Raw genomic sequence first — 57,671 nt, forward strand, 5'->3', positions numbered from 1 at the left:
TTACAGTCACTGGAATTCCTGGATTTAATTCCGGCCACTATAAAAACTTTTTTCTTCGGTTTTTTTATTGGCATGATTGGATGTTATAAAGGATTTAATGCTTCTAATGGAACCGAAAGTGTCGGAAAAGCTGCAAATTCTGCAGTTGTAACAGCATCTCTTACCATTTTTATTATTGACATGCTGGCCGTACAGATAACCGATTTATTTTTTTAAGATGATTAAAGAAAAAGAAAATACAGAACCTGCAGCCGAAGCTGATAAAAAAGCGGTGATAATAGAAATCAAAGATTTACATAAAACTTTTGGTAAAGATAATCACGTTTTAAAAGGTGTAAATTTTACTGTCAATAAAGGCGAAGATTTAGTGGTTTTAGGTCGATCCGGTTCAGGTAAATCGGTGACTATAAAATGCATTGTCGGATTAATAACTCCTGATAAAGGCGAAATAAATGTTTTTGATCAAAATGTATTAGACCTTAATAAAAACGAACTCAATGAAATGAGATCCAGAATCGGATTTTTGTTTCAAAGTGGTGCTTTGTATGACTCCATGTCTGTAAGAGAAAATCTGGCTTTTACCCTAAGAAAACACAAACGTGATTTAAATGCTGATGAAATTGAGAAAGAAGTATTGGAAGCATTAGAGAGTGTAGGGCTGAGTGAAGCTATTGATAAAATGCCATCAGAACTATCGGGAGGAATGCGTAAAAGAATTGGTCTGGCACGCACACTAATTTTAAAACCTGAAATTATTTTATATGATGAACCTACTACCGGATTAGATACGATTACATCAAGAGAAATCAGCGAATTAATATTAGATATTAAACATACCCGTAAAACGACCGCAATCATTATTACGCATGATATGGCGTGTGCAAAACTAACCGCTGACCGTATTATCGTTTTAAAAGAAGGAAAAATTCAGGCAGAAGGAACATACGAAGAATTAGAAAAAAGTGAAGACGAATGGGTACGCTCATTCTTTGAGTAAAAAAATAAAATCAAAAACAAAAATCATGGATAAGCAATCTGGATATACTTGGAAATTAGGAATGTTTGTAACAATAGGTTTACTGCTTTTTATATTGGCAGTTTACTTTATCGGAAAACAAAAAAATCTTTTTGGCTCTACATTCCGCATTACATCAAGCTTTAAAACCGTAAGCGGATTAGAGATTGGTAACAATGTCCGTTTTTCAGGAATTAACATTGGTACTATAGATGAAATTCAATTAGTTAATGATTCTACAGTAGTCGTAGGAATGGTTATTAAGGATGATGTCCGTGAATTTATTAAAACAGATGCCAAAGCCAGTATTGGTTCTGATGGTTTAATGGGCGATAAAGTCCTGACTATCACACCGGGTGCGAAATCTCAAAAAGCAGTTGAAAATAATGCTCAAATTGCCTCACTAAGCGGGATTGAAATGAATGACATTATGAAAACGGTCAAAAAAAGCATGGATAATGTAAGTGTGATTTCAGAAGAACTGGCCATTTTCAGCCATAGTATGAACAATGGAAATGGCGCTTTGGCTAAGCTAATGCGTGATCCGGGCATGGCAAATACGATGGATAAAACACTTAGCAATCTGGAAAAAGGAACAAAAGGCTTCAGCGAAAATATGGAAGCGGCTAAAAGTAATTTTCTTTTAAGAGGTTACTTTAAGAAAAAAGAAAAAGAGAAAGAAGAGAAAATAGAAGAAGCCAAGGAAAAAAAGGAAGAACAGCAGGAAAAGGCTAAAAAAGAAAAAGAGGAAAAATTAAAAGAGGAAAAGAAAAAAGCTGAAGAGGAAGCTAAAAAAGCAGAAGAAACTAAAAAAGACAAAAAATAATGATTCTGATTCGACGCCTTTAAAATCACAATTAATAATTTTCATCTGGCAGGTTGAAATAAAAATATTTTTATATGCACAGTAAATTCAAACATATAAGCCTTAAAATTGCCAAAATTTCAGGAATAGTAATAGCATCAATTTTGCTGTTACTTTTTTTGATTCCGTTACTTTTTCCTGGAACTGTTGCGGCTGAAGTCAAAAAAATTGCCAATGAAAGATTAGACAGTAAAATGGAATTTTCTAAATCCAGATTTTCGTTTTTTACACACTTTCCTTCGCTCACGGTTTCTTTAGATGATTTATCCCTCACAGGTTCTGCTCCTTTTAAAAATGATACTTTATTAAAAGCAGAACAGGTTGCTTTTGGAATTAATATTAAAAGATTACTATTCGATAATGAAGTAAAAATTAATAAATTATATGTTTCTAAAGCTGATATAAACATAATGGTCAACCAAAAAGGAGAAGCCAATTATAATATTTATATCGCTCCCAAAGATGTTAAAAAGGACACCAGTGCTTCTGAAGAAGGAACAGCAATTCGTCTGGAACGTATTGATTTTGAAGACTGCCATGTCAAATATAACGACCGATCGGCCAAAATTTTAGTTGATGCAAAAGGATTCAATTATGTTGGTAAAGGAAACTTAAGCGAAGATATTTTCGATTTGAACACGGATGCCAAAATAGACAATATCGACTTTTACTATGGTAAAACAGGCTATCTTAGAAAAAAAGAATTACGTGCTGATTTAATTACCAGAATCAACACAAATGCCCTTTCGTTTATTCTTCAAAAAAATGAATTAAAAATTAATCAACTGCCTTTAAAATTCACTGGTTTGTTTACCATTTTAAGAGACGGATACAAAATCAATATCAAGGCTGCATCAGAGAATACAACAGTAAAAGATCTATTGTCTGTAATGCCTCCGGAATATTTAACATGGCTTGAAGAAACCGAAATCTCAGGCAAAAGTGATTTGCTTTTTACTTTTAAAGGAAATTACAATGTCGCCAAAAAGCAAAAACCGGATCTGGCGATTAATTTGAAAATTAACGAAGGTGCAATCAATTACCAGAATGCTCCTGCTCCCTTAAACGATTTTCAAATGAATCTGAATGCTATTATGCCTTCACTCGATATTGAAAAACTTTTAGTAAACTTAAAAACTTTCAAATTTAAAGTTGGAGAAAAAGATTATTTCAATGCCTACTTACGAAGCAAAGGTTTTACCGAAATGGATGTTGATGCAAGTGTAAAAGGAGCATTAGACCTCGCTACTCTTGATGCCGCATTAGGATTGTACAGCCTCGATTTAAAAGGAACACTGAGAACTGATATTCAGGCAAAAGGAACATTTAGTACTTCAAAAAAATTATTTCCAAAAACAAGAGGCGGAATTGCATTACACAATGGCTGGCTAAAAACGGATTCTTATCCAAACCCTATTACCGATATCACTTTTGTAGCCAATGTCCTTAACAAGGCTGGTACATACAAAGATTTAATCGTAGGTGTTGCTCCTGCTTCTTTTGTATTTGAAGGAAATCCGGTATATGTAAACGCAGCACTTTCGGATTTTAGCGATCTGGCATACAACGCCAAAGTAAAAGGTGAACTGAATGTTGGGAATATTTACAAAGTATTTTCAAGAAAAGGAATGGATATTTCGGGTTATGCCAAGGCCGATCTTTCACTTCAGGGAAAACAAAGTTATGCTGCCACCGGACAATATGATAAACTCAATAATAAAGGTACTATTGTATTAAAAAATATCAAGGCAACATCAGAGCTTTTTCCAAAGGCATTTTTTATCAAACAGGGGAACTTCAGGTTTCAGAACGAAAAAATGTGGTTTGAGAAATTTTACGCCTATTATGGAAAATCTGATTTTGACATTAACGGATATCTGCTCAATACCATCAATTATTTTCTGGAATCACGTGGGACCCTAAGCGGTAATTTCAATATGAAATCCAAACTGATTAATGTGGATGAATTTATGGCTTTGGAAAAAGGTGAAAACACAGACCGGAACTTAGAAGTGGAGTATGCCAGGGAAGACAATCCTAAAATGAGCGGAGTAGTTATTGTACCCGGAAACTTAGATGTAAGCTTAACAGCAAATGCAGATAAAGTTGAATATAACGGTCTTGTTTTTAATAAACTTAACGGAAAAATAGGTGTTTCAAAAGGAAACTTTTATTTAGAAAATACTGTGTTTAATATTATTGATTGTGCATTAATTGTGGATGCTTCCTACAAAGATGAATCGCCTACTTCGGCTCGTTTTGATGCACACTTTCGTGCAAAAGATTTCAGTGTACAAAGAGCCTATAAAGAAATTCCGATGTTTCACGACATGGTTACTGCTGCCGAAAAAGCACATGGAATCATCTCTGTAGATTACAAAATAAAAGGCGATCTGGATGGGAATATGAGTCCGATTTATGAATCATTCGAAGGAGGCGGAACCCTGAATCTGCGTGATGTAAAAATTAAAGGTCTTAAATTATTTGACGGAATAAGCTCTAAAACAGGACAAGATGGTCTGAATAATCCGGACATGGAAGGTATCGAAATCAAATCTGAAATTGACAATAATCTGATTCATATTGATCCGTTTACTTTCAGTGTTGCCAGTTTTAAACCTACTGTAAAAGGAACTACCAGTTTTAACGGATTACTGGATTTAAGAATGCGGTTAGGACTTCCTCCTTTCGGTATTCTTGGGTTTCCAATTACCATTACAGGTACTCATGAAAATCCAAAAATAAAAATATTCAGCAAAACCGGAAAAGAAATACTTGATGCTGTTTACAACGAAAAAAGCAATACCGTAGTTAAGAAAGAAAAAGTGAAGACCAAATAATTTAAATAGACTGAATGTTTAAAAAAGCTTCAACTATTGACAAATCAAACATAAAAACCATTGTTCAAAAACTAAAACATGAAATTACGTTCAACAGAAAGTTTCTGGCCCCTAAAACACGCGATGGACGTCAGTTACCCATCAATAGAATCTGATATTGAAACCGAAATTTTAATCATTGGAGGCGGAATTACCGGAGCTCTAATCGCTTATGAGCTGATCAACGAAGGAAAAAAAGTAGTATTAGTTGACCGCCGTGATGTTTGTAACGGAAGCACCGCAGCGAGTACCGCCCTGCTGCAATATGAAATTGATGTTCCGCTACACGAACTGATAAAATTGAGAGGCGAAAAATGTGCTGTGGATAGCTATTTCAATGGAAAAAAGGCCATTTTTGATTTACGTAAAATTATTGACGATATTAATAGCAACTGCCATTTTGAATTTAAAAAAAGCATCTATTTCTGCTCGCTAAAAAAAGATATTCCGTTTTTAAAAAATGAATTTAATGCCCGAAAAGAGCACGGCTTTGATGTAAATTGGCTGGAAAGATGGGATCTGGAGAAATTTGGATTAAATGCCATTGCTGCAATTGAATCTAAAACGGCTGCAGTAATGGACCCCTTTAGACTTGCGCACGATTTATTGCTTTATTGCACAAAAAACGGAATGCAGATTTTTGATCGTACCAATATTGTTTCGACTGAAAATCAAAAAGGAAAACGAATCGCCCGAACAGAAAATAAATATAAAATTACTGCAGATCATATTATACATTGCAGTGGTTATGAAAGTACTGAAACTTTAAAGGAAAAAGTAGTCGACCTTAAAAGCACCTACGTTATTGCCTCTGAAAGCATTCCTGATTTATCAAACACTTTTAAAAACGCTATTTTTTGGGACACCTCTAAGCCTTATCTGTATTTCAGGTCGACTCCTGACAACCGAATTATAATGGGTGGTGGTGATGAAGATTTTAAAGATCCTGTAAAACGCGATAAATTCTTGCCGCGAAAGGAGCAGTTTCTTCTATATAAATTTCAAAAAAAGTTTCCCAAACTCAATTTTAAAATAGATTATTCCTGGGCGGGTACTTTTGGCGAAACCAAAGATGGTCTTCCTTATTTTGGAAAACCAAATCCCGATATAAACGAACACTACGTTTTGGGATTTGGCGGTAACGGAATCACCTTCAGCGTAATAGGAATGAATTCGATTATGGATTCTATTGAAAACAAAGAACATCCTGATTTAGAATATTATAAATTTGGAAGGTAAATTTCTAATTCGTTAAAACTTAATTTCCTCCATATTGTATAATCAAAATGCCATCTGATTATTTATTCCAAAAAATAAATATCTTTGAGAAGATAATACCGAAGTAAACATTCGCTTATACATCCAAATTTGGGTAGATTGGCGAATGTTTATTTTACGTATATAAACAAGTTAGCGGTTATGTTGAAAGAACGAAAAGGAAAAGATGAAATATTATAGATTACATATTGACTGCAAAAATAATTTTGAAACTTATTCAAAAATAACTGAAATTCTTGGAGTTAAGCCAACGGAATTTGATACGGAAAAAAAAGACGAAAATTTATATAGTTTATGGACTTATACTTTTGATGAAGATGACCTCGAAATGCCGTATTATGATTTCATAAATAATTTCTTAGATATAATTGAACCAAAATTTGCTAAACTCAAAAAAATAGGGATTAAGAAAAAGCATATTACATTCTGGCTAAACTATGAATATGACCAACAATGTGGAATGGAATTTAATCCTAAAGAAATGAAACGGTTAGGCAAAAGTGGAATCACAATGTGTATAGATTGTTGGCAAAAAAACGCAACAGTTGAATTCTAAAAGTGAATAAAAACACAACCGCTAAGAGCCGTTTGGCGAGATTTTATTTAGGCTAAATTTAAAGACCGTTTTGTATTTGAGATGATTTGGCAAATCCAAAGAATGGTCTTAATCAGTCCAAAACCCACTGATTACCATAAAGTTATCCCCAATATGAGAAAACTAATCCAGATATTAATTTTATTGATTCCCATTCTCGCTTTTGCGCAAATGAAAGATAGCTGGAATAATATCACAATTAAAACTTTGGACTCCTTAAAAACTGAATTAAAACCTGAACAAATCGTATATTTTAATTTATTAATTGCAAAAAGAGAAAACTACCAAACTCAAAAACGAATTGACACTACTAATGCGACAATTTTAATAGTTGAAGGATATAAATTCTCTGAAAAGAAATATGGAATCAACGAAGAATTTCTCTTCGACAGCAATCATATTTTTTCTTATGAAAATGACATCAAAGAAATTGGAGTAAGCTTTAATGATTATGAAGATTTTATACTACCCGCTCTTAATAAAAAAACTTTAGACTCAATTAAACCAAGAAAATTTACAGCAGTTTTTGGTTGTTCTCCCAATAATAGAACAATCCGAAAATCAAAGAAAATCGAAAAAATGGCAGAAAAAGAAGGAATTATATTGGAAGAATATATAAAAATAGTAACCTTAATTGACAATCGAACTAAAAAAATAAAAGTATCATTTTTAATTCCGAAAGCTGGAAAAAGAGAAGTCAATATTTCTTATGGACCATTCTTTTCGAACAAAAGATTGGAATCTTGGCTAAAATAAAATACTTGCTACAACAACCCCGCTTTCGCACAAATCCTCGTGTAGCTTTTTAAACGAATAGTTTATCAAATTCGAACAACTCAAATTAATAAACTACTGAGAAACTAAGGTTTTTAGACCCAAAAATAGTCTGTTATCAAAAAAGTACTAAATAATCAATAATAAACCCTAGCATCTCAGAGTTCTTAAATTATGCGGTAATAGCGAACTGATTTTGACTAAACTTATATTCTTTTGGACTGCAGTTAAATTTCTGTTTGAAGATTTTAGAGAAATAACTTCTGCTGGTAAATCCGATGCAATACACTATTTCTGAGATATTTAAATCTGAATTCTTGATTAGAATTTCGGCTTTTAAAATTCGCATATGCGTGATAAAATCATTTACTGTTCTGTCATGAATCATTTTAAAACCTTCCTGTAGCTTATTTGGTGACAAACCCGATTGTTTGCTGAGCGATTTTATAGTAAACTGCTCTTCAGGAGTTTCTTTTATAAGGTCTGAAAGCTTTTTTATTTCTTCCATTTCTTTTAAAGTCAGACAGTTTGTTTCTTTCAGACAATTGTTCATATCATCAGAATGCTGTTGGATTTCCATTGCCAGAATGATTTTTAAAATTCCCTCTTTTAATAAATTACGAACAATTCCGTTTTGGGTAACTGCATTTAACTGTTCAATTTTTTCTGCTATTTTTAAGTTATAAGAACCTACATAGAAAAAATTACCAGAAAGATTCTTTTCGAAGAAAATCTCTTTTACTTTATGATTGAAAAAATTATTTTCAAGTGAATCCGCATTCTGGGTTCCTACCACAATTAAAGTGACTTTAGTGCTGGTATTCTTCTCAAAAGATAAAATATTATCTTCATTTTGTCTGGATGAAACTATAGCTGTCTGAAATTTTTTCAATTTTCTTTCTGCACCTGACATTCCAAAACTGTGTGATAAGCTTCCTTTTGAACAATAAGCAAAATAAACAGGCGAAATATTCGGATTCCCGATACTAATTCTTACGTCTTCAGAAAAGGTCATATCAAACTGTAAACAGGAAATAGCGTTACTGAATGAAGATCCCACGATAGTTCCTTTGGCAAAATTATTGCTGACTTCTAAAGCATATTCATCAGAATCAAAAATTATTTTACCTCCTAAAGCGGATGTCAGTTCTTCAAATATATTTTTAATTTTATCGTTATGTATAGTTACTGTTTTCATTTTGCTCGGATTTAGATTCTAAAAATTATATTTATATAAGTAAGAACAGGTTCAGTTTTTTTGCTGTGAAATCTGAACTTCAAAATTCGTCCATAACACCTTAAAATCTGTTATATAATTTTTAGGAATTGTTTTATAATTTCTTCTACATCCTTTATTTTAATCATTTAAATATGAAAAGTTTTTCTTTTGCTCCTGTCGCTTCAATTGATGCAACTGTTTTAATTTTAGGAACCATGCCTGGCACTAAATCGCTGGAAATACAACAATATTATGGCCATACCCAAAATAATTTCTGGCGTTTTATGTTCGAAATTTTAAATGAAGATTTCTCCAATGATTATGAAATCAGGAAAGCACTTTTAATAAAAAACGGTATTGCTTTATGGGATGTTTTACAATTTTGTGAAAGAATTGGAAGTCTGGACAGCGCTATTAAAAATGAAATTTCAAATAATTTTGAACATTTTTTAAACCTGCATCCACATATTAAAACTATTATTTTCAACGGTCAAAAAGCAGCTGCCTTTTTTAAGAAGCATGTTGTCTTGAAAAATACGAATTATGAGTTCATAATTCTGCCTTCTACAAGTCCGGCGAATGCCAGCAAAACATTCGAATCAAAATTAAATGAGTGGAAGATTATCAGAAAATTACTAAAAGTTTGAATGATATAAGATTATCGCTTTTAAGTGTAATATTTTTACTTATATGTTTAAATAATTTTATCCTAAATAAATTTTAAATATACAAATCATGAAAAAGATACTTTTAGTAAGCAAAGTAGTTTTAGGAACCGGAATACTGTTACTGAGTTTAAATTCTTGTAAAAATGAAACAAAACAAGAAGATACAAAAGAAGTCGCTGAAGATCAAAACGAAGCTAAATTTGACAGCATAGATTCTAAAGAAGATGATTCCGAATTTTTAGTGGATGCAACCGAAATCAATTTGGCTGAAATCGAAATTGGAAAACTAGCCCAGACAAAAAGTACAAACCCGGAGGTTAAAAAATTTGGTAAAATGCTGGTTGATGAGCATACAAAATTAGCTTCAGAAGTTAAAACTGCTGCTGACAGCAGAAACTTCTCGTTACCAACTTCGATTACAGAAGAAGGAAAAGAGGAATACAACAAACTAAACGAAAAAACAGGTCTTGATTTTGATAAAAAGTTTGTCGATATGATGATTGACGGTCACGAAAAAGCAATTGACAAGTTCACTAAAGCTGCTGAAAATGCAAATGATGCAGAAATAAAAACATGGGCTTCTAAAAATGTTGCTTCCCTGACTGCACATCTTCAACATGCAAAACAGCTTAAGGAAAGTTTAGATAAAAAATAAAATTGGTTACTTAGGTTTTTTAGGTTAAAAGCTACTCTGTCTTAGAGTAGCTTTTTTAGATTTTATTAATAAATGATTATGAAAGCACAATCTTACAACAATCATGTACGGTTTTATCCGGCACATCATTTTATATATTATCCGATTTTGATACTCTTTATGGCCGCTGCGATTTACTTTATGTTTACCACTGCAGACCAACTTTTATGGGGTTTCATAACCGTAATTTTTATATTTCTTTTTTGTCTCGCTTTTATGCTTCGCCAGCATTATGCTTTGATTTTACAAAACAGAATTGTTAAAACAGAATTTCGCTATCGATATTTTGTCCTTACGGGAACCCGCTTTGAAACTATTGAGTATAAATTCACTGATGATCAGCTATTTGCATTACGCTTTGCTCCCGACTCTGAATTTTTAACGTTAATTGAACGTACCCTCACAGAAAATCTCTCCAGTGATGCAATAAAAAAAGCAATTGTACACTGGAAAGGTGATTACAACAGAGTATAAAAAACATTTATCACAAATTTTTAAAACAAACAAACCCGATAATCTAAAGCTATAGATATCGGGTTTCTTACTTAAACTTAACTCAAAATAAAACTCAACTAACTTATTTTTTGACTGGAGAGAATTTTATAGCTGTTCCACCGCCAGCTGCGAGTTTGATATCTAAAATTGTTTTACTGTTTACTTTTTGCTTAGAAATTGTTACCGGATACGGATTTATTTTATAATTTGCCCCAGCTCCATCAGCATAAATTTCGGCTTCATATACTTTTCCTGCATCCAGAAATGACAATTCAACTTTAAGGTTTCTGGCCTCCTTGTTTGTAATCGATCCTAAATACCAGTTTTTCTCCTCCCAGTCTTTACGGGTAATTGTCGTATATTCTCCAATTTTAGAATCCAGAACTTTGGTATCAGACCAGGTACACGGAACGTCTTTTATAAACTGAAATTCAGGTTTACCCACATAATTCTCAGTCAGATCAGAAGCCATTTGCAAGGGACTGAAAATAATCACATACAATGCCAATTGGTTCGCCAGAGTAGTCTGAACCCTCGCTCCCGAAGGTGTTTTATAGTCAAAATTGAAATTCCCCGGAGTGTAATCAAAAGGTCCGGATAGCATTCTGGTAAACGGCAAAGTCGTTAAATGTTCCGGTGTGTTTCCTCCATCAGCAGACCATGCATTGTACTCCTGGCCTCTGCCGCCTTCCTGCGACATAAAATTTGGGTATGTACGCTGAATTCCGGTTCCTTTCATAGGTTCATGATTGTCAATCATGATGTGATATTTCGCAGCCGTTTCAATCACTTTTCGGTAATGACGCGCTCCATACTGGCTGTCATGCCATTCTTTTTTGTCTAAAAATTTATTGACATAACCCGTTTTAACGGAGTTCACACCCATTTTTTGATACAGTTTAAAAGCTTCTTCCAACTGCGATTCATAGTTTTTTGTTGCTCCGGCAGTTTCATGATGACCAATTAGTCGCACATTTTTCATGGCGGCATATTTGGTAATTTCTTCCAGATTAAAATCAGGATAGGCTTTTACAAAACTAAACGCAGATCCGTCAGCGGTCCAGTCGCCGTTCCAGCCTTCGTTCCAGCCTTCGACAAGAACGCCGTCAAAATTATTTTTTGCAGCAAAATCAATATATTCTTTAGTGTTTTTGGTAGTCGCACCATGTTTTGGTCCTTGTCCCCAGGTAAATTTTTCAAGATGCATGCCCCACCAGATTCCAATATATTTTGAAGGCGTAATCCACGAAAGATCTTCTATTTTTGAAGGGTCGTTCAAATTCAGCATAATGGTTGAAGTAGCCACTTCACCAGGTGTTTTTCCTACTACAATTGTTCTCCACGGTGTTGTAAAGGGTGTTTCTGCATACACTTTTACACCATCTGCCCACGGCACTAATTCGCTTTTGTATTGTTTATTCGTTGTTTTTAGCAAAGTCATTGAAGCAAAATCGGTTAGATTGGCTTCGTGAATCGCCACAAATAATTTTTCTTTGGTTTCAAAAGTAGCTGGCGTGTTTATAGTGTCTGTTTTACTAACAGCCGTTTTGCGGTACGTACTTTCATAATAGCTGTTTTCACGATGTACAGGAATCCACCAGACATCATTCTCTGATTTAAAAGTAAACTGCGTTACCTCATCAGAGATTTTTACTTTATTTAAATTCGGCTGTTTTGGAAAGAAATAGCGAAATCCTACTCCATCATCAAAAACCCTGAAAATAATATCAACAAGACGCTCTTCTCCGGATGATTCTTTCAGATGAACAATCAGTTCGTTATGATGATCTCTCACTTTTTTGAATTCACCCCAAGGCTGTTCCCAGGTCTCATCGGAAGTTTTTTCTTCGGTGGAAACCACTTCAAAACCTTCTGTCATTTTTTTGATTTCCTGAAATTCAAATCCCATCAAAGAAGGCTCTATTACTGATTTTCCATCTGAAAAAAAGCTGTATTGAGGCTGACCTGCAGGTGTTAATTCAAATATTAATTCTGTAATTTTTCCGGGTGAACTGATTTTATACGTTTTTTTAGTACCAGAGCTGCAAGCGTAAATCGACATCAACGCAAAAAGGATCAGACAGTATCTATAATTTATGTTTTTCATTATTTAATTGTATTAATTACAACTCTTTATTTAATTTCATTTATCAATTGTTTTGCTTTTGCAGGCTGCATCGAAACAAAATAATTAAAGGCCTGATCTAATTTTTTCTGAACATCGGTATTGCCTTTCTTTTCGATTCGAAAGTTGTACATTTTGCTGATTTCAGAAAAAACGGACTCGGTATTTTTTACACCGGCAAACGTTTTTACTTTTTCGATATAAGTGTACCCAAATTCTACTGTTGGTTCAAACATGGTCCCTTCGCCAAAATCATTCCAGGTAATCAATTGCAGGTAATTTAGATTTGCGTTTTTAGCCAATGTAAGAGTTGCATCCAGTGTAGCGCCGTTGTTGTGTTCAATTGTCCACCCTATGGCTGCCCCTCCTCCGCCTTCGGCATAAAAATCCTTGAAACCCGGATAGGCACTTCCCATGGCAACAGAGAGTTTTGGCTTTGTATTCGTGTAAAAATTAGTTAGGAAACTATTGTCTTTATAAACCCATGCATACTCTCCTGAAGCATTTGTACCTGCTTTTACAGAATGGTCCCAAAGCGTCAGAAAAGTTGGTTTTGTGGTCAATGTATTGAAAACATTCGTCCATTCGGCAGGCGTTTGCAATACTACTGGACCAAAATTCAGCAATAAAGGTTTATTGTTTATTTTAATATAATTGGCATCGGTAAAGTAATTTTTCTCCAGGTATGCCAAATCTGTTTTTGCCGCACTGGTTACCGAAATTGCTTTTCCGGCATTTACCACATTGGTTAAAAACCTGTCTTCATAAACAATGGCGTATTCTAAACCAACTTTGTCTAACATTCCAATTAATTGCTCTGTATTTTCTTTTACCATTCGGTAATCATTCACATCGTAAGTGCCGTACCAGTCGATTAAAACACCATCTATTCCTGAATATTTCATCAATAATAAATGATTTTCTATCACGTTTTTATCTCCCGAATGGTAAGGTCCGATTAGCGGATAATAATGCGAAGCAATTTCCCTGCGGTTGTTTGCTCCAATGGCATTAGGATTTTTGTTTGCCATTGTCCAGTGATAGCCCCATTTTTTATCGGCACTGCTTTCATTGGTTTCAAACCAGGGCATATAATGCATATAAATTTTGGTGCTGTTTGTTTTTTCAATCGCAACAGGTGCAACTATTTCCGGTTCTGTGGGTTTATCTGAACCTTTGTCATCGCTGCTGCAACTTGTGGCGACCAAAATATTCAGAATCCCAAAAAACAATAATGTGATATATCTTTTCATATTTAAATAATATTTGCGTCTTTATTTTTTGCCATGATTTTAATTCTTTGATCTTTATCTAAAATTTTCTCCCGCAGATTTTGCAGATTAAGCAGATATTTTTTTACTCAGATTAATTTACTTGCTTATATCTGTAAAAACCCTTTAATCTGTGGCAAAATTATTTCATGCAGATCTAAATTGATTTGAGCAGATTTTACAGATAAAAAATCTGCTTAATCTGCCAAATCTGCGTGAAATTTTTTATCCTTTAAATGTCTTTTGAAATCTGCTTCAAACACAATAATATATATTAGCCTTCCACGACTAACCAACATGGAAGACTGACATTTAAGAACCTAATTTACAGGATACCCAGGATTCTGATTCAGGTTTTTATTCGTTGTTAAAACAGTGCTTGGAATTGGAAAAATAGCTCTGTATTCTTCAGTTGCCCCTTTTTCCCACCATGACTCGAAGAATGTTCCAAAACGGATATTATCTGTTCTTCTTCTGCCTTCAAAAGTAAATTCTCTAAGCAATTCCTGATCGATAAAATGAAGATCGATTACAGTTGGCAATTCTGCATTTGCACGTAATGTTACCTGCTGAACAAAAGGTTTTGCCAGATCCGGAGCCCCTAAACGAACATAACATTCTGCCTGCATCATTAAAATTTCTGCATAACGAATTACCACTAAATCATGACTACGCTCCCACATTTCTCCGGCTTTCATTTCGTATTTTCCTAAACGTACACCTTGATTTTCCTTCGCATCGGCCACACTTGTTACTTCTTCAGTATAGGTCAGAGGTTCTCCGTTATCCATCATAATAACCTGTCCGGTTGCAATATTGATCTGATCTCCGGCAACCATACATTTTTTTCTTTTATCTGTATCTGCAAAAGCAGAATAAACCCCTGGCTGAGCACACATTCCGTTGGCACTCCAAGGATAATCTCCTATTGGAGAAATGGTTAACTTATGAAGATAATGACAAGACATTGAACTCATATAATTACCTACTGTTCCTGCTTTTTGATCGTAAGGAATTGCAAAAATAATTTCAGGTGACTTTTGATTTTCTGTTGCGAAATTGACAAAGAAATCCGGTGCTAAAGTGTACCCCGTAACTTTCTGACACATGTCGATGCAGTCCTGCCAACGGGCAGTTCCAATAAAAGCTTTTGAATTTAAATACAATCTTGCCAATAAAGAATAGGCTACATTTTTAGTAAATTTAGAATATACAATGTTTGAATTCAGATATGGAATGGCGTCCAGCAATTCTTTCTCTACAAAATCATAAACCTGTTTTCTGGTAGAATTGGATGGCAAAGCAGTATCTTCAAAATTAACTACGATTGGCACATTCCCGAATAAATCCAAAAGATTGTAATAATAATACGCTCTCAAAGCTTTTAATTCGGCATAAATGGGAGCTTTTGCCTGATCAGTCAATGACGATTTATCAATTTGATAAATAATCGAATTGATCTTCGCAATTCCGGTGTAGTTGTAACGCCAGGCCGAAAGAATCATACGGTTGTCTGCTTTCCAGGTATGTTTTTGCGCATCCTGATATTGTCCGCCATCGTACCAGTTTGTCCCTCTTGTCGGAATAGTAGCTTCATCTGAAACGGTTTCATTTAAAAAGAAAACATACTCGCAAGTTGGATAATTGTTTGATATTCCGTCTGCAAATCCTCTTAATGAAGAATAAGCTCCACCTACAAGCGCATCAATTTCTTTTGGAGTATTTCCAAAATTTCCATCTTCTACTCTATCATACAAATCTTCACTTAAATCTGTACATGATATCGTCAAAAACATGCTCATCAATAGTGCTGCTGTTATTTTGATTTTCATTTTTTATATTTTTGAGTTAATTCGCTTAATTATTTAGCGTAAAATTTAATCCAACAGAAATTGTTGTTGGGCGAGGATAATTATTGTACCTGTCAATTCCGGGAGCAGCTAATCCGGTTAGATCCATTACTCCGGTTTGGTTTATTCCGTCCTGTGCATTTAAACCAATTTCAGGATCGACACCTTTATATTTGGTAAAAACAGCCAGATTTTCTCCCATAACGTAGAATCTCAATTTTGAACCTTTATAATTCAAAGGCAAAGTATATCCTACTGAAAGTGTTTGCAACCTGAAGAAAGAAGCATCCTCGATCCAGTAACTTGAATATTTTGGAGCCGAAGTAATACCACTCGTTAGAAAATCATCCGGAACGTTGTAAGCCGGTAATCTGTTCGGATCGTTAAGCATCATATTGGTGGCGTTCAGCGCTTTTTGACCAAACATTCCGTAACCTGAAATTCCAAGATCAAATTTTCCGTAAGTAAAATTCATTCCGATACCCAAAGTCAAATCAGGCTGAATATTACCTAAATCTGTTTTATCTGCATCAACTAAAGCATTGTCAGCAACTTTGTCTCCTGCAGCATTGTAGTATAACATTTTTCCGTCCGTATCAAGTCCGGCACTTCGAAAACCCCAGAATGTTCCAACAGGATATCCTTCGGCAATAATCTGGGAATATTGTCCTGACATACCCGCTAAACCGTGTAATGATCCGCTGTAAATAACATCAGTTTCATAAGTCGTATTAGATAGTTTTTCGATTTTTTGAACGTTATGTCCTAAAGTCAAATTCGCATCCCATGAAAATTTATCGCCTTTAATGATGTCTGCATTCAACGTAAGTTCAACACCTTTGTTTGACATTTCTCCAACGTTTGCCAGCATTGTTCCCACTAAATAAGGAGGCTGAGGCACTTCATACGTATATAATAAATCGCTTGTAATTTTAGAATACCATTCGAATGAACCTGTAATTCTGTTAAACAGACTAAAGTCAACACCTATATTTAATTGTTCTGTAGATTCCCATTTCAAATCCGGGTTCGGGTTTTGTTTTGGAGAATAAGCCAGACTCCATGTTTGAGTAACCGGATCGTAGTAGCTGTCATTGCCAACTCCTAAAATCGAAAGAGATTTGTATTCGCCAATTCCATCCTGATTACCTGTAACACCATATCCAACTCTTAGTTTTAAACTACCCAGCCACTCTTTAGTAGAACTCATAAAATCTTCGTTAGAAATTCTCCATGCAGCAGAAGCCGATGGAAAAGTTCCCCATTTATTATTTTCTCCAAAACGGCTGGAACCGTCACGTCTTACTGTGGCAGTAAGCAAATATTTTCCGTCATAACCATAATTCGCACGTGCATAAAACGAAACTAAATTCGATTTTCCTTTGTATGAATACACATCACCCAAACGATAATTATAACCTGCTCCTAAATTGTTGTAGCTAAAAGCATCTGTTACAAAGCCGCTTCGCTGTGCACCAAAACCTTCGTAAATATTTTCAAGATAAGAATAACCTGCAAGAGCACTGAAGTTATGTTTATCGATAACTTTAGAATAATTTACATATAATTCACCTTGTGCATTGGTGTATTCAGCGTATGTTTTTTGAGCAAAACCACCTTCTGTTCTTCCTTCTAAAACAGCATATGAAGGCTTGTATGTATTGCCCTGTACAGCATTATGCTCCAATGAAATATTCGCTACAGCCTGAAAATCGTTTAAAAATTTTACTTCAGTTTTAAAATACCCCAAAAGCCTGTGTCTTTCATTATCTACAGTTCTGTTGGTTAAAATTTCAACCGGATTTTCATAAATATTTCCTCCAACAGAAGAAAAATCACCATTCGCATCATAAACCGGAATAGTTGGGTTCAAATTATAAGCACGCTCAAAAATTCTGTAATCCAGCGGATGCCATTTATCGATATTAGCAAATAAGCCCATATCAAATTTTACATTTTTGTTATCACCCAAATATTGATATCCATTAATGTTTCCGCTCAATCTTTCAAGACCTGTTGATTTAATTACACCTTCATTCTTTAAATAAGAAAGTGACATTCTGAAACCGCTGTCAGCTTTACCTGAGTTGATGCTCAATGTATGAGATTGTGAAATAGCAGTTTGTTCCAGTTCTTTTTGCCAATTGGTGTTTCCTCCATAATCAACAGCGTCCATATTTCCGGTCTGGCGCACATAACCCCTCCATTGATCCGCTGATAAAAGATCCAGATTATTGGCAACATATCCCATACTTGATAAGCCGCTATAAGTAACAGAAACGCCTTTTGTTCCTGATTTTGTGGTAATAATAATCACTCCGTTTGCTCCTCTTGAACCATAGATGGCTGTGGCCGAAGCATCTTTAAGGACGTCAACAGATTTAATATCTGAAGGCTGAACGATGTTAATATCAACTCCTGCAATTCCATCCACTACAATAAGCGGACTGTTGCTTGCCGTTAATGAAGTTCCTCCACGCAGACGCAATGTAGAACCTGCAGCCGGATCTCCTGAAGGTCGAATGATGTTAAGACCCGCTACTTTTCCCTGTAAGACCTGTTCTGTAGAAGAAATTGTCCCTTTAACCAAATCATCAGCGGTAACCGTTGAAATAGCTCCGGTTAAATCTGATTTTTTCTGAGTTCCGTAACCAACGGCCACAACCTGAACTTCAGCCAATTGATAACCATCATTTTGCAAACGGACATCAATATTTGAAGTATTGGCATTAATCTGAATCTTTTGAGTTGTTGATCCTATAAAAGACACTTCGATTGCACCTCCTACGGCTACATCCAGCGTAAATTTTCCGTCAAAATCTGTAGAGGTCGCATTTTTTGTTCCAGTCTCAATTACCGAAGCTCCCGGCAAAACACTTCCTGTGTTGTCATAAACGGTACCTGATACTTTCTTTTTTCCCTGCGCAAATATTCCTGCCGAAAGGAAAAGCATGAAAATCATGAATACCACCGATTTAGTAGTCCACATTTGATGCAGGACTATTTTTTTATTTTTACTAGTCATTAGAATTGGTGTTTGGTTTGATAGTGATTATTTGTCTAAAGTTTTTAGCGGAATCGAAGTATCTGAGATGGTTTTATCCTTATTATCTTTTACCAAAACATGAATCTCACTTAAATTCGGAATTCCCTTAAGCTCAGAAACCAGATTGACAAATCCTTTAATCTCTGATGTTGTTCCTGAAATCTCACCTTCGATTGTTTTACTACCGGCTGTAATTTTGTAAATTAATTTGTTTACGCCCGATTCGTTGTTTTTTCTGTACATGCCCAGAAAGTCCTTTTGGCTGATTTGTAAAGGAAAAAATCCAAATACCGGCGGTGGCGGCGGAATAAACTCACCAGCATATAAAATCTGATCGCCTGAATTAGTCGTCCAGTCTTTTGCTACCATCAGGAACGTAATATTTTCCATAACAAATCCAGGTTCTGTATTGTAGTATTCCTGCGGAATTAAATCCATTCTGTAAAAACCATTTCCTAAGTCTTTCAGTTTTGTTTTTTCAGAAACTTCCGGAATCCACGCCTGATATTCCTGTAGAACAGCCCAATCATTTAAACCGCTGTGAAAATGTACACTTGGAACACCTGTAAAACCTGCTTTTAAATTTGAATTGAATAAAATACTAACCGGTTTGTCAATTGTAGGTTTTGAAGGATAAGATTTGATTACTTCATTTGCTGTATAAAAGGAAGAGAAATCAGTGTAAGTCAGATTTGCTACGTCACTTTGTTTCGATCCGTTTTTGTTTTTTAAACGAAACCAAAATCCTGCACTTGCTGCAATTTCTTCAGGTGTTTTAGAAAAATAAGCCGTTGGGGTTAACGTAAAACTCCAGATTTTATCTCCTTCATAATGTAATTTTGCAAAATCAGAAGAGTTTTCCCAATTGCCCGCATCCGGTTCTGATGGTGACCAGATCCAGATGTAAAGGTCTTCATTTTCTAAAAAAGTCGTGCCTGAAAGGTCAAAATACCAGGTAACCTGTTCATCATATTTGTATACGACAGGAAATGATGACATTGGTCCTACAGCTCCCGCATTTTCCTGTGCCTGAACAAAATTAGGAACCATCAAAAGGGCAAGTAAAATTGTATATATAATTTTTTTCATAATCCTTTTTTAATTAATAGCATTTAATTTGAATACATAAGATACAAATGCACTTCCGCCTGAAGAATGCACTAATTGAAGTTCCATTTCATCATTGTTTCCCGGAACTGATGTCAGTCTGAGTTCATCTGTTTTTTGAGTTTTCTGTGCATCGCTGTACAAATAAATTCGTACCGGGCCGCTTGCATTCGTTGGCTGAAAATCTGAACTTAATTCCCAAAATCCTGTTGGTGCAAACAAGGGAGGAACATCTCCCAGGACTTCATAACTTGTTGGATTCATTTTTTCATCTACGTTGAATTTGATTTTAAAATCTTCGTAGTTAAAATACGTGCTCAGGTTTTGCTCGCTTGGTTCGATCTTATTTGCTTTTGCAAAATCATCAACCATTTTCAAATTTGCTAATCCCCAATTGCCGTTTACTTTCTCATAAAGGGTAATCGGATCAACATAGTTTCCGTCTTCTGTATTATCACAACCAATGGTCATTAAATACATCACAACAGCTAACCCATAAATACTTTTACGTTTCATAAATTTGTGGTTTGTTTTGTTAGTTTTTTCGTTCCCTTAAAGAACAGAGCGAAGCTACAGGTAAAATAATTTTCAAAAAAAATGTCTGATAAAAATCAAGATAAAATTCAGATATTATTTATTTCAAAACACTACAAATCAATCACTTAAAAAATAAATGTATTTATAAAAATCGAGATGCTGTTTAGATTAAAATCAGCCATTTTATAATGGTTATAATGACAATATTTAAATTAAAAGCAGTAATTTTTTTATTATACTTATTTTTAATTGGTTTTTATTGTATAATTGCAGGCAATTAGTCTATTTTTAACATTTACAAGTGATTCATACAGAATTTCTTCTGTTTTTTGACGAAAGCTGTGAAAATTCTAAATGCTTATAATCAACTTTCAGACTTATTTCAAACAAAACGAATTAGCTTTAACTGAATTATTTTACCTCCTAAACCAAAAACATAACCATGCGAAAAATATTGATTTTGTATTTTTTCATAGCGGGCTTTTCTTTAACTGCAAAAGAGACAAATCCTGTTTTGGAAGAGTTAGATAAAGTGCTTCTTAAAAAAGAAGTTTATCTGAAAAAGAAATATCAAAGAATTGGTGTTTTAAAAAAAGATATATCAAAATTTACTTTAAATCAGAATAATGAACAATTGTATAACTCTTACATGTCATTATTTGAGGAGTACAAATCTTTTAAATACGACTCCGCTTATTATTATCTGGAAGAAGCAAAAATTAAAGCTATTGCCTTAAAAGATCCTAAATATTTGGCTAAAAGCCGAATTAAAGAAGGTTTTGTATTGCTTTCATCTGGATTATTTAAGGAAGCCATTGATACTTTGAATGTTGTTCAGGATCAAAAACTTGATCAAAAAAATAAATTCGAATATTATGCTATAAAAGCCCGTGCCTACTATGATTTAGCCGATTATAATAAAGACCACCGTTTTAATATTCATTATGTACAGCAAGGGAATCATTTCCTTAAAAAGGCTTTAGAATTGATTGGTACAAACAGCAATGAATATTGGGCTGCAGAAAGCTTAAAACGTCTGAAACAACAGGATTGGCGTGGTGCCGAATTTGCTTTTAGCTATTGGATCAACAACTACAATTTACCGCCGGATTATTACGGAATCGCTACTTCGAGCCTCGGTTATATTTATTCTGAAAGAGGTTACACAAAAAAGGCCATTCATTATCTCGCACTTGCCGCTATTGCTGATGTTAAAAATGCTACAAAAGAAACTGTTGCACTAAGGAATCTTGCTAACGAACTCTTTAAAATGGGTTATTTGGACAAAGCCAATGAATATATCAATATTGCGATGGATGATGCTACTTTTTACAATGCCAGACATCGAAAAATTGAAATTTCGTTAATATTACCTATTATTGAAAAAGCACAGCTGAATAATGTAAAAGAGAAAAATGATAAACTTGAGAAAATTATTATTCTGTTGACAATCCTGACACTGATTATCATTTTGTTTTCGGTAATTATTTTCAAACAATTAAAAGAAAGAAATAAAGCCCGAAAAATAATGGCTTCTTCATATGCCCAACTGCAGGAAATGAATGTAAGTTTAAGTGAAGCAAACATAATAAAGGAAGAATACATCACCTATTTTATCAAAGCAACATCAGCTTTCATTAATAAAATTGATCATATCCAGAAGAGTACACTTCATAAAATTATTACCAAAAAAACAGATGAAGTGATTGCGAGTTTAAAACGTTATAATGTAAAGGAAGAACGTGAAAATCTCTTCCATCAGTTTGATGAAATCTTCCTGAAGTTATTCCCAACTTTTGTAACAGATTTCAATAATTTATTTCCAACTGATCATAAATGTATTGTAAAAAAAGGAGAACTTTTAAATACCGAATTACGCATTTTTGCTTTGTACCGACTGGGAATTCAGGACAGCAGTCAGATGGCAGAATTTCTGGAACTTTCTGTGGCTACCATTTACACGTATAAAACCAGAATCAAAAGCAAATCAAACTTCAAAGATACTTTTGAAGAGAAAATTATGGCGATTAAGACGATTTGAAAGTTTAGACACAAATTAAAAGACAAAAAAGAAAGCGACACTTTTTAGATGTCGCTTTCTTTTTTCTTTGCTCTTTATTCTATATTCTTTTATTCAGAAGCTTCTAACTGTAAAACCACATTCTGATAATGTTTACTAAGTGAAAACATTTGTTCAGCAAAAATCATAATGACCAGTGGAACAAACAAAAATGTGATTAAATCTTCTTCGTATAAAAAGTAGGTTGTCACAATAAAAATTCGTCCATATTCGAGATAATACATCCATTTTCTCTGTTCTAATAAAGCACCGCAATTTATCAGTGTGATCAGGATAAAAGACAGAACAAAAACTTTATCCAAAAGGTTTAAAAGCTCAAAATAATAAGTAAAAACAGTTAGGACTAAAGTACAGACTCCTAATTGGATATAAAGATAATTCCGAAATCTGAGCCTTTGATGCGGGTTGCTTTTATCCTGTAAAAATCTTTTTTCTAATATTGGCCTAATATCCTGATCCATATCGGCAGGACTTCCAAAAACAGCGTTCCATTTGGCTTTAAAACCTTTAGAACGTTTCCATAATTCATAAATTTCAAAATAATAATGAGTATGCTGCCACATAAAACTGTAGCTTTTTAACGGATGGGTTAAACCGTATTTTGGTTTCTCTTCCTCCTCTTGAAAAGTACCAAAAATACGGTCCCAAAAAGTAAACATATCTCCGTAATTTTTATCTAAATATTTTTCGTCAGATGCGTGGTGTACTCCATGAATTGAAGGCGTTACAAAAACATATTCCACCCATTTTATTTTACCGATTAGCTGTGTATGCGTAAAAAACGAATAGGCACCGTGAACAATCAGCATCGTAATCACCATCGTCGGATGAAACCCTGCAAACGGAAGAACACACCAAAAACCAGTACGTATAATGGCCTGAAAAGTCGTAATTCTGGCTGCAGCAGTAAAATTAAATTCTTCGCTATGGTGATGCACAATATGTGCTGCCCAGAAAAAATTAACTTCATGACCAAGTCTGTGATACCAATACCAGACAAAATCAGTTGCAAGGATTAAAGCAAACCAGATAAAAGCATTGCTCGGAATATCGAACAACCTGTAGTTGTTATAAATAAAATAATACAACTGATAAAAACTTGCAGCAATAAAAAGATTGATCAGTCTTTCTGCAATACCAATACTAATGTTCGAAACTGAACTTTCGTAATTAAAAATCTCCGGCTTTTTTTTACGCTGAATCAGCTTATATTCCAAAAACAAAAAAATGAAAAACGCAGGCATTGCGAACGCAAGAAAATTAATATGTTCCATTTTAAAAATTATTTTTTGACTATAAACAACTTATTTCTATTAACACTTTTAGGTGTAATTAGTTTTGATGATGATTTTTCGCCAGTTCGAGTAATTTTCGGTAGAAAATTGTATCGAAAACAGAAAAAATATCACTAAAAACTGTTCCCGATACATTTTTAATTCTGTTTGAATTTTACAGCTTCCAATGCTACATCTTTTACAGCTTGTGTATCAGCTACTTTTTGCAAAGCGATAACATAAGCAGCAATACGAGGCGTCACATTGTGTTTTGTCGCAATTCTGAAAACAGTCTCAAAGCCTTTTTCTAAAATATCTTCCAGTTTCTTGTTTATTTGATGGATTCTCCAGGATTCCAAAAGTGAGTTCTGAAGCCATTCAAAATAAGATACTGTTACTCCTCCCGCATTGGCCAGAATATCCGGAACAACCAAAACATTATTATCATGAAGAATTTTATCAGCATCTGAAGAAACAGGGCCGTTTGCCCCTTCTACAATTATTTTAGCCTTAATGTCGGCGGCATTTTTTTGTGTAATAACATCTTCTTTTGCTGCCGGAATCAATACATCAACATCCAAAAGCAATAATTCTTCATGTTTGATTGCTACCGAATTTGGATATCCTTTGATACTCTTATTGTTCAGGTTATAATACAAAATCAATTCCGGAATATTAAGTCCCTCAGGATTGTAAAAAGCTTCAGATACATCGCTTACAGCAACGACTTTTAATCCCTTTTCATATAAAAACAATGCCGAATGCAGTCCAACATTTCCAAATCCCTGAATTGCCACTGAAGATCTTGCCGGTCTCAATTTTAATTTTTGAAGCGCCAAAAGCGTAATAATGCTTACTCCTCTTCCTGTCGCTTCTACCCTTCCCAATGAACCTCCTGAATGCAGGTGTTTCCCAGTAACAACAGCATGAATTGTTTTGCCGTGAACCAAAGAAAATTCATCCATCAGCCAGCCCATTTCGTCAGGACCTGTTCCCATGTCCGGTGCAGGGACATCTTTTTCAGGACCAAAAATATCCGATAATGATTTTGTGTAGGCCCTTGTAATTTTCTCTAATTCTGTTTTTGAATGTTCTCTTGGATCGCAAATAATGCCGCCTTTTGCTCCTCCAAACGGAATTCCGGTTACAGCAGATTTCCATGTCATCCAGGCAGCCAGTGCTTTTACCTCATCAAGATTTACAGCCGTATCATAACGAATTCCCCCTTTTGATGGCCCTAACGCAGTATTGTGAATAACACGATACCCTTCAAAATTTTGAATTTTACCATTATCAAGTGTAATAGAAAAATTGACTACAATTTGTTTCTCTGGTTTTTGCAATTTCTGTCTGATAGATTCATCAAGATTTAAAATATCGGCTGCGATATTAAAACGATCAATCATTGACTGAAAAGGATTCTGTTTAATTATTTCTAGGCTCATAATTTTTAGTTTTAAGATTTTTATTCAATTGATTTTGAAATTTTATATTTTAAGGTCTTCTGTTTATTACAAAAGATTTTTCACATTTTTCTGTACCTAATTACTATAGCTGCAACATGGGATTTTTATCAGACAGCATTGCATCAGCGTATTAATGTATTTATTTGGTCTCATATCTGTATTTTATATCAATTCCTAAAAAAAGCCTTTCATGGGCATGAAAGGCTAAAAAAAAAAAATAACAAGTACTTTCTATTAACGCCATTCCAAGACATGATTCAACATACAGCACATCGTGAAGCTGCAATTGAAAGACATCATATTTAGACTATAGTTTCTCATTGTTATGGCAAATTTATAAATATATTTTATAAATTCTATAGAATTGGTAGAGTTATTTTTAAAAAAAGAGAAAATATTTAAAAACAACCTGTAAATTAAGACATTACCAATCAATAAAATTTATCTAATTTGAGAATAAACAATAAAAACAATCGAAAATACGGCTAAAATAATTCCTAAAAAGTTGATTTTGGACAATTTTTCTTTGAAAAAAAGTACTCCAACCAGGCTTCCTAAAACAATAACCCCCATATTCATTCCGGCAAAAACAGTGGATGGATTTTCTGAAAATGACTGATGTGCCTTAAGATAAAACAATATATTTCCGAAATTAAATAATCCAACCAATCCTCCAAAAAGGATATTTTTAAGTTCCGGTTTTACTTTTTTCGAAACAGCATCATAGATCATAATAAATAAAGAGACAACTAAAGCAATATTAAAAACTAAAAATAAGGAAGTTGTATATGGCAGCGTACTGTAAAGTGCAATTTGTTTAAAAAGAATATCGATTACTCCAAAACCAAATAAAACAATCGCAGGATAAATCCACTTATTCTGTTTGTTTTCGGAAGGTTTTCTCAAAATAAATAAAAGCGCTAAAAAGCCAATCACAAGTCCAATTACTTTATAAAAGTTAAATTCTTCCTTAAAAATAAACCACGCCGCCAAAATCGGGATAAAAAGTGATAATCGCTGCGCTGCATCTGTTTTTACAATTCCCATATGCTTGATTGAAGCTGCCAAAAACACAAAAACAACCGGAAGCAAAACCCCTACAGCTGCATAAATATTCCATGGATCGTTTTTTGAAACCTCAGCCAGATCCGGACTAAAAGTCAAATAAGAAAACAAGAGGGCAAAAACATAATTAAAAGTTATTATCTGAATGGGACTGCAATTGTAATTACGAGTTATTTTAAAAATTACACCTACAGCTACACTACAAATAATACTTAAAATCAGAAACAACATATGCTTTTTTATTGCAAAAATAGTACTTAAAAACCGTTCAAAAAAAAGCCCGGATAGATTAATGAATCTTCCAGGCAGATATTTAATGCTTTATATCTTTTAGTTTTTGATTGCAACTATGTCCTTTTGCTTTTTAGCAAAAATATGATGTGAGTTAAAAACCAGCACAGCAAGAAAAATAACACTGTATGCCAGAATCTGCAACGGTGTGATTTTCTCCTTATAAACAAAACAAGCCAGTCCAAAGGCAATCATAGGATTAATATTCAGTAACATTCCTACTGTTGAAGAATTGATTCCGCCCAATGCGTACAGATTTAAGAACAATGGTATTATGGTAAAAAATATGGCTATGGTTTCAATGCAAAAATAAAAAGTGAAATCTGTAGGCACCTGACCGCGATATACCGGGTAAAAAGGCAACAAAACCAATGCGGCCAAAGATATATGAATTGTCAGGATAATAAACTTGTCAAAACCTTTGTTAACACGCTGACTCACTAAATAACAGGCATAAGTAAATCCGATAATGATGCTGAAAAACATATCCATAATGTCTGCATACGATAACAACAAACACCCCGAGATACTTAATCCAACTGCCAGCCATTGTGTCTTACTTAATTTTTCATGCAGGATAAAATATGCCAGCAAAGTGGTTAAAATAGGGCAAACCAGATAAGCCAGAGAGGTCGCTTTTACAGTAACATGGTTCATTACATAAATAAAAGTAAACCAGTTTGCCATTAGAAAAAAGCTTCCGCCTATATTCAGTAAAATGGTAGTTCTTTTTTTAGAAGGAGATAAGCCTCTGAAAACTTCTATTGTTTCATTAATATTTTTTCGTTTAAATAAAAAAGCAATAAGCAACATTAAAACACTGCAGCTAAAAACACGATAGAATAAAATATCAAGTGAGGCATATTCGTGTATTGGTTTTAGCACAAGGCTAAAAAATCCCCAAACAGTATAAGCGGTAATGGCAGCGAGGTAATATTTTGTAGTTTTCATTATATTTTATTGGTGTAAAACTGATAAGGCAAATTTCTTAAAAATAAAACAGCAATACAGATACAGTTTTTGTAAATTGCAGCAGAACAGTTTTTTTTATGAAAAATTCAAATTATCTCTATTTACAGTTTGCCGATGTTATTGAAAAACAAATAAAATCGGGGCTTTTAAACGTTGGAGACAAATTGCCTTCAATCAGGGAAGTCTGCGCTGAAACTGGCTACAGCATGAGTACGGTAAGCAAAGCTTATTACGAAATTGAAAGCCGGTCTCTAATTGAATCAAGACCGCAATCCGGTTATTATGTAAGCAATATTTCGGCAAGGATTGCTCCTGAGCCAACGCCCAGCTCTCCTACTCTGACCACTCAAAATATTGACCGTGAAGATCTAATCGATATGGTTTACGGAAATATGACCAGTACCACTGTTACCATGCTTTCGCTGGGTTTTCCTTCGAATGAACTTCTCCCGATAGCCAAACTGAATAAAGGAATGATTCAGGCGATGCGCCAACTGCCAAATAGCGGAACCAGTTATGAAGAAATGCAGGGCAATGTTAATCTTAGAAAAGAAGTAGCCCGTTGGTCATTTAACTGGGGCGGCACTTTAACTGAAGATGATATTATCACGACTCCCGGCTGTGTGAGCGCAATTTCGTATTGCTTGATGGCTGTAACAAAACCAGGCGATACAATTATTACAGAAAGTCCTGTTTATTTTGGTGTATTGCAGCTGGCCAAATCATTGGGCCTGCATGTAATGGAATTACCAACCAACATCACCACCGGAATCGAACTGGAAGCCTTGAAAAAAGCCATTTCCACCAAAAAAATAAAAGCTTGCGTATTGATGAGTAATTTCAGTAATCCCTCAGGGAGTATGATGCCTAATGAGCATAAGGCAGAAACCGTTCGCTTAATGGAGTTACACAATATTCCGCTTATAGAAGATGATATTCACGGTGATTTGTACTTTGGATCAGCCAGGCCAACAAACTGCAAAACGTATGATCAAAGCGGAATTGTGATGTGCTGCAGCTCCGTTTCTAAAACTTTGGCGCCAGGTTATCGGGTGGGCTGGGTTGTTCCGGGGAAATTTAAAAAAGAAATTTTACGGACAAAATTATATCATACTATCTCCTCTCCTACCATAACCCATGAAGTTGTTGGAGATTTTTTGAAAAACGGCAGATATGAAAATCATCTTCGGAAGATTCGACAGATCCTGAATCATAACTGCAATAATTATATCAACACCATTTTAGAATCTTTCCCTAAAGGGACAAAAGTAAGTCAGCCTCAGGGTGGTTTTTTTCTTTGGATTGAACTTGACAAAAGAATTGATACTGCCGAATTTTATCATTTGGCGATGAAACATAATATAAGTATTGCTCCGGGACGAATTTTTTCTTTTCAGGATCAGTTTTCAAATTGCATGCGCCTGAGTTTTGGTTTACCCTGGACCAATGAATTACGACATTCCATACAAACATTAGGCAAATTGGCTCAGCAAACTTTATAAATTACATTTATTTTAAATATAAAAAACCGGACAGTACAACTACTTACTGTCCGGCCAACAGTTAAAAGACCAAAATTAATTTTAATTTATAAAACAAAATAAGCGTTGCTGTCCACTTTTTTCGGTTCGTTTTCTAAATCAAACTCTTTAAGAATATCAAATTCGCTTTGATACTCATTCAGCATTTGCTTAATATTTTTTTCGATTGTATTTGCAATAGTGGTAACAGGTGTATCTGTAGCTCTGTTTTCGAAAGGATCCTGCAAATGAATCGCCATTCTTTCGATCAAAAAGAAAGCAGCCGCAATAGCTGTAATCAATGGGATCGCAAACCAGCTTAAAACACTTGTCAGCCCAAAAGGAAGCAGAAAAACAAATAAACACAGTGTTAATCGAATATACAAACTATATGTAGTTGGAAAAATGGTGTTTTTAATTCGCTCACATTTCCCCATTTCATCACATAATCTCGAAAGTGTATTGTCAATTTCTACCTGTTGATACATGTTGATACGCTTCTCATTTTTAGCATTCCTGAGATCACGTGCATGCAGCATCAAAATAGCGTTTGGAACGTTTTGATGATTTTTGATGTATTTTATTTCTTCTTCACTCATCAAACCTGTCAGAGGTTTTATAGCATCTTTGTTTCGAAGTGCCTGACCTAAACTATAACACCATGCAATTTGTCTTTTCGCAAAATTCTCTTTGAATTCACTTGCTTCAACAGAAAAATCCGGATCTTTGTAAAATGTCAAAACCTGACGAATCAATGTCCTGGAATCGTTTACAACTGCTCCCCAGACGATTCGGGCTTCCCACCATCTGTCATAAGCCTGATTCGACTTGAAAGCTAATAATAAGGAAATAATCGTTCCTATCATTGTTGGAATCGCTATTGGAATATCAACCGGAAGATTAATAAAATAATGATGAAAAATTTCAAATAATATGGTGTAAGCCAATACGAGAATAATTTCTACTTTAATTTTCCCGAGAACGTACTTCATTGGTATTCTTTTCTTTAATAACATATTTTCGGTTTTAAATTAATTTTAAGTCTTTAGTAATTAGTCCTTAGTGATTAGCTTAGTATTGCTTAAACCTTAAAAGGCCAATTACTCTTTTCTAATCACGCTTTACTAAACCAATTAAACCAGTTCCTCATATAATGAAAGTACCGGAAGCCCTGATTTTTCATTGATACTGTGTTTTTTTACTTTTTTGAATTTAATTTTTTCGCTTTTACGTGTCTCTACTAATAAATCGATATCATATTTTGAAATAGCCTCAGACAAATAAGGAGCAAACTGCTCGTAGTCATTATCAAAATTGCCCGTTTGACTGACAATTTCAAATGAAAAATTAGCGCTTAAAAATTGTTGTACATCTTTAACATGCATATTGGCGCCGGCATTTTCTATATAAAGCGCTTTATTAAAATCTTCTTTATTTACTTCGGTACCTAAATGTAAAATCGGACATTTTTGATTTCCTGCCAATTTTACCAAATACTGATGAATTCGTTTGGTTTCTTGTTTATAAGAATGAGTCAGAACAATTAACTTAACCGCAAAAGCTTCGATAATTCCTTTAAGAATAGAGGCTGAAAGTCCGTATTGGTTATGAATTTTTAATTTGCAATTTGCAGTGTGCTCTATAATGTATCGGCAGGTTTCCAGAACTTCTTCCTGGCTTGCTGTAAGTGCAGTTCTCATTTCGCGTAAAAATTGTGCAGAAGAAAAAGCATCCGGTGTATCAGAAACCATCATTAAAATAATCTCACAATTAGTGTTTTTTGCCTGATTAATTGCCGATTTTACAGCGCTGACAGTATCAAGTTCTAAAGTAGTGGGTATAAGGAAATTTTTCATATGTATAATTGTTTAGTTTATACATACAAAATAACACAGGGTAAATTAGACAGGGCTTAATCTAAAATTAGAATTTTCTAAGATTCAATATTAGAATTTTTAATATTCGCTCTTTTAGAATTTTCTTTCTTAAAAACAATAGTTACAATTGTTCCTTTGTTTTGTTCTGACTGCACTTGTATTTCACCATCATGCATTCTGATAATTTTTGAAGCCAAAGGAAGACCTAAACCATATCCTATATATTTAGCTGCAATTTTTCCTCTGAAGAAAGGCTCATATAAATGCGGAATATCTTCTGGCGGAATACCAATTCCGATATCGTTAATCGATATTTTAATCCATTCATTATTAGCTGAAAGGTTTACAAAAACTTCATTATTATCAGAATATTTTACACCATTTGTAATAATATTGTTGATAGCCAATTCTAATAATGGCTTATTACACGGAATCAATAGCAAATTGGAATCTTTTGGCGCAAAATTAAGTTTGACACTCACGCGGTTATCCGGATAAATTTTATCCAGATCTGATTTTACATCCAGTAACAATTCATCAATCCTGGCAATATCCTGTACCTGTTTTTTTCCGTCGTAACCTGTTTGTGTCAGTTTCAGTAAGCTTTCGGTTAGATTTCCTAATTTTGAAGCCTGGCTATAAATATTTTCTAAAGACTGAATATATTCCGGGACCGGTCTTTCTTTCAAAAGCATAATTTCAGATTCGGCAATAATAGTTGTAATTGGCGTTTTTAATTCGTGGGAAGCATTATTGATGAAGTTCGCCTGAATCTCAAATGAAGTTTCCAGACGATCTAACATATCATTAAATGTATGTGTAAGATCTGAAATTTCATCTGAGTTTTTAACTTCCGGTAATCTATTATGAAGATTTGAAGCACTAATTCTATTTACCTCTTTCGTAATTCGCGCCACAGGATTAATTACTCTTTTTGCTAATATTCTACCAAAAAGGAAAGCAAGAATTATAAAGCCAATGCCTCCAAAAATTAATATTTTAGCAATATAAATTGTCGTTGTTTTCCCTCTACGATCTCTTGCACCAACTATTACAATATATTTTTGATTGTTTTCAGTAAAAACCTGACCTAAATAATACTTGCTGTTGATTTCAAAATAGTCTTTCCCGGTACTTAAAATATTCGAGTAAAATTTATTAGGTAAATTTAGTTTTGTATTATAATCGAAACTATTCGCACTGTTTATTTTCAGAACATATTCTTCTTCTTCAATAAGTTCTTCCAGACCATTTTTTTTAAGTTCACTGTAATATTTGCTTTTTTCAGGATCGTTCTGAAAATGAATTGAAGAAACGATTTTTGCTCTGTCTTCTAATCTTTTTAAGAAATGATATCTGTTATTTTCCCTAAAAAAAACAAAAACAATAATACACAATAGCAATGTACTAAAGGTAGAAAGGGCAACGTATGTATAAGTAATTTTTTTTCTTATATCCATTTTATGGCTGTATAACGTAACCTAAACCTTTCATGGTATGAATCAGTTTGGTTGTAAAAGGTTTGTCAATTTTTTTCCTCAGATAATTGATGTAAACATCCACAACATTGGTATTCATATCAAAATTAATGTCCCAAACATTATCTAAAATCTGATCTCTGGAAACAATTCTGCCCGTATTTTTGGCTAAATAATATAATAACTTGAATTCCTTTGCCGTTAAAATAATGGATTCTCCTTCTCGTTTTACGGTTTTGGCATTGCTGTTTATTTCTAAATCGCCAATTATAATAGTATCTACTTTTTCCGTTTCCTGATTAGCCCTTCGATTTAATGCATTCACCCTTGCATCAAGTTCTCCAAATTTAAATGGTTTAACCAAATAATCATCTGCACCCGCATTGAGTCCTGTTACAATATTCTCCGAAGTACCTAGAGCTGTTAAAAGCAAAATCGGAACAAAATTTTTGGCAGCACGTAATCTTCTGCAAATTTCGATTCCGTTAATATCAGGCAGCATTACATCTAAAACGACTACATCAAAAGTATAATTCTGAATCATCTCTAAAGCCGTTTTCCCATCAAGAGCAACGCTGACATCATTATTGTTTTCAGCGAATCCTTTGCGTAAAATGGAAAGTAGATTTGGTTCGTCTTCGACTATGAGTAGTTTCATTGAGCAGATGTATTTTAACAAAAATAAGAATTGAAATGTAAATACAAATTACTTAAACCTGAATTATGATTTTATTATGAAGAAAATAAAGAAATAAACTACTATTCAAAAAAATTAATCGCTTTTAAGCCAGCCTGTAATACTCATTCTGGCATTTTGGGTTACCAAAACCTCATGAACCAATTCATTACTTTTAAAGAAAACAGTTTTTCCCTGAGTTGGTGAAATCTTTTGATTATTATTTTCCTGATGAATCATCAATTCTCCACCATCGGATTCTTTCCAATTACTGTTGAGATAACTGATCATTGAATATTTACGACTTGGATTATTTTTAAACTGATCGAGATGTTTCAGGTAGAAATCGCCTTTGTCATATAAAGAATAATGAAATTCATAACCTGTAATTCCGGCATAACAACTCTCATTTAGATAAATAATAAAGGCATCAATCTGATCAAAAAAGGCATTTTCAAAGACATTGTTATGTTTTTTATCTAACCAATATATTGAATCACTTCTGATAGCTCCGTCATAAGAAAGCTTTTCTGAATTCCCAATTCCAGCTGCCATCAGTAAGCTTTTCTGATTTAAATCAAGTAAATTTTGTTTTAAATGATTCGCCAATTCAGGGCTTAAAAAATATTCCGATATTCCAACTTTATTCTCAATATAACTCGCAATCAAATCTTCGAAACCTTCTTCCATTTTTCTTTTGGGAAAGACTGCAAATACAGCCAACGGAGCAAGGTAGCCGAAATAAAACTAGTAATAGCTTTATTTTCAATAAATAAAAAACCCGACAGGTTTTTAAAAACTGTCAGGTTTGATTTTGACGTAATCTTAATTTATAATTTACAATTCACAATTTATAATTTGCTAATATAACTTCCGTACATATCTTTAAACTGATGTCCTTTTGCAAAACGATCTTTACTTAATTTTTTATACTCTACCAAAGCCCATAAAATAAATTCTTTCATGAAATATTGATCCTTTTTGTCTAATTGTGGCTGGTATTTTTTTATCAGAACATCTAAAGGAGTTACTTCGTCTAAAATAGTTTGATATTCAGCATCAGAAGCTTCGTCTAATAATTCGAAACCGCTTTCTGCAAAAAACCACTCAATCAAATCAGAATATGGAGTTTTTCCACCTGGTTTTTCCAGTTTTTCAATTTTCGGAAAGAAATCAGAAAATAAAGTTCGAATTGCCGAACCAATTAAACTCTGTGCTACAGCTGCTGCCCCCTCCTGCTCTCCTTCATACACCAACTCCACTTTTCCTGTAATAGCAGGAATGATTCCGATAAAATCTGACAAACGCAAAACTGTTTTGTCTGTTCCGGCTTTTAATGCGCGACGCTCAGCCGTACTTATCAAATTCTCAAAAGCTGTGATACTCATTCTGGCACTTATACCACTTTTATTATCAATGTACTCACTTTCACGTGCTTCAAAACTAATTTGTTCTAAAATATCTCTTGCCAGCTCAGGAACATAAACTACATCCGTTTGATTTTCATCCAGTTTTGCTTCCTGCTCTGTAATCGTTCTGGCAATTGCCACACTTTCCGGATAATGCGTTAAAATTTGAGAGCCAATCCTGTCTTTTAGAGGCGTTACAATACTTCCACGATTAGTATAATCTTCCGGATTTGCTGTAAAAACAAACTGCATATCAAGTGGCATTCTTAATTTAAAACCTCTAATCTGAATGTCGCCTTCCTGTAAAATATTAAATAACGCCACCTGAATTCTGGCTTGCAGATCCGGCAATTCATTGATTACAAAAATACAGCGGTTCGCTCTCGGAATCATACCAAAATGTATTACCCGGTCATCCGCATATGATAACTTTAAATTGGCTGCTTTTATCGGGTCAACATCTCCAATCAAATCGGCTACTGTAACATCAGGAGTAGCTAGTTTTTCAAAGAAACGCTCATTTCTATGCAGCCATGAAATTGATGTTTCATCTCCTTTTTCTGCTATTAAATCTTTTGCAAAACGCGAAATCGGATTCAAAGGATCGTCATTAATCTCTGAACCGGCAACAAACGGAATATATTCATCTAATAATTCGATCATTTTACGCGCCAGTCTGGTTTTTGCCTGACCGCGAAGTCCTAATAAATTAATATTATGACGAGATAAAATTGCTCTTTCCAATTCAGGAATTACAGTATTTTCAAAACCATGAACACCTTCAAAAACGGGTTGACCTGATTTAATTTTCTCACGAAGGTTATTTCGTAATTCGTCTTTAATAGATTTGGTTATGTATCCTGATGCCTTTAATTGGCCTAATGTTGTTATATTGTTTATTTCCATTTTTTATTGAAATATCGATTTATTGTTAATTATATGAACTGTGTCAAACGAACAGCAGTGCGTCTCTACCGTATACGTTTCATTAATTTATTTTCAAAAGAAGCCTCTGAACCTTAGTACCTCAGAATCTTTGAACCTTATTTAACTCTTTTCTTCCTATTTGTTTCATAATCTTCAAAAATCATTTCTCCAAGACCTTTTAGTCCTGTGTAAAATGCTTTTCCCTGATTGGCTTCTGTAAATTGATTGACAAATCGCTGTAAATAAGGATCTCTGGCAATCATAAAAGTTGTAATCGGAATGTGTAATTTTCGGGCTTGCTGTGCCTGTGTATAACATTTGTCTACAATATATTCATCAAGACCATTGCTGTTCATATAATAGGAACCGTCACGCTCACGCACGCAGCTTGGCTTTCCATCAGTAATCATAAAAATCTGCTTGTTGGTATTTCGTTTTCTTCGCAAAATATCCATTGCCAGCTGTAAACCTGCTACAGTGTTGGTGTGATATGGCCCAACCTGTAAATACGGTAAATCTTTGATTGGGATTGTCCAGGCATCGTTTCCAAAAACCAAAATATCTAAAGTATCTTTTGGATAACGCGTTGTAATTAATTCGGCCAAAGCCATGGCTACTTTTTTGGCGGGGGTAATTCGGTCTTCGCCGTACAAAATCATACTGTGGCTAATGTCAATCATCAAAACAGTACTCATTTGGGCTTTGAATTGGGTTTCTTCAACAACCAAATCATTTTCGGTCAGCATGAAACTTTCAACACCGTTATTAATCTGGGCATTTCGCAAACTTTCTGTCAATGAAATACGTTCTAAACCATCTCCAAAATTAAATCCCCGAAATTCACCGGTATGTTCATCGCCATTTCCGGCATGTTTGGTTTTGTGATTTCCGTTTCCGGCGCGTTTCAAATTACCAAATATCTGGTCAAGTGCTTGTTGTCTGATTGCCCTTTCAGTTTTGGCAGTAATTCCAAAACCAGCTGTACCATCGGGTTTTGCTTCGTCTTTTATGTAACCTTTCTTTTTTAAATCTTCGATAAAATCATCGATTGTGTAGTTTTCGTCGGTGAGTTTGTATTCTTTATCCAACTCCCGAAGCCAGTCTATAGCTTCGTCAAAATCTCCCGAAGTATGGGTGATCAGCTCTTTGAAAATTCCAAAAAGTTTTTCAAACGGAGACTGAAAAGGTGCTTCGTAAGTCTTAAAATAAAAACCTTTTTTAAATTCGTTTTTCATAGTTCTAAAATTAATCTTTTTTAGAGCCATGAAAAACGAAACGTTTATTAATTTTTAGTTAAAATACGGGAGTAAAGCATTCTCTTTTTGACAAGAAAATTTGCAATTATTCAATTTCCATCAACATAAAACCACATGCCATTTTCGAATTTAAATGTCGAAAATTCGTGATGAATTTGCGATTTTTGATTTTCATCCAAAAAATAAGCATTAAACTCTACCTTATCTTCTGTGTAAAATAAAATTTCCAGTTGTCGCCATTTATTACTTGTGGCCCATCTTAAAATTTCAGCTTTTGAGTAATATTGCCTTTCAGAAACATAAGTCGTTTCTAAAAGATAATCGGCATTATGAGTCGCATAAGCCGAATATCTCGAACGCATTAAGGCTAATGCAGTCGGTGCTTTTTGATTTTTTTCGAGATATAATCCACAACAGTCTACGAACAGCAAACCTGTATCGCAAAAGCATTTTTTACTCTCCATCAACCGCTTCTTCTCCATTAATTTTTACATGAAGCTGATTCAACAAAACCTGATAACGAGTGATTTCTCTCACTTCTTCATCTTCTTCAGCAAAATCAATCATTTCGTCTAAAACTTCACTTACCTCTAAAAGTTTGTTATTGGCTTCCCTGTTATTTTCAGCAGCAATCAAATCAATGATTTCCTGTACACTTGCTTTTAAAGTTTCAAATTTTGTATTCATAAATTTTTATTTTTTTTTTCGCCACGAATTCACGAATTTAATTCAATTTTTATTTAAATATAATTCGTGGCTGATATTATTTATTCTTCTGTTTTATTTTCATTGAATTTCTTCACAATCTCTTTGAGCTTTTCTTTGCGCGAAACTTCGGCTTGTTTTTTCTTAGCCTGGGCTTTATGCAATTTGTCATTGTGAATTTTGATATTTCGTTCGTTATTGCGTCCCATTATATTTCTCTTTTAATTTCTTCTAAACTTTTTTCAGTAAAAATCAATTCGTTAATAATCTGTTTTCTCAAATCGGCAATATCATCATAATCAAAATATTTTGCCCAAGATGTTAATTGCTGCAGATTCCTGATTTGTTTTAAACGTTTTGTGGTTTCAAAACTTGTTCTTAAAATTGCTTTTCCGTCATAATCCGGATTTTTCTTATGCTGATAATTTGCCAGACTCTTTTCGAAATTTACTTCTATATAATAGAGTTTCTCTTCGGCATTATCCGGATAAAATTCTTCCCAGGCAGCAAAACCAATTTTTGTTTTCGATTCGGTTTCCGGTTCACGGGCAATTAAGCGCCATTTACTATTGGCTAATCTTCCCCAATGATTGGAAACGCGATACATTCCTGCTTCAGTATAATAATAAGTACTTCCTGCTTTGCTTTCGAACTGCTTTTTTAAACCTTCAATTTCATTTGGAAGCACTTCATTAAAAACACAAAAGGTATTCTTAAAAGAATTAGGATGTGGCTTAAAGTTTTTTTGCATGTGCAAATATACTCAGATTGTCACGAACTCCCTAAAACAAACCAAAATTGATTAACTTTGCAGCTCAATTTAAAATAAAAAAACTATGTCTAAAGATTCACAAGAAAAAATGCCGCAAAAAGGAGTTTATACCGGCATCATCGAAAAAGATGAAAACAACAATTATTTTTGTGGTCAATATCTTTTAGATTATAAAACTGTACAGTCTAACTTTAAAGAAGGTGATTGGATCACAATTAAGTCGGTTATCGAAAATCCAAGCGATATCAGTTATGATAAATATCCGAAGAAATCTAAAAACTTCGATAAGGCCAATCATAAACCTGAGAATAAATAATTAAAATTTGTTTCAAGTTTTTTTGTTTCAAGTTTCAGGTTAAAATCTAAAGGTCTTATAAAAACGAGTGCCTTAGCCCCGATAAAAGTGGAAATCCTTTTATGCCGGGGTTCGGCATGAAAGATTAGAACGGATAGCGGGAATCAGCTCCTTGTTTTTTACATTATCTAATTTTCTAATTGACTTATTATCTAATTTTTACTTATTTTCTGAATATTTTTTCGATCAAAAGTAAAAAGTTAAAAAAAAGTGTACCTTTGCAAAAAATTTGTCTTTTTGAACAATTAACATCAATTTCAAACTAATAGACAAGTAGTTACCTTTATTTATGAAAAAAATAGTTGAATACAGAAAGTTACTAAACGTAGACAAAACTGCAGAATTAAAAGATTTAAAAACCATTTATCGTAATGCGATGAAAGAATCTCATCCTGACAAATTTCAGGGAGATGATGCTGGTTTGAAAGCTGCAGAAGAAAAAAGTAAAGCTATCATTGAGGCATACCACTTTTTAGTAAGTATTAATCCTGAAACGATTAAAGCAAATTTACCTGAATATACTGAAACGATTTCGACTTGTTCAATTACAGATTACAAATTTGTTGAAGGTCGTTTGATTATCGATTTTTCAAATGGAAGTGTTTATGAATACATTAGTGTCCCTAAAGCAACTTACATAAAAATGGTAAATGCTGATTCTCCTGGAAGATTTGCAAAAAGACACATTTTAAACTCTTTTACCTGGAGAAAAAAGACAAATCAGGAATAGATTTCTGCAATAATATCCTAAAGGCATTCTGACACCGGAATGCCTTTTTTTTATGCTAAAAATTATTAAAATCATCTCTATAATTCTGAATAATAAAATTTTTAGCTGTTTTTTAATTAACAAAAAACAATTAAACTGCTATCTATAAAGCATTTGACACAAAAAAAACTATAACAAAATTTTAGGTAGTAAAATTGTTGATGTTTTATATTTTTAAATACTTTTGTTGCACAAATCAATTAACTAATTAATTTTTTATAATGAAAAAAATATTTTTTTTACTTACCGCTTCTGCAGCGATAATTTCTTGCAGCAAAGTTAAAGACGGAGAATTCCTTATTACGGGAACTGCAAAAGGAATTGAGAACGGAAAAACAATAATTCTTCAAGGTCAGGATCCAACAACAATGGCAGTTTTAGCACTTGATACTGTAAAAGTTGAAAATGGAAAATTTGAAATAAAAGGAAAAGTTACTGAACCTGCTTTTCATACTTTAATTGTTCAGGATTTACAAGGTCCGGTTCCTTTTATCTTAGAAACTGGTGAAATTAAAATTGAAGTTGATAAAGATAGTATTCATAAATCAAAAATTTCAGGAACTTACAGCAATGACGAGTATGTAAAATTCAATGAAGATCTTACTAAAGTTCAAAAAAGATTAATTGATTTTCAGAAAAAAAATACTCAAACGATGCAAGCTGCTCAACAAAAACAAGATACAGCAGTTATCAATGGTTTAATGAAAGAATACATGGCTATTCAAACTGATGTTCAGGCTGAATCTAAAAAGAAATATACAGCTTATGCTGAAACACACCCAAAATCTTTTATTTCTGCTTTAATTATTCAAAGCTTAGTTAACGATCCAAGTGCTGACTTAAAAAAAACAGAAACCTTGTACAACTCTTTAGATGAGTCTTTGAAAAACACAAAACCAGGAAAAGCTACTAAAGAAAAAATTGGTCAAATGAAAATGCCTGCAGTTGGTGCATCAGCTCCTCCGGTTGGCAGTGCTAAATGAAGATCAGATTTTTCAGCTCCTAACCCTGAAGGCAAAACGATATCGCTTAAAGAAAGTTTAGGAAAAGTAACAATTGTAGATTTTTGGGCTTCATGGTGTGGCCCGTGTAGAAAAGAAAATCCAAATGTTGTAGCAATTTACAAAGAATTGCATTCAAAAGGACTAAATATCATTGGCGTTTCTCTTGACAAGGAAGCATCAGCCTGGAAAGAAGCCATAGCAAAAGACAATTTAAGCTGGACACAAGTTTCTAACTTAAAATTTTGGGATGAGCCAATTGCGAAACAATACGGAGTTGAATCTATTCCCGCAACCTTTATACTTGATTCATCAGGAAAAATCGTTGCACAGGATTTAAGAGGTCCTGAATTAAGAGCAAAAATATTAGAACTTTTAGCAAAATAATACATAACAAAAAACTCCAGATTTTCATCTGGAGTTTTTTTATGCTTAAAAGTAATTTTTGATTACTTTACTTTACAAATTCAATTTTTTGAACTTCTTCTTCGTTTACACTATCAAAGAACCCTTGCTCGTTCATCCAGTCATCGCTAAATACTTTACTCATGTAACGAGATCCATGATCAGGAAAAATTGCAATTATATTACTATCTTTAGTAAACTCCCCTTCTTCTGCGTATTGCTTTATAGCCTGCATTACGGCACCGGAAGTATATCCAACAAATAAACCTTCTTTACGGGTGATCTCTCTGGCTGAATGAGCACTTTCCTCATCTGTCACTTTCATGAACTTATCGATCATATCAAAATCAGTTGCAGACGGAATTAAATTTTTACCCAGACCTTCAATTCTGTAAGGATAAATTTCTTTAGTATCAAATTCTCTTGTTTCATGGTATTTTTTCAATACCGATCCAAAAGCATCAACACCTAAGATTTTAATATTTGGATTTTGTTCTTTTAAGAATTTTGCAGTTCCGGAGATTGTTCCTCCTGTTCCGCTACAAGCAACAAGATGTGTAATTTGTCCTTTTGTCTGCTGCCAGATTTCAGGACCTGTAGTATTGTAGTGTGCATCAATATTTAGCTGGTTAAAATATTGATTAATGTAAACAGAACCTTTAGTCTCTTCATGCAAACGTTTTGCAACGTTATAATACGATCTTTCATCATCTGCTGAAACGTGAGCCGGACAAACATAAACTTTTGCCCCTAAACTTCTCAACATGTCAATTTTATCTTTGGATGATTTTGAACTTACTGCCAATATACAGTTGTAGCCTTTTATAATGCTTACCATAGCCAAACTAAAACCTGTATTCCCGGATGTTGTTTCAATTATGGTATCACCTGGAGATAAAATTCCTTTTTTCTCCGCTTCTTCAATGATATATAATGCTATTCTATCTTTTGACGAATGTCCCGGATTAAAAGCTTCTACCTTTGCGTAGAAATTTCCTTCTAACCCTTCGGTGACTTTATTTAGTTTAATAAGCGGGGTATTACCTATTAACTCTAAAACATTATTATAAGCATTTATTTCTTCTTTCATAAAAAAATAGTTAATCAAGGCATTTTTAAATAACCCCGATAGGTTGCAAATTTAACAAAAAATTTCTAATTAGCTTTTAATTTTCTCTAAATCTAATAAAAAACTAAATTCCTTTGCTAAGTCTTTTAAAGCCTCAAAACGTCCCGAAGCCCCACCATGGCCAGCATCCATATTAGTATCTAAAAACAATAGATTGTCATTTGTTTTTAAACTTCTAAGTTTAGCTACCCATTTAGCCGGCTCCCAATATTGAACCTGCGAATCATGCAATCCGGTAGAAACATACATATTAGGATATTTTTGCTTTTGTACATTATCATATGGTGAATATGATAACATATAATCATAATATTTTTTATTATTTGGGTTCCCCCATTCGTCATACTCTCCTGTTGTCAGCGGAATACTATCATCCAACATTGTTGTAATAACATCAACAAAAGGAACCTGGGCAATAACGCCGTTATACAAATGTGGAGCTTCATTTATAATAACTCCCATCAAAAGTCCTCCGGCAGATCCACCCTCTGCATATAAATGTTTAGCAGAAGTATATTTCTCGTTTATTACAAATTTAGAGCAATCGATGAAATCTGTAAAGGTATTTTTCTTTTTTAACAGTTTTCCATCTTCATACCATTGTCTTCCTAAATCCTCACCTCCTCTGATGTGGGCAATTGCGAATATAAATCCTCTATCTAATAAAGAAAGTCTGGTAGATGAAAAATAAGTATCCATAGTAATTCCGTACGAACCATATGCGTAAAGTAACAAGGGATTTTTACCATCTTTCTCTAATCCTTTACGATAAACCATCGAAATTGGCACTTTTTCTCCATCTCTGGCCGTTACCCAAATTCTTTCTTCGATATAATTGTTTTTATCAAATTTCCCTCCGAGAACCTCTTGCTCTTTTAAGATTTCTTTGGTTTTGGTTTTCATATTAAAATCAATTACAGACGATGGTGTCGAGAGTGATTGATAACTGTAACGTAAAACATCGGTATCAAAATCAATATTGGTTGTTGTATATGCATTATAGGTCTCGCTTCCAAAAGGCAAATAATAGTCCGGTTCGCCATTCCATGGCATGATTCGAATATGATTTAACCCATTTGAGCGCTCTTCAACAACTAAGTAATTTTTGAATATTTCAATATCTTCCAACAAAACATCTTCACGATGCGGTATAAGATCTTTCCAGAATTTTTTCTCAGTTCTGTTCTCAGGCGTTTTCATCAACTTAAAGTTCGTAGCCTTATCTTTATTTGTTAAAATATAAAACGAATCTTCGTAATGTGAAATACTGTATTCTAAACCCCGAACGCGCGTTTGAAACACTTCAAATTCTCCATCAGGATTATCCGAATTTAAAATCCTGTATTCAGTCGTTAAAGTACTTCCTGAACCGATAACAATATATTTTCTGGATTTTTCTTTACTTACCGAAACATTAAAAGTATCATCGGTTTCATTAAAAACCAAAACATCAGTTGCAGAATTAGTATTTAATTTATGTCTGAATACTTTATCTGACCGTAAAGTAATTTCGTCTTGTCTGACATAAAAAATGGTATTGTTGTCATTTGCCCAAACTGATTCTCCCGTTACATTTTCGATTTTATCCGGCAAAATTTCTCCTGTTTGTAAATTTTTAATCTGAATAGTGTAAATTCTTCTCCCTACAACATCAACAGCAAAGCTGGCAAATTTGTTATCAGGACTAACACTTAATCCTCCTAATTTAAAGTAGGCATGACCTTTTGCCAATTCATTGCAATTGAACATAATTTCTTCTTCAGCAGAAAGGCTTCCTTTTTTTCTGGAAAAAATGGGATAATCCTGCCCTGTTTCAAAACGGGTAATATAATAATAACCATTATAAAAATAAGGAACAGACGAATCATCTTCTTTAATTCTTCCTTTCATTTCCTCATACAAAGATTCCTGCAAACCTTTAGTATGTTCAGTCATTTTCTGATAATACTCATTTTCCTTATTCAGGTAATCAATAACTTCCGGATTTTCTCTGTCATTCAGCCAAAAATAATTATCGATTCGGGTTTCTTTATGTTTTTTTAGGGATTTTGGAATTATTTTGGCCTGTGGAGCCGGTATATGATTTTGCATTGATTGAGCATTTGTTTTTATATAAGACAAGGCAAAAATAAGATATAGTGAGTAGAACAGAATTAATTTTTTCATAAAATATTACTTTATTATACACCGTAATAAACTAATTTTGTTGAAATAATTTAAAATCAACGAAAATGGATTTAATGGGAATGATGGGCAAACTTAAAGAAACCCAACAAAAAATTGAAGATACAAAAAAACGCCTTGATACTGTTTTAATAGATGAAGAAAGTGCTGACGGATTATTGAAAATTACAATTACAGCCAGCCGAAAAGTAAAATCAGTTTCTATTGATGATTCTTTATTAGAAGATAAAGAGCAACTTGAAGATTATTTAATTGTAACCCTAAACAAAGCTATCGAAAAAGCGACCAGTGTTAACGAAAGAGAATTGGATGCTGTAGCCAAAATGGATATGCCAATGATTCCCGGAATGGATAATCTTTTTAAGTAAAACTTTAAAATTGTTTCAAGTTTCAGGTTTCAAGTTAATCGCTATACAAACCTGAAACCTGAAATAAAAATAATCTGAAACAAAACTTAGAACTTTTGAAGCGTTTCAATCACATAGGTATGCATAACTTCTTTATAATCTAAGTGCGTAACAACTCTTAGTTTATTATGCCCAAGCGAACTTATCAAAATATTTTTCTGCTTCAATTTTTCAATTAACAGCTGATCGCTATAACCTTCTGCTAAAGAAAAAATCAAAATATTGGTTTCTACAGGTTCAATAGCTGCTACCCATGATTTTGTCTTTAAAACTGCCGCAATTTCCTTGGCTCTTCGGTGGTCTTCAGCCATTCTTTCGATATTATGAGCTAAAGCATACAATCCGGCTGCTGCCAAATAGCCAACCTGACGCATTCCTCCACCCAGTATCTTCCTGATTCTTAACGCTCTGTGAATATCTGCTTTACTTCCTAATAAAATTGAACCAATTGGAGCCCCCAATCCTTTTGATAAACAAACCGAAATGGTATCGAAAATTGCTCCAAATTCTTTAGGATTTTGTCTTTTTGCAACCAATGCATTCCAAATTCTCGCTCCATCCAGATGGAATTTCAAATTATTAGCATCGCAAACTTTTTTTATTTCTCTTAAATCTTCTAATTCATAACAGGCACCACCGCCTTTATTGGTTGTATTTTCTACACAAACCAAACTCGTTAAAGGACTGTGATAAAACTCAGGATCATTTATCGCTGCAGCAACCTGAGCCGCATTTATCATTCCTCTGTCACCATCTAATAAACAGCATGAAACGCCACTGTTAAAAGAAACCCCACCACCTTCATAATGGTAAACATGAGCATATTTATCAGCTATTAATTGCTCTCCCGGTTGTGTATGTAATTTAATCGCAGTTTGATTTGCCATAGTTCCTGACGGAAAAAAAAGTCCAGCTTCCATACCAAAAAACTCAGCTACCCTGGTCTCTAATTCGATAACCGTCGGATCTTGCCTGTATACGTCGTCGCCAACATGAGCGTTGAACATATACTGCAGCATTTCGTAGCTAGGCTTGGTAATAGTATCGCTGATTAAATTTATTTCCATATTCTAAAAACTATATCTTATTTTTGTAGTGCAAAATTACGTATAACTGATAGTTATTAACAGCGAGTTTTAATAAATTTTAACTTGCGGTTTATTACTCAACCAAATTAACGTAATATTTGTAAAAAACATATAAAACTACTATTAATTTATGACAACAGCCGAACAAGTAAAAGGTATTGTGGAGCGCCTTGGTGCGTTGAGGAGGTATCTTTGACGTTGATGCCAAGCTAATCGAAATTGCAAACGAAGAAGAAAAAACTTTTGCTCCTGATTTTTGGAACAAACCAAAAGAAGCAGAAATAATTGTAAAAAATCTTCGAAACAAGAAAAAATGGATTGAAGATTACGACAAAGCTGTCGAACTTACAGATGAACTCCAGCTTGCTTATGATTTTTATAAAGAAGGAGAACTTTCTGTTGAAGAACTGGATGAAAATTACAACACAACGCAACTTCACATTGAGAACATCGAATTCAAAAACATGCTTTCTGATGAAGGTGACAGCTTAAGTGCTGTAGTTCAAATCACTGCCGGAGCCGGTGGAACCGAAAGCTGTGACTGGGCAGGAATGCTGATGCGTATGTACATGATGTGGGGAGAAAGTTATGGCTATAAAATAAAGGAACTCAACTTTCAGGAAGGTGATGTTGCCGGAATAAAAACCGTAACTTTAGAATTCGAAGGCGATTATTCTTTTGGTTATCTGAAAGGAGAAAATGGCGTTCACCGCTTAGTCCGAATTTCGCCTTTTGACAGTAATGCCAAACGCCATACATCGTTTGTATCTGTCTATGTTTATCCGCTTGTTGATGACAGTATCGAAATTGACATTAATCCTGCTGATATCGAGATTACAACATCCCGTTCAAGCGGTGCCGGAGGACAAAACGTAAACAAGGTTGAAACCAAAGTACAGCTGGTTCACAAACCAACCGGAATCCAGATTCAGTGTTCTGAAACCAGATCTCAGCAAGACAACAGACAGCGTGCTATGCAAATGCTTCGTTCTCAATTGTACGAAATTGAATTAAAGAAACAACAAGCGCAACGTGCCGATATTGAAGCCGGAAAGATGAAAATCGAATGGGGCTCACAGATACGTAATTATGTAATGCAGCCTTATAAATTGGTAAAAGACGTCCGTACCGGATATGAAACCAGTGATGTTGATGGTGTAATGAACGGAAATATTGATCCGTTTTTAAAAGCTTTCTTAATGATGATGGGGCAAAAAGAAGAAGAATAATATCGTTTTCAGTCACAGTATTCAGTTTTTTAGTTAGTCACAGTAAACTTGAAACATGAAACTTTAAACATGAAACTAAAATATGAAGTTATGATTAAATGGTCAGATGTAATTCATTTTACAAATAAAGGAAATCCAACTCCGGACAAAAGAGTAGAGAAAACAGAAGAAGAATGGAAACAGCTTTTAACACCTGAAGAATTTCAGGTTGCCCGTTTAAAAGGCACTGAAAGATCGTTTAGTTCTGAATTATGCAGTTTGTTTGATCCGGGAATTTATGAATGTAAATGCTGTGGTACTCTGCTTTTTGACGCCAGTGAAAAATTTGAATCCGGGACAGGGTGGCCATCTTTTACCCAGCCTCTTAAAGAAAATGCAATTGCCTATCATGCTGACAAGTCATACGGGATGATTCGCGTCGAAGTAGTCTGCAATACCTGCGATGCCCATCTGGGACATGTTTTCCCTGATGGTCCGGGCCCAAGTGGCTTAAGATATTGCATCAACGCGGTTTCTCTTACCAAAACAAAAGAGTAACATTTACATCAAAAAATTAAAAGCGATTCATCCTGAAAAATGAATCGCTTTTTTGCTTTAAATTGATATTTAAGACATTACAAACAGAAAAAAAATCTATTTAGCAAAATATTATTTTAAACTTTATCCTGTTAATGTTTCATCTACAGAATGTTAATCTTTAAATTAGGATATAAAAACACTTTTGATTTATTCTTTTTTGTATTAAAAAGAAAATTATATAAAAAATTCAAACTGAATAAATTATCCAGTTTTATTGCAAAATCTGACCTATCGCAACACAGCCCCTCTTTAAACCAACAAACACAGGCTTTTAACTGATTAACAATGCATTAAAACTAATATATTATTGCAAAAAACATTAATAAATCATGTTTATTGAATCAGTTTACAGCAAAATAAAAAGCTAAAGGATAGTCAAAAATTCCTAAAACAATTAATAATTCAGTATTTTAAATGTTAAAAAAATACTTTTAAAGTTTTTAATTCAAAATATAATTAAAAAACTTCAAAATAAGATTAGGTAATTCAAATCTTATTTATTTTATTTGGCGAAAATTAACCCAAATAAAATTTTAATTCATTAGATGAAATCCTATTCAATTCAAGAAATTAACGAAGTAATAAAAGGTGAAATTTATGGCACTACTTCTCAATGCATAACAGCTACGGAACAATTAGAAAAAGCTACGACTTCTGAAATTTCTTTTATAGGAAATAAAAAATATGAAAAATTGTGGGAAGCTTCTAAAGCCTCAGTAGCAGTTGTTAACGAAGACATTTCTATTGAACCGGGAGACAATCGTGCTTTTATTAAAGTAAAAAATGCTGATTTGGCCATGTCTCAAATTTTAGCCCTTTTTGCTCCACCTAGTCCGATATTTCATAATGAAATTCACAGGACAGCAGTAATAGACGAAACCGCTATTATTGGCGAAGGAACTAAAATTGGGGCAGGATGCTATATTGGCCCAAAAGTAGAAATTGCTGCAAATGTTACGATTTATCCCAATGTTACTATTCTGGATGAATGTACTATTGGTAAAAATACTATTATCTGGTCCGGAGCTGTAGTTCGTGAACGTTGCCATATTGGCAATGACTGCATTATTCATCCAAATGCAACGATTGGGGCAGATGGTTTTGGATTCCGTCCTTGTAAGGAAAAAGGGTTAGTAAAAATTCCACAAATCGGAAATGTAATTATAGGAAACGGAGTAGAAATTGGTGCCAATACTTGTGTTGACCGTGGAAAATTCAGTTCTACTATTCTTGGAGATGGCTGTAAAATTGATAATTTAGTTCAAATTGGACATAACAGTAAACTAGGCAAGTTCTGTATCATGGCAGGAAATAGCGGTTTAGCCGGTTCTGTAACTTTAGGAAATGGGGTTATTATTGGGGGAAGCGCTTCTATAAAAGATCACACTACGATTGGAGACGGGGCTGTAGTTGGTGCTGGTTCAGGTGTAACGGGAGATATTCCGGCAGGAAAAACAATGCTTGGATACCCGGCTGTTGAAGCTCGTGACGCTTTAAAACAATGGGCAATTTTAAAACGACTTGTCTGCGATTCTAAAAAATAATCAAAATAATAAAATATAAAAAAACAGAAGTTCCCTTCTGTTTTTTTTTTGCTCCATTATATAAACCTGAAAAAAAATTATAAAGCTTCACATTCAAAACCTAAAATTTTCATCAAAAAAATAATCTCTTTCATACTATTATTATCTGACTCAAACCTCAAAATACAGTCACAATCTTCAAGATCAAAATTCCAATTAGAGTTTGGAAATAATTTATTCAATTTTGGTGTCACTTTTTTTACTTTCGAAATGTTGTCAACATTTGTCTTGAATACAAAAATCATAACTATTATTAATTTTGAATTTTACTTAAAATTTTAGAATCAATATAAAAAGTTCCAAACGGAATTATACAAGCCAAAAGTACTTTCCATGTTATTTCTTTAAATTTCCAGTTCTGCTCTACTCCTACGCTCAAAGTATTAAAAACAAAAAGCAGAAACAAAGCTCCGTGAATCGTTCCCACAGGTCTCGTTAAAAAAGGCATTTCAAAAATATATTTCATTGGCATTGCTATAAAAAGCAAAATTAAAAGAGAAGTACCTTCAAGGAATCCAATAATTCGTAATCTTCCGGTATTTGTCAGGAGTAAATTTTTCATAATTATCTAAAATAAGGTCGGTTTGCAAATGGTGAAAAAGGCCACGGAATGGCAATAAAAATGATTAATAAAGCGATAGAAAACCACAGAAACATGGTTTTGAATTTTTGCTCGTCAGAAAGTTTTCTTTTGGCTAAAGCCGAACCAATTGTAATAAAAACTATCCCAGTAAGCATTAAAACTATATGAATTATTCCGAAGAATGAAGCATCTAAATTTTGAATTGCTTCTTTAAAGTTTTTCCAGAAATATTTCACAATAGGGCTCTGCACATACACTAATATTCCAAAAATTAACTGAATATGGGCAATTGTAGCTGTCCAGTGCCGCGCGAGGTTATCTTTTTTAGTAAAAGGAAGTTTTTGAGAGTAACCTTTGTAAGCAATGTAAATAGAATATAACAAGCTTACCAATACGAACCATCTTATAAAAGAATGGCATTCTAATAGTGATTGATACATTGTTTTTTGATTTAGACAATGCAAATATATTCAAAAACATACTAAACAGTATGTTTTTGAAAAATAATTTTATTTTAAGCCATTTAAATAGCTCCTAAGCTCTTTTAAATAAACAAGATAAGATGAATTATCATTTTGAAGTTTTCCAAAATTCCGTATTCCCCAATAGCCGGATAATATAAAAAAAGCGACCTGTTCTCCAATCACATCTTTACGAATCAAACCGGATGTTTTTCCTTTTTCAATTGAATTTATAATTGTCTTTTTCCATAAATCGACCAATTCTGCCAGAACACCACTAAACTTGTCATTCCACGGCGTCATTTCCTGAGTTAAATTTCCAACTGGGCAGCCATATTTTACCTGCAAAAAAGGATCTTCGAGCAATAAATACGAAATCATATTATAAAAATCTTCAATTGGATTTTGCGAAGATTCTGTTGGCTTTATAAAATGTTCCTGCATCGTTGGTTTTAAAATCTCTTCGATAATAGCAATTCCCATTTCATCTTTTGTTTTGAAATGATAATAAAAAGCACCTTTTGTAACCTGTGTGGTTGCAATAATATCATCAATACTGGTGGTTTGATATCCTTTTGAATAAATCAGCTCAAATGCTTTATGAAGAATTGTTAATCTGGTGTTTGCAGCTTTTGACATAAAATACTAATTAGTATGGAAAAACAAATTAAGCCAAAAAAAAGAGTTTTCACAAGTCTGAACTTTTAGAATGTACCAGCAACAGACTTTACTGTCTTTTATTTTTATACCTATAAGGAAGTCCAATTATTTCAATTGATTTTGTAAATTAGCCAACACTTTTTTTGTAAAACATCAATATCTTATGGATTTAAACTTCAATAAAAACGAAGATCACAATAAACTGTTACTTTCTGAATTAAAACAAAAATTTGCCAAAGTAAAATTAGGCGGAGGCGAAAAAAGAATCGAGAAATTACATGCTGAAGGCAAAATGACAGCCCGTGAACGCATTGATTATTTGTTAGACGAAAATTCTAAAAGTATAGAAATTGGTGGTTTTGCAGGCGAAGGAATGTATGCTGAACATGGTGGCTGTCCTTCAGGAGGAGTTGTAATTAAAATAGGATATATCAGAGGAAAACAGTGTATTGTTGTCGCCAATGATGCAACAGTTAAAGCCGGTGCCTGGTTTCCTATTACAGGAAAGAAAAATTTACGTGCACAGGAAATTGCCATGGAAAACAGACTTCCGATTATTTATCTCGTAGATAGTGCGGGAGTTTATTTACCGCTTCAGGATGAAATTTTCCCTGATAAGGAACATTTTGGACGCATCTTTAGAAACAATGCCCAAATGAGCAGCATGGGAATCACTCAAATTGCTGCCGTTATGGGAAGCTGTGTAGCTGGAGGTGCCTATTTGCCTATTATGAGTGATGAAGCTTTAATTGTAGATAAAACGGGAAGTATTTTTCTTGCCGGGAGTTATTTGGTTAAAGCTGCAATTGGTGAAACTATTGACAATGAAACTTTAGGCGGAGCAACTACACACTGCGAAATTTCAGGTGTTACCGATTATAAAGCAAAAGACGACAAAGACGCTTTAGATAAAATCAAAAATATTGTAGATAAAATTGGAGATTACGATAAAGCTGGCTATAGCCGAATCAAAGCTGAAAAACCTGCTTTAGAACCTAAGGACATTTACGGAATCCTGCCAAAAGCCAGAAACGAGCAATACGACATGATGGAAATCATCAATCGCTTGGTTGATAATTCTGAATTTGAGGCTTACAAAGACGGTTATGGACAATCTCTAATTACAGGCTATGCCAGAATTGACGGCTGGGCTGTTGGAATTATTGCGAATCAAAGAAAAGTCGTAAAAACCAAAAAAGGTGAAATGCAGTTTGGCGGCGTTATTTATTCTGATAGCGCTGATAAAGCTACCCGTTTTATTGCAAACTGTAATCAAAAGAAAATTCCATTGGTATTTTTGCAGGATGTTACCGGATTTATGGTTGGATCAAAATCTGAGCATGGCGGAATCATAAAAGACGGTGCCAAAATGGTCAATGCTGTGAGTAACTCGGTTGTACCAAAATTTACTGTAATTGTTGGAAATTCATACGGTGCAGGAAATTATGCTATGTGCGGAAAAGCCTATGACCCGAGATTAATATTTGCCTGGCCAAGTGCTGAACTTGCCGTTATGGGTGGAACTCAGGCAGCAAAAGTTCTGGCTCAAATTGAAGCTTCTTCTCTTAAAGCAAAAGGAGAAGTTGTCGACGAAGCTAAAGAAGCCGAATTATTTAACAAAATAAAAGCACGATACGATGAGCAGACTTCTCCATACTATGCTGCTTCAAGATTGTGGACAGATGCTATCATTGATCCGTTAGAAACCCGTACATGGATTTCTATGGGAATCGAAGCAGCTAACCACGCTCCAATCCAAAAACCATTCAATTTAGGAGTGATTCAGGTTTAGTGTTTTTAAGAATTCTAGAAAATACGTTAAATAAAAAGTAAAAAACTTATTTTCAAGATGTTACAAATGAATATTTGATTAAAAATTAGTAACTTAGTGTATAATTTTTAATCACTTAAACATCATGGAAAATGTAAAAAGTTTGAATAAGTGGGCTAATGCGCACACCTATTTACCATTGGATTTAGTACGTATTGTATTGGGTGTTTTTTTATTCATGAAAGGAGTTTCATTTGTCACGAATGCTCAGTACCTGCATGATTTAATTTCTCCTATTGATCAGTATGGAGGCGGAATGTTTTTGTTACATTATATCGCACCAGCCCATATGATTGGAGGAATAATGATTGTTTTTGGACTACTGACCCGCTGGGCAATTGCAGCTCAGCTACCTATATTATTTGGGGCTGTCCTTGTAAATTTTATGGGACGCATGCACTCCGAAAGTCTGATTTTAGCAATAGTAGTTTTGTTACTTTGCATATTCTTCCTATTGTATGGCGGAGGAAAACATTCAGCCGATTATTACTTCAAAATGCAGCAATAACATACATTATCCTCAACTTATAAAAGTTGGGGATAACTTTTAAGAAGTAATTAGCAATTTAAATTTCATTAATTGTGTTTTATGAATTAAATTCGCCACCATGAATTGGATTCGTAAGACCGTTATTTTTGTATCTCTTTTAATCATGGGATTTTTTGCCACTCAGGCGAACCATATTACTGTACAAAAAATCGAAAGTCAAAAAACGGATACCAATTTTTCTAAAGATTTCACAGATTCACAAGCTTTTATACAGCCACAAGCAAGCTATCAGTTTGCAGCAAACATAAAAACGGAATATCCCGCTGTAATCAAGTGGTTTGATTCTTTATTAATTGCTGTACCACATTATCAGGCAATAAAATCAGCCTCTAACTTTTCAAATCAATTTGTTACCCAGAGCAAAAAGGTCTTACTGATGCTCTATCCCTTCCATTTTTTCTGGTAATCAAATACATGAATTTTAATCCGAAGAATTCATTCTTCCAAAAACAATAAGCAGCTACTTAATAAACTGTTTATAATTCATTTATTTATCTAATTCAAAAAACATGGAAACAAGTGTAACCATAATTGGCATTGTGATTGCCATCATAGTCGCAATTCCTATCTATTTTTCGGCACGATCGAGCGCTGCAAACAAAACAAAAATTCTAAACATTAAAAAGAAGTTCAATCCAACACATCCACAGGATTTTGATTTGACTGAATCTCAAAGCAATAAAACGCTTACTATAGATCAAAAACACAGAAAATTCATTTTAATGAATTTCAATCCAAATCAACAGGAATCAACGTTTTTGGATTTAAAGAGTGTTTCTTCCTGTAAATTGGTTTTGACCACTGATGGAAATTCAGATACTATTCTCAAAATTGATTTCGAATTTCAGGAAAAGGAAACATCTAAAAAAATTACAATACCATTCTATGATTTTGACGATGACCGCATCAAGCAGATCAGCGCCTACCAGGATCATATGTTTGCAAAAAAATGGCTTAAAATCATCCAAGATTCTATTTCACGTTAGTTATTTAATTCAGAAAAGAGGCTCATCATGGGTCTCTTTTTATTTAGAGTCTAATATGATATTTATCATTTTAATCTTTCAAATGACGAAGTAATTTTGGTATTCTAAAAATGCCTTGTTATGGAAATTTCACTGACTCAAAAATACAATGTCCCCGGTCCAAGATATACCAGTTATCCAACAGTTCCTTATTGGGATGAAGCCGGTTTTACAACCGAAAAGTGGACAGCATCATTTCAAAAAGCCTTTTCAGAAAGCAATTCACAAAACGGAATCAGCTTATATATTCATCTGCCATTTTGCGAAAGCATGTGTACTTTTTGCGGATGCAATAAACGAATTACAAAAAATCATGCTGTCGAAGAAATCTATATTAAAGCGCTTTTGAAAGAATGGAGTTTATACTGCAGACTTCTTCCCGAAAAACCAATCATAAAGGAAATTCATCTGGGCGGCGGAACTCCAACATTCTTTTCTAAAAATAATTTAGAACAGCTCATAAATGGTATTTTTTCTTTTGCTTTTAAAGCTGAAAAACATGAATTTAGTTTTGAAGGACATCCCAATAACACAACTTACGATCAGCTTAAAAAACTATATGATCTGGGCTTTCGCCGGGTGAGTTTTGGCGTTCAGGATTATGCTGAAAAAGTTCAGAAAGCGATTCACCGCATTCAGCCTTTTCATAATGTGGCCAAAGTTACTTTCTGGGCAAAAGAAATTGGTTATACTTCAATAGGTCATGATATTATATTTGGTTTGCCATTTCAGACCATTGAAGATGTTGTAGATACTGTTGAAAAAACGAACTCTTTAAAACCGGATCGTCTGGCATTTTACAGCTATGCACATACCCCCTGGATAAAAGGGAACGGTCAGCGGGGATTTAACGAAGAAGACCTTCCAAAAGATGCGGAAAAAAGAAAATTATATGAAATTGGAAAACAATTACTTTCTAAAAACGGCTATCACGAAATTGGGATGGATCATTTTGCCTTGCAATCCGACAGTTTATACAAAGCCACACAAAACAAAGAACTGCATAGAAATTTTATGGGTTACAGTTCTTCGAAAACGCAGCTTATGATTGGCTTAGGTGTTTCTTCTATTAGTGACAGCTGGTATAGTTTTGCCCAAAACACCAAAAGTCTTGAAGATTATTATCAATTATTGGAATGGGATCAGCTTCCTGTTATCAAAGGCCATCTTTTAACAGATGAAGATTTAATTATCAGAAAACATATTTTGAATTTGACTTGCGAACTGGAAACTTCCTGGAGTGATGAAAGCTTATATTTTAAAGAATTTCCTACTGTTTTACTGGATTTAAAAGAAATAGAAAACGATGAGTTGATTGTAATTGAAGATCATAAAATCAGCATTACAGAGGCCGGAAGACCATTTGTACGCAACATCTGCATGGCTTTTGATTTGCATTTAAAAAGAAAATCACCAGAGACGAATTTGTTTTCGATGACTGTTTAACAGGGACAGAATTTTTATATTATTTGAATAGACATTCCTTATTACAGATAATTGAGGTAAAAAGTTAATTTAGAGCGAAAAAGATTATATTTGGGAATATAATAAGAAATAAACCTTCGTATTCGCATATAAAAAAAGCAAAAATATTAACTAAACTCAAATAAATGTCAAAAATTCATTTTTTAAATGTTTTAGAAGGTGATTGTAATATTATTGAGCATGATTCAGGTCGAAAGACAGTGATTGATATTAGTAATGCATACAATGACTATGATACAGAAAAAGAAAAAGCTGTAAAAAATTCTCAACGAAGAAAAGATATGTATGAAAGGACTCAAGTTCCATCAGACAAAAAAGATTACAAGCAAAAAAAACATCCTGATAATCCAATTCAATATTTAAAAAAATTAAAAATTAATGAAATTTTCAGATTTGTTGTCACGCATCCAGACATGGACCATCTTGATGGTATAGAAGATTTATTTACAGAATTTTCTATAATAAATATGTGGGATACAGATAATAAAAAGGAGATTTCAGATAAGGCAAATTCTGGAGGTTATAATATTGATGATTGGAAATTTTATAAATCTATTCGAGATGGTAAAACAAATCCAACTAAAAGACTAACGTATTTTTCTGGAAATTCAAATTTATATTACAATGAAGATTATATTCAAATTTTATCTCCAAGTTCAGAAATTCTGAAACAATGTAATCAAAAAGAGAATTGGAACGATTCCTCTTATGTTATTTTATACACTCCCCCAAAATTAGGTGGAGGTTATTGGAAAATACTTTTTGCTGGAGATAGTGAAGATTTGACTTGGGAACATATTTTAAATAATCATTCAGAAAAAGTAAAAAATGTAGACGTTTTATTTGCTCCACATCATGGAAGAGATTCTGGTCGTAATTACGATTTTCTAAAAGTTGTTAATCCGAAAGCTACTCTTTTTGGAAATGCTAGTTCAAAGCATCTTGCTTATAATAAATATTGCAGCAACGTCAAAATAACAAATAATCAAGCTGGATATATCATTTTAGATATTAGCACTGAGAATCTTAAAATATACGTCAAAAATTTAGAATTTGCTAGAGATTTTAGACACAAAAGAAACTGGGAAGGTGAGCCAGAATTTAACAAAAATATGGATGCATATTTCCTTTGCCAATATAACGCAAAATAATTTACACCTATGAATTTTAAATCTTACGATATATTATCCTCTCTAGTGCCTGGATTTATAATGCTTTTGTGTTATTTACCTTTTTTAGGTTTTGATTACAACAAAGATTATGTAATAGGATATACTGCAATAGCATTTGGATTAGGTTATTTACTTAATATCATAAGTAGTTTACTAGAACAATTTTACTTTTGGACTTGGGGAGGTAGACCATCATGTAAATTACTTGAAGGAAAAGGGATGTGGAATATAAAGCAGTATAATTACATGAGATTAAAAAATAATTTAAACTCTAAAACTGAAAATCCAACACCTTGTAATAAAGAATTATTTAGTATAGCAATGCGAACTGTATTTTCTACAAAAGATACAAGAATTGAAGATTTTAGTAATAGTTATGCATTTTCAAGAACTATGCTTACTTGCTCAATTTTATCAACTATTGTAATACTATTAAATTATTACGACGATTGGAAAGCATATTTATCAATAATAGTAGTCATACTATTTTGGTATAGAGCAAAACAAAGAGGTTATTATTTCTCAAAAGAAATTTTGCAAATATATTCTAAAATCGAAAATATATAAATACTTCCGCTAACAAGGGTTTGCCAAAGCTCCTTCAGCAAGCATCAAACCTTGGCGGCAATTTTTAAACCTACACTAAATGGAATTCACTCCAAAAGAATATGACTTCTTTATTAGTCATGCATCAGAAGACAAAGAAAACTTTGTAAGACCGTTGGCGAATGAATTAATTCAACTAGGATTTAAAATTTGGTACGATGAATTAACATTAAAATTAGGTGATTCTCTATTTGAGGAAATTTCAAACGGAATAAAAAAATCAAATTTCGGAATAGTAGTTATAAGCAAAAACTTTCTAAAAAAAGAATGGACAAAAAAAGAGCTCAATGGATTAATTAATAAAGAAATTTTTACCAGCAACAAGGTAATTTTACCTGTTTGGCTCGACATAACCGCAAAAGAAATTTTTGACTTCTCTCCAA

The 57,671-nt window shown here is 33.6% G+C and carries 55 protein-coding genes and 1 pseudogene (2 of these 56 running past the window's edge); 28 read left to right on the forward strand and 28 right to left on the reverse strand.

Annotation, left to right across the window (positions count from 1 at the left end; all coding sequences use genetic code 11):
- The 7 genes from DMB68_RS18720 to DMB68_RS18750 all read left to right on the forward strand — a co-directional run.
- On the forward strand, positions 1 to 216 hold the end of the coding sequence (locus tag DMB68_RS18720) for an MlaE family ABC transporter permease (protein WP_110348164.1). It extends 543 nt beyond the left edge of the window; only the last 216 of its 759 coding nucleotides appear in the window; its start codon lies off the left edge, out of view; the stop codon is at positions 214 to 216.
- A 1-nt stretch (position 217) separates the two neighbouring features.
- Positions 218 to 997: an ABC transporter ATP-binding protein gene (locus tag DMB68_RS18725; protein WP_110348165.1), complete on the forward strand. Its 780-nt coding sequence runs from the start codon at positions 218 to 220 to the stop codon at positions 995 to 997.
- A 25-nt stretch (positions 998 to 1,022) separates the two neighbouring features.
- A complete protein-coding gene (locus tag DMB68_RS18730; protein ID WP_110348166.1) occupies positions 1,023 to 1,841 on the forward strand; it encodes an MlaD family protein in 819 nt (272 codons plus the stop codon).
- A gap of 74 nt (positions 1,842 to 1,915) precedes the next feature.
- Positions 1,916 to 4,720: an AsmA family protein gene (locus tag DMB68_RS18735; protein WP_110348167.1), complete on the forward strand. Its 2,805-nt coding sequence runs from the start codon at positions 1,916 to 1,918 to the stop codon at positions 4,718 to 4,720.
- A 78-nt stretch (positions 4,721 to 4,798) separates the two neighbouring features.
- Positions 4,799 to 5,998 carry an NAD(P)/FAD-dependent oxidoreductase gene (locus DMB68_RS18740; RefSeq protein ID WP_110348168.1) on the forward strand — a complete coding sequence of 400 codons (1,200 nt, stop codon included), beginning with the start codon at positions 4,799 to 4,801 and terminating at the stop codon, positions 5,996 to 5,998.
- Between the two features lie 205 nt (positions 5,999 to 6,203).
- Entirely contained in the window at positions 6,204 to 6,593 is a 390-nt protein-coding gene (locus tag DMB68_RS18745; protein ID WP_110348169.1) for a hypothetical protein, read from the forward strand.
- A 153-nt stretch (positions 6,594 to 6,746) separates the two neighbouring features.
- Positions 6,747 to 7,388 (forward strand): hypothetical protein, encoded by a 642-nt coding sequence (locus tag DMB68_RS18750; RefSeq protein ID WP_124019452.1) that lies wholly within the window; start codon positions 6,747 to 6,749, stop codon positions 7,386 to 7,388.
- Between the two features lie 190 nt (positions 7,389 to 7,578).
- On the opposite strand, the gene DMB68_RS18755 is transcribed toward DMB68_RS18750, so the two are convergent.
- Positions 7,579 to 8,604: a helix-turn-helix domain-containing protein gene (locus DMB68_RS18755; protein ID WP_110348171.1), complete on the reverse strand. Its 1,026-nt coding sequence runs from the start codon at positions 8,602 to 8,604 to the stop codon at positions 7,579 to 7,581.
- 173 nt (positions 8,605 to 8,777) lie between these two features.
- On the opposite strand from DMB68_RS18755, the gene DMB68_RS18760 reads away from it, so the two are divergent.
- The 3 genes from DMB68_RS18760 (at position 8,778) to DMB68_RS18770 (ending at position 10,461) form a co-directional block, all read left to right on the forward strand.
- Complete coding sequence (locus DMB68_RS18760; RefSeq protein WP_110348172.1) at positions 8,778 to 9,272, forward strand: DNA-deoxyinosine glycosylase; 495 nt, start codon at positions 8,778 to 8,780, stop codon at positions 9,270 to 9,272.
- Between the two features lie 88 nt (positions 9,273 to 9,360).
- Positions 9,361 to 9,948: a DUF4142 domain-containing protein gene (locus tag DMB68_RS18765; protein ID WP_110348173.1), complete on the forward strand. Its 588-nt coding sequence runs from the start codon at positions 9,361 to 9,363 to the stop codon at positions 9,946 to 9,948.
- Positions 9,949 to 10,026: 78 nt separating this feature from the next.
- Entirely contained in the window at positions 10,027 to 10,461 is a 435-nt protein-coding gene (locus DMB68_RS18770; RefSeq protein WP_110348174.1) for a DUF6526 family protein, read from the forward strand.
- A gap of 103 nt (positions 10,462 to 10,564) precedes the next feature.
- Here the strand turns inward: DMB68_RS18770 and DMB68_RS18775 are convergent, their stop codons facing one another.
- From DMB68_RS18775 to DMB68_RS18800, 6 genes are all read right to left on the reverse strand, one after another.
- Complete coding sequence (locus tag DMB68_RS18775) at positions 10,565 to 12,589, reverse strand: glycoside hydrolase family 97 protein (protein ID WP_110348175.1); 2,025 nt, start codon at positions 12,587 to 12,589, stop codon at positions 10,565 to 10,567.
- Between the two features lie 26 nt (positions 12,590 to 12,615).
- Entirely contained in the window at positions 12,616 to 13,860 is a 1,245-nt protein-coding gene (locus tag DMB68_RS18780; RefSeq protein WP_110348176.1) for a glycoside hydrolase family 71/99-like protein, read from the reverse strand.
- Between the two features lie 338 nt (positions 13,861 to 14,198).
- On the reverse strand, positions 14,199 to 15,710 hold the full coding sequence (locus DMB68_RS18785; protein ID WP_110348177.1) for a RagB/SusD family nutrient uptake outer membrane protein: 1,512 nt from the start codon (positions 15,708 to 15,710) through the stop codon (positions 14,199 to 14,201).
- Positions 15,711 to 15,735: 25 nt separating this feature from the next.
- Positions 15,736 to 18,753: a SusC/RagA family TonB-linked outer membrane protein gene (locus tag DMB68_RS18790; protein WP_110348178.1), complete on the reverse strand. Its 3,018-nt coding sequence runs from the start codon at positions 18,751 to 18,753 to the stop codon at positions 15,736 to 15,738.
- A 27-nt stretch (positions 18,754 to 18,780) separates the two neighbouring features.
- Positions 18,781 to 19,863, reverse strand: a complete 1,083-nt coding sequence (locus DMB68_RS18795; protein WP_110348179.1) for a hypothetical protein — start codon at positions 19,861 to 19,863, stop codon at positions 18,781 to 18,783.
- A 9-nt stretch (positions 19,864 to 19,872) separates the two neighbouring features.
- A complete protein-coding gene (locus DMB68_RS18800) occupies positions 19,873 to 20,397 on the reverse strand; it encodes a DUF5004 domain-containing protein (protein WP_110348180.1) in 525 nt (174 codons plus the stop codon).
- A gap of 463 nt (positions 20,398 to 20,860) precedes the next feature.
- Between DMB68_RS18800 and DMB68_RS18805 the strand changes: the two genes are divergently transcribed.
- A complete protein-coding gene (locus DMB68_RS18805; RefSeq protein WP_110348181.1) occupies positions 20,861 to 22,459 on the forward strand; it encodes a DUF6377 domain-containing protein in 1,599 nt (532 codons plus the stop codon).
- An 89-nt stretch (positions 22,460 to 22,548) separates the two neighbouring features.
- On the opposite strand, the gene DMB68_RS18810 is transcribed toward DMB68_RS18805, so the two are convergent.
- From DMB68_RS18810 to DMB68_RS18825, 4 genes are all read right to left on the reverse strand, one after another.
- Complete coding sequence (locus DMB68_RS18810; RefSeq protein WP_110348182.1) at positions 22,549 to 23,772, reverse strand: sterol desaturase family protein; 1,224 nt, start codon at positions 23,770 to 23,772, stop codon at positions 22,549 to 22,551.
- A 158-nt stretch (positions 23,773 to 23,930) separates the two neighbouring features.
- The gene (locus DMB68_RS18815; protein ID WP_231131690.1) at positions 23,931 to 25,217 is read right to left on the reverse strand and encodes a Glu/Leu/Phe/Val family dehydrogenase; all 1,287 of its coding nucleotides are present in this window, start codon (positions 25,215 to 25,217) and stop codon (positions 23,931 to 23,933) included.
- Between the two features lie 462 nt (positions 25,218 to 25,679).
- Positions 25,680 to 26,534, reverse strand: a complete 855-nt coding sequence (locus DMB68_RS18820; protein WP_110348183.1) for a DMT family transporter — start codon at positions 26,532 to 26,534, stop codon at positions 25,680 to 25,682.
- Positions 26,535 to 26,633: 99 nt separating this feature from the next.
- A complete protein-coding gene (locus DMB68_RS18825; RefSeq protein WP_110348184.1) occupies positions 26,634 to 27,545 on the reverse strand; it encodes an EamA family transporter in 912 nt (303 codons plus the stop codon).
- Positions 27,546 to 27,643: 98 nt separating this feature from the next.
- On the opposite strand from DMB68_RS18825, the gene DMB68_RS18830 reads away from it, so the two are divergent.
- A complete protein-coding gene (locus tag DMB68_RS18830) occupies positions 27,644 to 29,068 on the forward strand; it encodes an aminotransferase-like domain-containing protein (protein WP_110348185.1) in 1,425 nt (474 codons plus the stop codon).
- Between the two features lie 86 nt (positions 29,069 to 29,154).
- On the opposite strand, the gene DMB68_RS18835 is transcribed toward DMB68_RS18830, so the two are convergent.
- From DMB68_RS18835 to DMB68_RS18880, 11 genes are all read right to left on the reverse strand, one after another.
- Entirely contained in the window at positions 29,155 to 30,102 is a 948-nt protein-coding gene (locus tag DMB68_RS18835; protein WP_110348186.1) for a bestrophin family protein, read from the reverse strand.
- Positions 30,103 to 30,219: 117 nt separating this feature from the next.
- On the reverse strand, positions 30,220 to 30,942 hold the full coding sequence (locus tag DMB68_RS18840; RefSeq protein ID WP_110348187.1) for a universal stress protein: 723 nt from the start codon (positions 30,940 to 30,942) through the stop codon (positions 30,220 to 30,222).
- Between the two features lie 77 nt (positions 30,943 to 31,019).
- Positions 31,020 to 32,423: a sensor histidine kinase gene (locus tag DMB68_RS18845; protein WP_110348188.1), complete on the reverse strand. Its 1,404-nt coding sequence runs from the start codon at positions 32,421 to 32,423 to the stop codon at positions 31,020 to 31,022.
- Position 32,424: 1 nt separating this feature from the next.
- A complete protein-coding gene (locus DMB68_RS18850; RefSeq protein ID WP_110348189.1) occupies positions 32,425 to 33,099 on the reverse strand; it encodes a response regulator transcription factor in 675 nt (224 codons plus the stop codon).
- Positions 33,100 to 33,213: 114 nt separating this feature from the next.
- The gene (locus tag DMB68_RS18855) at positions 33,214 to 33,807 is read right to left on the reverse strand and encodes a 2OG-Fe(II) oxygenase (protein ID WP_110348190.1); all 594 of its coding nucleotides are present in this window, start codon (positions 33,805 to 33,807) and stop codon (positions 33,214 to 33,216) included.
- Positions 33,808 to 33,968: 161 nt separating this feature from the next.
- On the reverse strand, positions 33,969 to 35,432 hold the full coding sequence (locus DMB68_RS18860; RefSeq protein ID WP_110348191.1) for an AAA family ATPase: 1,464 nt from the start codon (positions 35,430 to 35,432) through the stop codon (positions 33,969 to 33,971).
- Positions 35,433 to 35,569: 137 nt separating this feature from the next.
- Positions 35,570 to 36,688, reverse strand: coding sequence for a vWA domain-containing protein (locus tag DMB68_RS18865; protein WP_110348192.1), 1,119 nt, complete (start codon positions 36,686 to 36,688; stop codon positions 35,570 to 35,572).
- Between the two features lie 110 nt (positions 36,689 to 36,798).
- Positions 36,799 to 37,173 (reverse strand): YchJ family protein, encoded by a 375-nt coding sequence (locus DMB68_RS18870; protein ID WP_110348193.1) that lies wholly within the window; start codon positions 37,171 to 37,173, stop codon positions 36,799 to 36,801.
- Positions 37,163 to 37,396 carry a hypothetical protein gene (locus tag DMB68_RS18875; RefSeq protein WP_110348194.1) on the reverse strand — a complete coding sequence of 78 codons (234 nt, stop codon included), beginning with the start codon at positions 37,394 to 37,396 and terminating at the stop codon, positions 37,163 to 37,165. Before DMB68_RS18875 ends, DMB68_RS18870 begins: the two co-directional genes overlap by 11 nt.
- Positions 37,397 to 37,476: 80 nt before the next feature.
- Positions 37,477 to 37,623, reverse strand: a complete 147-nt coding sequence (locus tag DMB68_RS23415) for a hypothetical protein (RefSeq protein ID WP_091290999.1) — start codon at positions 37,621 to 37,623, stop codon at positions 37,477 to 37,479.
- Positions 37,623 to 38,165, reverse strand: coding sequence for a hypothetical protein (locus DMB68_RS18880; RefSeq protein WP_110348195.1), 543 nt, complete (start codon positions 38,163 to 38,165; stop codon positions 37,623 to 37,625). Before DMB68_RS18880 ends, DMB68_RS23415 begins: the two co-directional genes overlap by 1 nt.
- A gap of 85 nt (positions 38,166 to 38,250) precedes the next feature.
- Between DMB68_RS18880 and DMB68_RS18885 the strand changes: the two genes are divergently transcribed.
- From DMB68_RS18885 to DMB68_RS18900, 4 genes and pseudogenes are all read left to right on the forward strand, one after another.
- A complete protein-coding gene (locus DMB68_RS18885) occupies positions 38,251 to 38,502 on the forward strand; it encodes a hypothetical protein (protein ID WP_110348196.1) in 252 nt (83 codons plus the stop codon).
- Between the two features lie 328 nt (positions 38,503 to 38,830).
- Positions 38,831 to 39,271, forward strand: a complete 441-nt coding sequence (locus tag DMB68_RS18890) for a KTSC domain-containing protein (protein ID WP_110348197.1) — start codon at positions 38,831 to 38,833, stop codon at positions 39,269 to 39,271.
- A gap of 260 nt (positions 39,272 to 39,531) precedes the next feature.
- Positions 39,532 to 40,293 (forward strand): DUF4369 domain-containing protein, encoded by a 762-nt coding sequence (locus DMB68_RS18895; RefSeq protein WP_110348198.1) that lies wholly within the window; start codon positions 39,532 to 39,534, stop codon positions 40,291 to 40,293.
- Positions 40,294 to 40,311: 18 nt separating this feature from the next.
- Positions 40,312 to 40,698: pseudogene (locus DMB68_RS18900) on the forward strand (peroxiredoxin family protein); the annotation flags it as partial.
- Positions 40,699 to 40,765: 67 nt separating this feature from the next.
- Here the strand turns inward: DMB68_RS18900 and DMB68_RS18905 are convergent.
- Together DMB68_RS18905 and DMB68_RS18910 are read right to left on the reverse strand one after the other, a co-directional pair.
- Positions 40,766 to 41,806, reverse strand: coding sequence for a PLP-dependent cysteine synthase family protein (locus tag DMB68_RS18905; protein ID WP_110348200.1), 1,041 nt, complete (start codon positions 41,804 to 41,806; stop codon positions 40,766 to 40,768).
- Positions 41,807 to 41,875: 69 nt separating this feature from the next.
- Entirely contained in the window at positions 41,876 to 44,011 is a 2,136-nt protein-coding gene (locus tag DMB68_RS18910; RefSeq protein ID WP_165830173.1) for a S9 family peptidase, read from the reverse strand.
- Between the two features lie 65 nt (positions 44,012 to 44,076).
- Here DMB68_RS18910 and DMB68_RS18915 point away from each other — a divergent pair, with 65 nt between their 5' ends.
- Positions 44,077 to 44,397: a YbaB/EbfC family nucleoid-associated protein gene (locus tag DMB68_RS18915; protein WP_110348202.1), complete on the forward strand. Its 321-nt coding sequence runs from the start codon at positions 44,077 to 44,079 to the stop codon at positions 44,395 to 44,397.
- 86 nt (positions 44,398 to 44,483) lie between these two features.
- Here DMB68_RS18915 and DMB68_RS18920 read toward each other — a convergent pair whose 3' ends face one another.
- Positions 44,484 to 45,503 carry a threonine aldolase family protein gene (locus DMB68_RS18920; RefSeq protein ID WP_110348203.1) on the reverse strand — a complete coding sequence of 340 codons (1,020 nt, stop codon included), beginning with the start codon at positions 45,501 to 45,503 and terminating at the stop codon, positions 44,484 to 44,486.
- Positions 45,504 to 45,654: 151 nt separating this feature from the next.
- Here DMB68_RS18920 and prfB point away from each other — a divergent pair.
- From prfB to lpxD, 3 genes are all read left to right on the forward strand, one after another.
- Positions 45,655 to 46,753 (forward strand): peptide chain release factor 2 gene (gene prfB / locus DMB68_RS18925; protein WP_110348204.1). Its coding sequence is split into 2 segments (ribosomal slippage): positions 45,655 to 45,717 and positions 45,719 to 46,753, totalling 1,098 coding nucleotides; the frame shifts between segments, so codons are not numbered across the junction.
- 90 nt (positions 46,754 to 46,843) lie between these two features.
- A complete protein-coding gene (gene msrB, locus DMB68_RS18930; protein WP_110348397.1) occupies positions 46,844 to 47,290 on the forward strand; it encodes a peptide-methionine (R)-S-oxide reductase MsrB in 447 nt (148 codons plus the stop codon).
- A gap of 587 nt (positions 47,291 to 47,877) precedes the next feature.
- Positions 47,878 to 48,876 carry a UDP-3-O-(3-hydroxymyristoyl)glucosamine N-acyltransferase gene (lpxD, locus tag DMB68_RS18935; RefSeq protein WP_110348205.1) on the forward strand — a complete coding sequence of 333 codons (999 nt, stop codon included), beginning with the start codon at positions 47,878 to 47,880 and terminating at the stop codon, positions 48,874 to 48,876.
- Positions 48,877 to 49,168: 292 nt separating this feature from the next.
- On the opposite strand, the gene DMB68_RS18945 is transcribed toward lpxD, so the two are convergent.
- The 3 genes from DMB68_RS18945 to DMB68_RS18955 all read right to left on the reverse strand — a co-directional run bounded on the left by DMB68_RS18945 (position 49,169) and on the right by DMB68_RS18955 (position 50,598).
- Entirely contained in the window at positions 49,169 to 49,477 is a 309-nt protein-coding gene (locus DMB68_RS18945) for a DUF3817 domain-containing protein (protein WP_110348207.1), read from the reverse strand.
- A gap of 2 nt (positions 49,478 to 49,479) precedes the next feature.
- Complete coding sequence (locus tag DMB68_RS18950; protein ID WP_110348208.1) at positions 49,480 to 49,938, reverse strand: hypothetical protein; 459 nt, start codon at positions 49,936 to 49,938, stop codon at positions 49,480 to 49,482.
- Positions 49,939 to 50,007: 69 nt separating this feature from the next.
- A complete protein-coding gene (locus tag DMB68_RS18955; protein WP_110348209.1) occupies positions 50,008 to 50,598 on the reverse strand; it encodes a TetR/AcrR family transcriptional regulator in 591 nt (196 codons plus the stop codon).
- A gap of 184 nt (positions 50,599 to 50,782) precedes the next feature.
- Here DMB68_RS18955 and DMB68_RS18960 point away from each other — a divergent pair, with 184 nt between their 5' ends.
- The 8 genes from DMB68_RS18960 to DMB68_RS18995 all read left to right on the forward strand — a co-directional run.
- A complete protein-coding gene (locus DMB68_RS18960; protein ID WP_110348210.1) occupies positions 50,783 to 52,411 on the forward strand; it encodes an acyl-CoA carboxylase subunit beta in 1,629 nt (542 codons plus the stop codon).
- Positions 52,412 to 52,535: 124 nt separating this feature from the next.
- Entirely contained in the window at positions 52,536 to 52,958 is a 423-nt protein-coding gene (locus DMB68_RS18965) for a DoxX family protein (RefSeq protein WP_110348211.1), read from the forward strand.
- Between the two features lie 100 nt (positions 52,959 to 53,058).
- Positions 53,059 to 53,406, forward strand: coding sequence for a hypothetical protein (locus DMB68_RS18970; RefSeq protein ID WP_110348212.1), 348 nt, complete (start codon positions 53,059 to 53,061; stop codon positions 53,404 to 53,406).
- 103 nt (positions 53,407 to 53,509) lie between these two features.
- Positions 53,510 to 53,986 carry a hypothetical protein gene (locus tag DMB68_RS18975; RefSeq protein ID WP_110348213.1) on the forward strand — a complete coding sequence of 159 codons (477 nt, stop codon included), beginning with the start codon at positions 53,510 to 53,512 and terminating at the stop codon, positions 53,984 to 53,986.
- Between the two features lie 120 nt (positions 53,987 to 54,106).
- Positions 54,107 to 55,471, forward strand: coding sequence for an oxygen-independent coproporphyrinogen III oxidase (gene hemN, locus DMB68_RS18980; protein ID WP_110348214.1), 1,365 nt, complete (start codon positions 54,107 to 54,109; stop codon positions 55,469 to 55,471).
- A gap of 164 nt (positions 55,472 to 55,635) precedes the next feature.
- Positions 55,636 to 56,661 (forward strand): ComEC/Rec2 family competence protein, encoded by a 1,026-nt coding sequence (locus DMB68_RS18985; protein WP_110348215.1) that lies wholly within the window; start codon positions 55,636 to 55,638, stop codon positions 56,659 to 56,661.
- Positions 56,662 to 56,670: 9 nt separating this feature from the next.
- Positions 56,671 to 57,249, forward strand: a complete 579-nt coding sequence (locus DMB68_RS23570; RefSeq protein ID WP_196783711.1) for a hypothetical protein — start codon at positions 56,671 to 56,673, stop codon at positions 57,247 to 57,249.
- A gap of 79 nt (positions 57,250 to 57,328) precedes the next feature.
- Positions 57,329 to 57,671 carry the beginning of a toll/interleukin-1 receptor domain-containing protein gene (locus DMB68_RS18995; RefSeq protein WP_110348216.1) on the forward strand. It continues 644 nt past the right edge of the window, so the window shows 343 of its 987 coding nt (coding positions 1–343); the start codon lies at positions 57,329 to 57,331; the stop codon falls past the right edge of the window.

The organism is Flavobacterium hydrophilum (assembly GCF_003202405.1).
GTDB lineage: Bacteria > Bacteroidota > Bacteroidia > Flavobacteriales > Flavobacteriaceae > Flavobacterium > Flavobacterium hydrophilum.

Coding starts and splice junctions, on each gene's coding strand:
- DMB68_RS18725 (WP_110348165.1), top strand. CDS start 218: ATGATTAAAGAAAAAGAAAATACAGAACCTGCAGCCGAAGCTGATAAA.
- DMB68_RS18730 (WP_110348166.1), top strand. CDS start 1,023: ATGGATAAGCAATCTGGATATACTTGGAAATTAGGAATGTTTGTAACA.
- DMB68_RS18735 (WP_110348167.1), top strand. CDS start 1,916: ATGCACAGTAAATTCAAACATATAAGCCTTAAAATTGCCAAAATTTCA.
- DMB68_RS18740 (WP_110348168.1), top strand. CDS start 4,799: ATGAAATTACGTTCAACAGAAAGTTTCTGGCCCCTAAAACACGCGATG.
- DMB68_RS18745 (WP_110348169.1), top strand. CDS start 6,204: ATGAAATATTATAGATTACATATTGACTGCAAAAATAATTTTGAAACT.
- DMB68_RS18750 (WP_124019452.1), top strand. CDS start 6,747: ATGAGAAAACTAATCCAGATATTAATTTTATTGATTCCCATTCTCGCT.
- DMB68_RS18755 (WP_110348171.1), bottom strand. CDS start 8,604: ATGAAAACAGTAACTATACATAACGATAAAATTAAAAATATATTTGAA.
- DMB68_RS18760 (WP_110348172.1), top strand. CDS start 8,778: ATGAAAAGTTTTTCTTTTGCTCCTGTCGCTTCAATTGATGCAACTGTT.
- DMB68_RS18765 (WP_110348173.1), top strand. CDS start 9,361: ATGAAAAAGATACTTTTAGTAAGCAAAGTAGTTTTAGGAACCGGAATA.
- DMB68_RS18770 (WP_110348174.1), top strand. CDS start 10,027: ATGAAAGCACAATCTTACAACAATCATGTACGGTTTTATCCGGCACAT.
- DMB68_RS18775 (WP_110348175.1), bottom strand. CDS start 12,589: ATGAAAAACATAAATTATAGATACTGTCTGATCCTTTTTGCGTTGATG.
- DMB68_RS18780 (WP_110348176.1), bottom strand. CDS start 13,860: ATGAAAAGATATATCACATTATTGTTTTTTGGGATTCTGAATATTTTG.
- DMB68_RS18785 (WP_110348177.1), bottom strand. CDS start 15,710: ATGAAAATCAAAATAACAGCAGCACTATTGATGAGCATGTTTTTGACG.
- DMB68_RS18790 (WP_110348178.1), bottom strand. CDS start 18,753: ATGACTAGTAAAAATAAAAAAATAGTCCTGCATCAAATGTGGACTACT.
- DMB68_RS18795 (WP_110348179.1), bottom strand. CDS start 19,863: ATGAAAAAAATTATATATACAATTTTACTTGCCCTTTTGATGGTTCCT.
- DMB68_RS18800 (WP_110348180.1), bottom strand. CDS start 20,397: ATGAAACGTAAAAGTATTTATGGGTTAGCTGTTGTGATGTATTTAATG.
- DMB68_RS18805 (WP_110348181.1), top strand. CDS start 20,861: ATGCGAAAAATATTGATTTTGTATTTTTTCATAGCGGGCTTTTCTTTA.
- DMB68_RS18810 (WP_110348182.1), bottom strand. CDS start 23,772: ATGGAACATATTAATTTTCTTGCGTTCGCAATGCCTGCGTTTTTCATT.
- DMB68_RS18815 (WP_231131690.1), bottom strand. CDS start 25,217: ATGAGCCTAGAAATAATTAAACAGAATCCTTTTCAGTCAATGATTGAT.
- DMB68_RS18820 (WP_110348183.1), bottom strand. CDS start 26,534: ATGTTGTTTCTGATTTTAAGTATTATTTGTAGTGTAGCTGTAGGTGTA.
- DMB68_RS18825 (WP_110348184.1), bottom strand. CDS start 27,545: ATGAAAACTACAAAATATTACCTCGCTGCCATTACCGCTTATACTGTT.
- DMB68_RS18830 (WP_110348185.1), top strand. CDS start 27,644: ATGAAAAATTCAAATTATCTCTATTTACAGTTTGCCGATGTTATTGAA.
- DMB68_RS18835 (WP_110348186.1), bottom strand. CDS start 30,102: ATGTTATTAAAGAAAAGAATACCAATGAAGTACGTTCTCGGGAAAATT.
- DMB68_RS18840 (WP_110348187.1), bottom strand. CDS start 30,942: ATGAAAAATTTCCTTATACCCACTACTTTAGAACTTGATACTGTCAGC.
- DMB68_RS18845 (WP_110348188.1), bottom strand. CDS start 32,423: ATGGATATAAGAAAAAAAATTACTTATACATACGTTGCCCTTTCTACC.
- DMB68_RS18850 (WP_110348189.1), bottom strand. CDS start 33,099: ATGAAACTACTCATAGTCGAAGACGAACCAAATCTACTTTCCATTTTA.
- DMB68_RS18855 (WP_110348190.1), bottom strand. CDS start 33,807: ATGGAAGAAGGTTTCGAAGATTTGATTGCGAGTTATATTGAGAATAAA.
- DMB68_RS18860 (WP_110348191.1), bottom strand. CDS start 35,432: ATGGAAATAAACAATATAACAACATTAGGCCAATTAAAGGCATCAGGA.
- DMB68_RS18865 (WP_110348192.1), bottom strand. CDS start 36,688: ATGAAAAACGAATTTAAAAAAGGTTTTTATTTTAAGACTTACGAAGCA.
- DMB68_RS18870 (WP_110348193.1), bottom strand. CDS start 37,173: ATGGAGAGTAAAAAATGCTTTTGCGATACAGGTTTGCTGTTCGTAGAC.
- DMB68_RS18875 (WP_110348194.1), bottom strand. CDS start 37,396: ATGAATACAAAATTTGAAACTTTAAAAGCAAGTGTACAGGAAATCATT.
- DMB68_RS23415 (WP_091290999.1), bottom strand. CDS start 37,623: ATGGGACGCAATAACGAACGAAATATCAAAATTCACAATGACAAATTG.
- DMB68_RS18880 (WP_110348195.1), bottom strand. CDS start 38,165: ATGCAAAAAAACTTTAAGCCACATCCTAATTCTTTTAAGAATACCTTT.
- DMB68_RS18885 (WP_110348196.1), top strand. CDS start 38,251: ATGTCTAAAGATTCACAAGAAAAAATGCCGCAAAAAGGAGTTTATACC.
- DMB68_RS18890 (WP_110348197.1), top strand. CDS start 38,831: ATGAAAAAAATAGTTGAATACAGAAAGTTACTAAACGTAGACAAAACT.
- DMB68_RS18895 (WP_110348198.1), top strand. CDS start 39,532: ATGAAAAAAATATTTTTTTTACTTACCGCTTCTGCAGCGATAATTTCT.
- DMB68_RS18905 (WP_110348200.1), bottom strand. CDS start 41,806: ATGAAAGAAGAAATAAATGCTTATAATAATGTTTTAGAGTTAATAGGT.
- DMB68_RS18910 (WP_165830173.1), bottom strand. CDS start 44,011: ATGAAAAAATTAATTCTGTTCTACTCACTATATCTTATTTTTGCCTTG.
- DMB68_RS18915 (WP_110348202.1), top strand. CDS start 44,077: ATGGATTTAATGGGAATGATGGGCAAACTTAAAGAAACCCAACAAAAA.
- DMB68_RS18920 (WP_110348203.1), bottom strand. CDS start 45,503: ATGGAAATAAATTTAATCAGCGATACTATTACCAAGCCTAGCTACGAA.
- msrB (WP_110348397.1), top strand. CDS start 46,844: ATGATTAAATGGTCAGATGTAATTCATTTTACAAATAAAGGAAATCCA.
- lpxD (WP_110348205.1), top strand. CDS start 47,878: ATGAAATCCTATTCAATTCAAGAAATTAACGAAGTAATAAAAGGTGAA.
- DMB68_RS18945 (WP_110348207.1), bottom strand. CDS start 49,477: ATGAAAAATTTACTCCTGACAAATACCGGAAGATTACGAATTATTGGA.
- DMB68_RS18950 (WP_110348208.1), bottom strand. CDS start 49,938: ATGTATCAATCACTATTAGAATGCCATTCTTTTATAAGATGGTTCGTA.
- DMB68_RS18955 (WP_110348209.1), bottom strand. CDS start 50,598: ATGTCAAAAGCTGCAAACACCAGATTAACAATTCTTCATAAAGCATTT.
- DMB68_RS18960 (WP_110348210.1), top strand. CDS start 50,783: ATGGATTTAAACTTCAATAAAAACGAAGATCACAATAAACTGTTACTT.
- DMB68_RS18965 (WP_110348211.1), top strand. CDS start 52,536: ATGGAAAATGTAAAAAGTTTGAATAAGTGGGCTAATGCGCACACCTAT.
- DMB68_RS18970 (WP_110348212.1), top strand. CDS start 53,059: ATGAATTGGATTCGTAAGACCGTTATTTTTGTATCTCTTTTAATCATG.
- DMB68_RS18975 (WP_110348213.1), top strand. CDS start 53,510: ATGGAAACAAGTGTAACCATAATTGGCATTGTGATTGCCATCATAGTC.
- hemN (WP_110348214.1), top strand. CDS start 54,107: ATGGAAATTTCACTGACTCAAAAATACAATGTCCCCGGTCCAAGATAT.
- DMB68_RS18985 (WP_110348215.1), top strand. CDS start 55,636: ATGTCAAAAATTCATTTTTTAAATGTTTTAGAAGGTGATTGTAATATT.
- DMB68_RS23570 (WP_196783711.1), top strand. CDS start 56,671: ATGAATTTTAAATCTTACGATATATTATCCTCTCTAGTGCCTGGATTT.